42 protein-coding genes, 1 rRNA gene, 1 pseudogene and 1 riboswitch are annotated in these 52,658 nt (G+C 71.3%); of the genes and pseudogenes, 15 read left to right on the top strand and 29 right to left on the bottom strand.

Annotated elements, in window-relative coordinates; all coding sequences use genetic code 11:
- Nucleotides 1–138 precede the first annotated feature (138 nt).
- Complete coding sequence (locus ACZ63F_RS41865) at nucleotides 139–768, bottom strand: PadR family transcriptional regulator (RefSeq protein WP_469719195.1); 630 nt, start codon at nucleotides 766–768, stop codon at nucleotides 139–141.
- A gap of 144 nt (nucleotides 769–912) precedes the next feature.
- Between ACZ63F_RS41865 and argG the strand changes: the two genes are divergently transcribed.
- Both argG and ACZ63F_RS41855 read left to right on the top strand, forming a co-directional pair.
- Nucleotides 913–2,361 (top strand): argininosuccinate synthase, encoded by a 1,449-nt coding sequence (argG, locus tag ACZ63F_RS41860; protein ID WP_469719193.1) that lies wholly within the window; start codon nucleotides 913–915, stop codon nucleotides 2,359–2,361.
- A 681-nt stretch (nucleotides 2,362–3,042) separates the two neighbouring features.
- The gene (locus ACZ63F_RS41855; protein ID WP_469719191.1) at nucleotides 3,043–3,855 is read left to right on the top strand and encodes a PhzF family phenazine biosynthesis protein; all 813 of its coding nucleotides are present in this window, start codon (nucleotides 3,043–3,045) and stop codon (nucleotides 3,853–3,855) included.
- On the opposite strand, the gene ACZ63F_RS41850 is transcribed toward ACZ63F_RS41855, so the two are convergent.
- A complete protein-coding gene (locus ACZ63F_RS41850) occupies nucleotides 3,845–4,645 on the bottom strand; it encodes a CPBP family intramembrane glutamic endopeptidase (protein WP_093505649.1) in 801 nt (266 codons plus the stop codon). The two genes, ACZ63F_RS41855 and ACZ63F_RS41850, sit on opposite strands and share 11 nt — an antisense overlap.
- Nucleotides 4,646–4,847: 202 nt before the next feature.
- Complete coding sequence (locus ACZ63F_RS41845) at nucleotides 4,848–6,368, bottom strand: glutamate-cysteine ligase family protein (RefSeq protein ID WP_469719189.1); 1,521 nt, start codon at nucleotides 6,366–6,368, stop codon at nucleotides 4,848–4,850.
- 556 nt (nucleotides 6,369–6,924) lie between these two features.
- On the opposite strand from ACZ63F_RS41845, the gene ACZ63F_RS41840 reads away from it, so the two are divergent.
- Together ACZ63F_RS41840 and ACZ63F_RS41835 are read left to right on the top strand one after the other, a co-directional pair.
- A complete protein-coding gene (locus ACZ63F_RS41840) occupies nucleotides 6,925–7,509 on the top strand; it encodes a hypothetical protein (protein WP_469719187.1) in 585 nt (194 codons plus the stop codon).
- Between the two features lie 283 nt (nucleotides 7,510–7,792).
- Nucleotides 7,793–7,999, top strand: a complete 207-nt coding sequence (locus tag ACZ63F_RS41835; protein ID WP_093505643.1) for a DUF5999 family protein — start codon at nucleotides 7,793–7,795, stop codon at nucleotides 7,997–7,999.
- Between the two features lie 108 nt (nucleotides 8,000–8,107).
- Here the strand turns inward: ACZ63F_RS41835 and ACZ63F_RS41830 are convergent, their stop codons facing one another.
- The 4 genes from ACZ63F_RS41830 to ACZ63F_RS41815 form a co-directional block, all read right to left on the bottom strand.
- Nucleotides 8,108–9,160 carry an endo-1,4-beta-xylanase gene (locus tag ACZ63F_RS41830; protein ID WP_469719186.1) on the bottom strand — a complete coding sequence of 351 codons (1,053 nt, stop codon included), beginning with the start codon at nucleotides 9,158–9,160 and terminating at the stop codon, nucleotides 8,108–8,110.
- Between the two features lie 363 nt (nucleotides 9,161–9,523).
- Nucleotides 9,524–11,338: an APC family permease gene (locus ACZ63F_RS41825; protein WP_469719184.1), complete on the bottom strand. Its 1,815-nt coding sequence runs from the start codon at nucleotides 11,336–11,338 to the stop codon at nucleotides 9,524–9,526.
- Nucleotides 11,339–11,552: 214 nt separating this feature from the next.
- Nucleotides 11,553–12,887 (bottom strand): diaminopimelate decarboxylase, encoded by a 1,335-nt coding sequence (lysA, locus tag ACZ63F_RS41820; protein ID WP_469719183.1) that lies wholly within the window; start codon nucleotides 12,885–12,887, stop codon nucleotides 11,553–11,555.
- Between the two features lie 56 nt (nucleotides 12,888–12,943).
- Nucleotides 12,944–13,300 (bottom strand): SAV_915 family protein, encoded by a 357-nt coding sequence (locus ACZ63F_RS41815; protein WP_469719181.1) that lies wholly within the window; start codon nucleotides 13,298–13,300, stop codon nucleotides 12,944–12,946.
- Between the two features lie 322 nt (nucleotides 13,301–13,622).
- Between ACZ63F_RS41815 and ACZ63F_RS41810 the strand changes: the two genes are divergently transcribed.
- Nucleotides 13,623–14,156, top strand: a complete 534-nt coding sequence (locus tag ACZ63F_RS41810) for a universal stress protein (RefSeq protein ID WP_469719180.1) — start codon at nucleotides 13,623–13,625, stop codon at nucleotides 14,154–14,156.
- A 75-nt stretch (nucleotides 14,157–14,231) separates the two neighbouring features.
- On the opposite strand, the gene ACZ63F_RS41805 is transcribed toward ACZ63F_RS41810, so the two are convergent.
- From ACZ63F_RS41805 to ACZ63F_RS41775, 7 genes are all read right to left on the bottom strand, one after another.
- A complete protein-coding gene (locus ACZ63F_RS41805; RefSeq protein ID WP_469719178.1) occupies nucleotides 14,232–16,772 on the bottom strand; it encodes a sensor histidine kinase in 2,541 nt (846 codons plus the stop codon).
- A 1-nt stretch (nucleotide 16,773) separates the two neighbouring features.
- The gene (locus ACZ63F_RS41800; protein ID WP_469719176.1) at nucleotides 16,774–17,457 is read right to left on the bottom strand and encodes a response regulator; all 684 of its coding nucleotides are present in this window, start codon (nucleotides 17,455–17,457) and stop codon (nucleotides 16,774–16,776) included.
- Between the two features lie 8 nt (nucleotides 17,458–17,465).
- Nucleotides 17,466–18,134, bottom strand: coding sequence for a potassium-transporting ATPase subunit C (locus tag ACZ63F_RS41795; protein ID WP_469719174.1), 669 nt, complete (start codon nucleotides 18,132–18,134; stop codon nucleotides 17,466–17,468).
- Nucleotides 18,135–18,139: 5 nt separating this feature from the next.
- Nucleotides 18,140–20,272 (bottom strand): potassium-transporting ATPase subunit KdpB, encoded by a 2,133-nt coding sequence (kdpB, locus tag ACZ63F_RS41790; protein WP_469719172.1) that lies wholly within the window; start codon nucleotides 20,270–20,272, stop codon nucleotides 18,140–18,142.
- A complete protein-coding gene (gene kdpA / locus ACZ63F_RS41785) occupies nucleotides 20,269–21,933 on the bottom strand; it encodes a potassium-transporting ATPase subunit KdpA (protein WP_469719170.1) in 1,665 nt (554 codons plus the stop codon). The genes kdpB and kdpA overlap by 4 nt, the downstream gene beginning before the upstream one ends.
- A 7-nt stretch (nucleotides 21,934–21,940) precedes the next feature.
- Nucleotides 21,941–22,030 carry a K(+)-transporting ATPase subunit F gene (kdpF, locus tag ACZ63F_RS41780; RefSeq protein WP_016434100.1) on the bottom strand — a complete coding sequence of 30 codons (90 nt, stop codon included), beginning with the start codon at nucleotides 22,028–22,030 and terminating at the stop codon, nucleotides 21,941–21,943.
- 298 nt (nucleotides 22,031–22,328) lie between these two features.
- Entirely contained in the window at nucleotides 22,329–24,170 is a 1,842-nt protein-coding gene (locus ACZ63F_RS41775) for an APC family permease (RefSeq protein WP_469719168.1), read from the bottom strand.
- Nucleotides 24,171–24,477: 307 nt separating this feature from the next.
- On the opposite strand from ACZ63F_RS41775, the gene ACZ63F_RS41770 reads away from it, so the two are divergent.
- Nucleotides 24,478–24,978, top strand: coding sequence for a hypothetical protein (locus ACZ63F_RS41770; RefSeq protein WP_469719166.1), 501 nt, complete (start codon nucleotides 24,478–24,480; stop codon nucleotides 24,976–24,978).
- Nucleotides 24,979–25,191: 213 nt separating this feature from the next.
- Here ACZ63F_RS41770 and ACZ63F_RS41765 read toward each other — a convergent pair whose 3' ends face one another.
- Nucleotides 25,192–27,726 (bottom strand): ATP-binding protein, encoded by a 2,535-nt coding sequence (locus ACZ63F_RS41765; RefSeq protein WP_469719164.1) that lies wholly within the window; start codon nucleotides 27,724–27,726, stop codon nucleotides 25,192–25,194.
- 183 nt (nucleotides 27,727–27,909) lie between these two features.
- Between ACZ63F_RS41765 and ACZ63F_RS41760 the strand changes: the two genes are divergently transcribed.
- Nucleotides 27,910–29,469 (top strand): Na+/H+ antiporter, encoded by a 1,560-nt coding sequence (locus ACZ63F_RS41760; protein WP_469719162.1) that lies wholly within the window; start codon nucleotides 27,910–27,912, stop codon nucleotides 29,467–29,469.
- A 7-nt stretch (nucleotides 29,470–29,476) separates the two neighbouring features.
- Here the strand turns inward: ACZ63F_RS41760 and ACZ63F_RS41755 are convergent, their stop codons facing one another.
- Nucleotides 29,477–30,883, bottom strand: a complete 1,407-nt coding sequence (locus tag ACZ63F_RS41755; protein WP_469719161.1) for a hypothetical protein — start codon at nucleotides 30,881–30,883, stop codon at nucleotides 29,477–29,479.
- A gap of 623 nt (nucleotides 30,884–31,506) precedes the next feature.
- Here ACZ63F_RS41755 and ACZ63F_RS41750 point away from each other — a divergent pair.
- From ACZ63F_RS41750 to ACZ63F_RS41735, 4 genes and pseudogenes are all read left to right on the top strand, one after another.
- Nucleotides 31,507–33,462: an APC family permease gene (locus ACZ63F_RS41750; RefSeq protein ID WP_469719159.1), complete on the top strand. Its 1,956-nt coding sequence runs from the start codon at nucleotides 31,507–31,509 to the stop codon at nucleotides 33,460–33,462.
- Between the two features lie 182 nt (nucleotides 33,463–33,644).
- Nucleotides 33,645–34,166 carry a hypothetical protein gene (locus ACZ63F_RS41745; protein ID WP_469719158.1) on the top strand — a complete coding sequence of 174 codons (522 nt, stop codon included), beginning with the start codon at nucleotides 33,645–33,647 and terminating at the stop codon, nucleotides 34,164–34,166.
- 50 nt (nucleotides 34,167–34,216) lie between these two features.
- Nucleotides 34,217–34,612, top strand: coding sequence for a TOBE domain-containing protein (locus tag ACZ63F_RS41740; protein WP_390644338.1), 396 nt, complete (start codon nucleotides 34,217–34,219; stop codon nucleotides 34,610–34,612).
- A 167-nt stretch (nucleotides 34,613–34,779) separates the two neighbouring features.
- Nucleotides 34,780–35,010: pseudogene (locus ACZ63F_RS41735) on the top strand (hypothetical protein); the annotation flags it as partial.
- Here ACZ63F_RS41735 and ACZ63F_RS41730 read toward each other — a convergent pair.
- A complete protein-coding gene (locus ACZ63F_RS41730) occupies nucleotides 34,925–35,413 on the bottom strand; it encodes a molybdopterin-dependent oxidoreductase (protein WP_469719156.1) in 489 nt (162 codons plus the stop codon). The pseudogene ACZ63F_RS41735 and the gene ACZ63F_RS41730 sit on opposite strands and share 86 nt — an antisense overlap.
- 208 nt (nucleotides 35,414–35,621) lie before the next feature.
- Here ACZ63F_RS41730 and modA point away from each other — a divergent pair, with 208 nt between their 5' ends.
- Genes modA through ACZ63F_RS41715 form a run of 3 tightly spaced genes read left to right on the top strand, consistent with a single transcriptional unit; the run spans nucleotide 35,622 to nucleotide 38,525 of the window.
- On the top strand, nucleotides 35,622–36,449 hold the full coding sequence (modA, locus tag ACZ63F_RS41725) for a molybdate ABC transporter substrate-binding protein (RefSeq protein WP_469719155.1): 828 nt from the start codon (nucleotides 35,622–35,624) through the stop codon (nucleotides 36,447–36,449).
- Nucleotides 36,446–37,294, top strand: a complete 849-nt coding sequence (gene modB, locus ACZ63F_RS41720; RefSeq protein WP_469719153.1) for a molybdate ABC transporter permease subunit — start codon at nucleotides 36,446–36,448, stop codon at nucleotides 37,292–37,294. The genes modA and modB overlap by 4 nt, the downstream gene beginning before the upstream one ends.
- 25 nt (nucleotides 37,295–37,319) lie before the next feature.
- Complete coding sequence (locus tag ACZ63F_RS41715; RefSeq protein ID WP_469719152.1) at nucleotides 37,320–38,525, top strand: ABC transporter ATP-binding protein; 1,206 nt, start codon at nucleotides 37,320–37,322, stop codon at nucleotides 38,523–38,525.
- 48 nt (nucleotides 38,526–38,573) lie between these two features.
- Here ACZ63F_RS41715 and gcvP read toward each other — a convergent pair whose 3' ends face one another.
- On the bottom strand, nucleotides 38,574–41,459 hold the full coding sequence (gene gcvP / locus ACZ63F_RS41710) for an aminomethyl-transferring glycine dehydrogenase (RefSeq protein WP_469719151.1): 2,886 nt from the start codon (nucleotides 41,457–41,459) through the stop codon (nucleotides 38,574–38,576).
- Between the two features lie 177 nt (nucleotides 41,460–41,636).
- Nucleotides 41,637–41,730: riboswitch (glycine riboswitch) on the bottom strand.
- Nucleotides 41,731–41,843: 113 nt separating this feature from the next.
- Here gcvP and ACZ63F_RS41705 point away from each other — a divergent pair.
- On the top strand, nucleotides 41,844–42,224 hold the full coding sequence (locus ACZ63F_RS41705; protein WP_352365318.1) for a PRC-barrel domain-containing protein: 381 nt from the start codon (nucleotides 41,844–41,846) through the stop codon (nucleotides 42,222–42,224).
- 94 nt (nucleotides 42,225–42,318) lie between these two features.
- Here ACZ63F_RS41705 and ACZ63F_RS41700 read toward each other — a convergent pair whose 3' ends face one another.
- The 11 genes from ACZ63F_RS41700 to rrf all read right to left on the bottom strand — a co-directional run.
- The gene (locus tag ACZ63F_RS41700; protein ID WP_469719149.1) at nucleotides 42,319–43,683 is read right to left on the bottom strand and encodes a DNA polymerase IV; all 1,365 of its coding nucleotides are present in this window, start codon (nucleotides 43,681–43,683) and stop codon (nucleotides 42,319–42,321) included.
- 74 nt (nucleotides 43,684–43,757) lie between these two features.
- Complete coding sequence (locus ACZ63F_RS41695) at nucleotides 43,758–44,402, bottom strand: MerR family transcriptional regulator (RefSeq protein ID WP_351961192.1); 645 nt, start codon at nucleotides 44,400–44,402, stop codon at nucleotides 43,758–43,760.
- 268 nt (nucleotides 44,403–44,670) lie between these two features.
- Nucleotides 44,671–45,144 (bottom strand): bifunctional nuclease family protein, encoded by a 474-nt coding sequence (locus ACZ63F_RS41690; RefSeq protein ID WP_189316188.1) that lies wholly within the window; start codon nucleotides 45,142–45,144, stop codon nucleotides 44,671–44,673.
- A 91-nt stretch (nucleotides 45,145–45,235) separates the two neighbouring features.
- Nucleotides 45,236–45,973 (bottom strand): transcriptional regulator FtsR, encoded by a 738-nt coding sequence (gene ftsR, locus ACZ63F_RS41685; RefSeq protein ID WP_469719147.1) that lies wholly within the window; start codon nucleotides 45,971–45,973, stop codon nucleotides 45,236–45,238.
- Between the two features lie 40 nt (nucleotides 45,974–46,013).
- Nucleotides 46,014–46,844 carry an FHA domain-containing protein gene (locus ACZ63F_RS41680; protein WP_469719145.1) on the bottom strand — a complete coding sequence of 277 codons (831 nt, stop codon included), beginning with the start codon at nucleotides 46,842–46,844 and terminating at the stop codon, nucleotides 46,014–46,016.
- Between the two features lie 190 nt (nucleotides 46,845–47,034).
- Entirely contained in the window at nucleotides 47,035–47,868 is an 834-nt protein-coding gene (locus ACZ63F_RS41675; RefSeq protein WP_469719143.1) for a DUF881 domain-containing protein, read from the bottom strand.
- A 5-nt stretch (nucleotides 47,869–47,873) separates the two neighbouring features.
- Nucleotides 47,874–48,206 carry a small basic family protein gene (locus ACZ63F_RS41670; RefSeq protein ID WP_046727248.1) on the bottom strand — a complete coding sequence of 111 codons (333 nt, stop codon included), beginning with the start codon at nucleotides 48,204–48,206 and terminating at the stop codon, nucleotides 47,874–47,876.
- Nucleotides 48,203–49,114, bottom strand: a complete 912-nt coding sequence (locus tag ACZ63F_RS41665; protein ID WP_390644328.1) for a DUF881 domain-containing protein — start codon at nucleotides 49,112–49,114, stop codon at nucleotides 48,203–48,205. The genes ACZ63F_RS41670 and ACZ63F_RS41665 overlap by 4 nt, the downstream gene beginning before the upstream one ends.
- 106 nt (nucleotides 49,115–49,220) lie before the next feature.
- The gene (locus ACZ63F_RS41660; protein ID WP_390644327.1) at nucleotides 49,221–51,716 is read right to left on the bottom strand and encodes a sugar phosphate nucleotidyltransferase; all 2,496 of its coding nucleotides are present in this window, start codon (nucleotides 51,714–51,716) and stop codon (nucleotides 49,221–49,223) included.
- Nucleotides 51,717–51,842: 126 nt separating this feature from the next.
- Nucleotides 51,843–52,451, bottom strand: a complete 609-nt coding sequence (locus tag ACZ63F_RS41655; RefSeq protein WP_361305935.1) for a CDP-alcohol phosphatidyltransferase family protein — start codon at nucleotides 52,449–52,451, stop codon at nucleotides 51,843–51,845.
- Nucleotides 52,452–52,563: 112 nt separating this feature from the next.
- A 5S ribosomal RNA gene (gene rrf / locus ACZ63F_RS41650) occupies nucleotides 52,564–52,658 on the bottom strand; the annotation flags it as partial.

Here is a 52,658-nt window from a genome sequence, read left to right as displayed (position 1 = left end):
CCCCAGACATACCCCCATTCGGCACCCCCCCCCCCCCCCCTCCCCCCCCCTCCCCCCCCCCCCCCCCCCCCCCCCCCCCCCCCCCCCCCCCCCCCCCCCCCCCCCCCCCCCCCCCCGGCCCCGTCTCCCGCCCGAGGGTCAGTCCTCGTCGGCGAGGATGAGGTACAGCTTCTTGCGGGTCTCGTTGATGACGGCCAGCGCCTTCTCGCGCTGTTCCTTGCTGCCGGTCTTCCAGACCTGCCCGAAGGCCTCCATCAGACCGAAGCCGGCCTGCCGGATCTCGTTCAGGGCCTCGAAGTCCACCCCGCGGGAAGCCTCTTCCCAGGGGGCGTCGGGGCCCTCGTCCGCGGCGGTCCGGCCGCTGTCGGTGAGGGAGAACAGCTTCTTGCCGCCCTCGCTCTCGCTCGCGATCAGGCCCTCGTCCTCCAGCAGTTGAAGGGTGGGGTACACCGAGCCGGGGCTGGGCTTCCACGCGCCGCCGCTGCGCTCGGCGATCTCCTGGATCATCTCGTAACCGTGCATCGGGCGGTCCTTCAGCAGGGCCAGGATCGAGGCCCGCACGTCACCGCGCCGCGCCCTTCCCCTGGGACCACCTCGTCCGCGCGGCCCCCAGTGGCCCGGTCCGAAACCGGGGCCGCCGGGACCGAAGCCGGGGCCCCCCGGCCCGAAGGGCCCGAACGCCGCACGCCGACCGTCACGCCCACCGAAGCCGCCCCGCCCGTGCGGGCCGTCCTGGCCATGTCCACGCTCGAATCCGTGGGAACGCATCGCAATCACTCCATCCATCGTTGATCTGTCGCGTATCTTTCGCGATGACTCAACGATATATCGGAAGCGTTCGGATGACAAGCACCTTGGCGAGTCTCCCGCAGGAGCGTTGCATGACCATGCGTTCTCATGCATAATCTTCCTATGTCCAAGGTCCTCACCTCCCTTCCCGCCGGCGAGCGCGTCGGCATCGCCTTCTCCGGTGGGCTCGACACCTCGGTCGCGGTCGCGTGGATGCGCGACAAGGGCGCCGTCCCGTGCACCTACACCGCCGACATCGGCCAGTACGACGAGCCCGACATCGCCTCGGTGCCCGGCCGTGCGCACACCTACGGCGCCGAGATCGCGCGCCTGGTCGACTGCCGGGCCGCGCTGGTCGAGGAGGGCCTCGCCGCGCTCACCTGCGGTGCGTTCCACATCCGCTCGGGCGGGCGGGCGTACTTCAACACCACCCCGCTCGGCCGTGCCGTCACCGGCACGCTGCTGGTGCGGGCCATGCTGGAGGACGACGTCCAGATCTGGGGCGACGGATCGACCTTCAAGGGCAACGACATCGAGCGGTTCTACCGGTACGGCCTGCTCGCCAACCCGCACCTGCGGATCTACAAGCCCTGGCTGGACGCGGACTTCGTGACCGAGCTCGGCGGCCGCAAGGAGATGTCCGAGTGGCTGGTGGCCCACGGGCTGCCGTACCGGGACAGCACCGAGAAGGCGTACTCCACCGACGCCAACATCTGGGGCGCCACGCACGAGGCGAAGACCCTGGAGCACCTGGACAACGGCATCGAGACCGTCGAGCCGATCATGGGCGTGCGGTTCTGGGACCCCGAGGTCGAGATCCTGCCCGAGGACGTCACGATCGGCTTCGACCAGGGCCGCCCCGTCACCGTCAACGGCAAGGACTTCGAGACCGCCGTCGAGCTGGTCATGGAGGCCAACGCGATCGGCGGCCGGCACGGGCTCGGCATGTCCGACCAGATCGAGAACCGGATCATCGAGGCCAAGAGCCGGGGCATCTACGAGGCGCCGGGCATGGCGCTGCTGCACGCCGCGTACGAGCGGCTGGTCAACGCGATCCACAACGAGGACACGGTCGCGCAGTACCACAACGAGGGCCGGCGGCTCGGGCGGCTGATGTACGAGGGCCGGTGGCTGGACCCGCAGGCGCTGATGATCCGGGAGTCCCTGCAGCGGTGGGTCGGCGCGGCCGTCACCGGTGAGGTGACGCTGCGGCTGCGGCGCGGCGAGGACTACTCGATCCTCGACACGACCGGTCCGGCGTTCAGCTACCACCCCGACAAGCTGTCGATGGAGCGCACCGAGGACGCGGCGTTCGGTCCGGTGGACCGGATCGGCCAGCTGACCATGCGTAACCTCGACATCGCCGACTCCCGCGCGAAGCTGGAGCAGTACGCGGGGCTGGGCCTGATCGGCTCCGCCAACCCGGCGATCGGGGCGGCGCAGGCGGCGGCGACCGGTCTGATCGGCAGCATGCCGGAGGGGGGCGCCGAGGCGATCGCGTCCCGCGGGGAGGCTACGCCGGACGCCGACGAGCTGCTGGACCGGGCGGCGATGGAACTCGGCACGGACTGAGCGTTCCGCTCAGGGGGGGGGCCGACCTGGTGACGGGTCGGCCCTTTCGTCCTGCCCGGGGGACGCCTGGGCGCCGGCGCCGTGGGACAACCGGTCGAGCGGCCGCTGCGGCGCCGTGGTGCGTTGTCGCGCAGTTCCCCGCGCCCCTGAGGGGCCGCGCCGCCGTGGGACGAGGGGTCGAGCGGCCGCTGCGGCACCGTCGTGCCTTTTCGCGCAGTTCCTCGCGCCCCTGAGCGGCCGCGCCGCCGTGGGACGAGGGGTCGAGCGGCCGGTGCGGCACCGTCGTGCCATTTCGCGCAGTTCCCCGCGCCCCTCACAGGACGCCGTGGTGGACCACCGGCCATGAGCCGGTGCGGCACCGTCGTGGTTGCCCGCGCAGTTCCCCGCGCCCCTGAGGGGCCGCGCCGCCGCGTCCCTGAGGGGCGCGCTGTGGTGGCCGCCGTGCATGAGTCGGTGCGGTGTCGTCGCGTTTGCCGGCGCGGTTCCTTCCGCAGCGGTCCGGACGGGGCTCCTCAGCTGCGGGCAGTCGTGCCGCTGGGGCGGCACGTGTGGGCGCGGCGGCACCCGGGAAGCGCCGGTGAGCGTCCCCACCCACGGCCCGCCGGCACTTGGTGGAAATCGGGCCAGGACTCCGGGATTGGCCTTGGGCAGGTGTGGTGTGCTGGGCCTAGTTTCTTCGGCATGCGGATTCGAATCGTCGATGCCTTTGCGGAGCGGGCCTTCTCCGGGAACCCGGCCGGGGTCGTGCTGCTCGACTCCTTTCCTGACGACGGGTGGATGCAGAACGTCGCCATGGAGGTGAACCACGCCGAGACCGCGTTCGCGCACCCCCTGCCCCAGGGCGGGGACGCGGACTGGGCGTTGCGGTGGTTCACGCCGGTCACGGAGGTCGCGATGTGCGGGCATGCCACGCTGGCCACCGCGCACGTCCTGCACGGCACGGGGGCGCACGAGGGACCCGTGCGGTTCGCCACCCGGAGCGGGGTGCTGATCGCCTCCACCGGTCCGGACGGAGCCGTCACGCTGGACTTCCCGACCGCGCCGCTCACGCGAGTCGACGCACCCGACGGTGTCGCCGAAGCGCTCGGGGCAGAGCCCGTCGCCGTGTTCGACACCGGGGCGAACATCGGCGACCTCCTCGTCGAAGTCGCCGACGAGAAGACGGTCCGCGGCCTCTCCCCGGACCACAGGAACCTCGGCGCCCACTCCTCGCGCGGAATCATCGCCACCGCCCGCGCCGAGGACCCGGCCAAGGGGTACGACTACGTCTCCCGCTGCTTCTTCCCGAACGTCGGGATCGACGAGGACCCGGTGACCGGGAGCGCCCACACCGCCCTCGCGCCGCACTGGTCCGGACGGCTGGGGAGGGCGGATCTCACGGGGCTGCAGGCCTCCCGTCGCTCCGGGCTCGTCCGGACCTCGCTGCGCGGCGGCCGCACACTGCTGACCGGGCGCGCGGTCACCGTCATCGACGGCGATCTGCTCACGCCGTAGGCAGCCAGCCCACCTTGCCCGCGAGCAGCGCGTAGCCGACGAACGCGCCGATGTCGAGCAGGCTGTGCGCCACCACCAGAGGACCCACCCGGCCCCACCGCCGGTACAGGTAGACGAAGACCACGCCCATCACCATGTTGCCGACGAAGCCGCCGATCCCCTGGTAGAGGTGGTAGGAGCCGCGCAGGACGGAGCTGGCCACCAGCGCCGTGCCGGCGGTCCAGCCCAGCTGGTCGAGGCGGCGCAGCAGGTAGCCGACCACGATGACCTCTTCGAGGATCGCGTTCTGCATCGCGGAGAGGATCAGCACGGGGTACTTCCACCACACGTCGGGCAGCGCCTCCGGGACCACCGTGAGGTTGAAGCCGAGGCCGCGTGCGGCCAGGTAGAAGGCGATCCCGGCGCTGCCGATCACCGAGGCGATCGCCGCACCGCGCCCGAGGTCGGGCCAGGGGCGGGTGCGGTCGAAGCCCAGCGTGCGCAGGCTCGCGCCCTCGCGCAGGAGGAGGTGGGCGACGAGGAGGACGGGGACGAGTGCCGTCGCGATGCCGAAGAGCTGCCAGGCCAGGTCCAGCCAGGGACGGCCGGGCGCGGCCGACGCGTTCAGGGTCGCCGCCTGGTCCTTGAGACCGCCCGGTTTGGTGACCGACCCGATGAAGCTGATCAGGGCGGACACCCCGCTGGCCCCGAGCGAGAGTCCCAGGACGAGCAGTGTCTCGTCCCTGAACATCCGTCGCGAGGGCCGCTCCAGCGGATAAGCACCGGCCACCTGGTCCGCCTCCACCTGCACCCCTGCCTTCAGTCGAGCAAACCCACGCCCCACGGTCATCCTCACCACGGGACATCACAGCTTGCCCGATCAACCTGAAGCAGACGCGACCGACCCCCGCAGCAGCGCCCCGTAAAGGGGCGCGGGGGAACTGCGCGACCAGCCCCCACGGCACGGCACCCGGCAACGCACCGCACCCCTCACGGCGCGCCCCCCGTCGGCCTCACCCCAACGGCACCGGCTCCAGTAAGCCCACCGGCCAGGTGTGCACCGGCTCCCCCTCGTTCATCAGCTCCGCGTACCGCCGCGTCATCGCCGCCAGCGCCGCGTCCCTCGGCAGCCCCCGCTCCAGCGCCCGGTGGAACGTAGCCGCCTGCCAGGACGCCCCGTTGACCCGCCTGCGGCACCGCTCCTCGATCACGCCCAGGTAGAAGTCCCGGTCGGCGGGCTCCACCCCCCACGCGTCAAGGCCCGCGTGAGCCAGCGGCAGCAGCTCGTCGCGGACCAGGGTGACCGCGTCCACTTCGGCCGTACCGCCGCCGTACCGCGCCCGCCTCGGCCAGACCAGGCGCGCGTCGATGCCGTCGCGGCACGCCCTGTCGAAGTTGGCCTCGGCCGCGGCGAACGGCAGCCGTGTCCACACCGGGCGGGACTCCTCCGCGAGGGCGCGCACCAGGCCGTAGTAGAACGCCGCGTTGGCGACGATGTCGGTGACGGTGGGCCCGGCCGGCAGCACCCGGTTCTCGACGCGCAGGTGGGGGACGCCGTCGGCGATGCCGTAGACCGGCCGGTTCCAGCGGTACACCGTGCCGTTGTGCAGGACGAGTTCCGCGAGCTTCGGCACCCCGCCCGCGTCGAGGACGGCCAGCGGGTCCTCCTCGTCGCAGATCGGGAGGAGGGCGGGGAAGAAACGCAGGTTCTCCTCGAACAGCTCGAACGCCGAGCTGATCCAGCGTTCGCCGAACCAGGTGCGCGGCCGGACGCCCTGTGCCTGGAGCTCCGGCGGGCGGGTGTCGGTGGCCTGGAGGAACAGCGGGGGGCGGGACTCCCGCCACAGTTCGCGGCCGAAGAGGAACGGGGAGTTCGCGCCCACGGCGATCTGCGCGGCGACCGCCGCCTGCGCCGCGTTCCACACGTCGGCGAAGCGGGCCGGGGTGACCTGGAGGTGCAGCTGCACGGAGGTGCAGGCGGCCTCCGGGACGATCGACTTCGACGTGCACACGAGGTGCTCGACGCCCTCGATGTCGAGCAGGAAGTCCTCGCCCCGGGCGGCCACGATCTGGTCGTTGAGCAGGGTGTAGCGGTCCACCTCGGAGAGGTTCGCCGAGACCAGGTCGTCCCGCTCCAGGGTGGGCAGGATGCCGGTCATCACGATCCCGGCGTCGACCTCGCCCGCCTTGCGGTCGGCGTAGGCGAGCGAGGTGCGGAGTTCCTCCGCGAGCCGGTCGAATACCCGCCCGCCGAGCCGGTGTGGGGCGATGTTCACCTCAAGGTTGAACATGGCGAGTTCTGTTTGGAAATCACGGCTCGCGATACGTTCCAGAACCTGTCCGTTCAGCATTCTCGGCATGCCGTCGGAGCCCGCCAGATTCAATTCGATCTCGACTCCCATGAGGTTCTTGGGGCGGTCGAACCGCTTCTCCACCAGCAGCCGCTCCAGCCCCGCCAGGCAGTCCTGGAGCTTTTCACGGTAGTGCCGGCGATCGGACAGGTCGAACCGGCCCGCCGCGACCTTCTCCCCCATCGAAGGGTCCCTCCTCGAATGGGCGGGCCGGGGTTCCGGCCGCCGGTGTCCCGAGTCCAGGTGGGATGATGCCCAGCGGAAGCGATCGATAACGTCGCGCGCCGCACCTGCACCCGCTACTCTGTTGGAATGTGTCCCGCGGCACATTCACGAGGCATGACGCCGCATGCAACTTCGGGTTCCCCGTTCCCCTCGTGAAAAACGCCGATGACATCCGGCCGACCGCGACAGCCTCGTAAACCGAGGTCAGCGGGGTCCCGACGGGCTGGAAATCGGGAGGATTCCACACCAATCAATGGCCGAATTGCGCCTTGCTGTCTTCTGTGAAACATCCCGGTGAAACACCACCTGAACAGGCGTCGTATAAACTCCGCGAAAAAGGCAGAAGGCTGGCGCCCACGGTCTGGTTCCTGCCGCCTGAGCGACGTGCGGCAGGCACCGCCCGCACCTCTCGTCACCGAACCGGGCCCCCGCCTCTCTGACTTCCTGTGAGCTGACAGCGCCGTCCGCCCCTGCCCTCGCGCCGTCGCGCCTGTCGAACGAGAGGCGACCCACCATGCCGCTGCAAGTCCCTCCTGCCCCCGCGCCCGCACTGCGTTCCGTCCTCACCGCCCTCGGTTCCCCCACCGCGGTCCGCGAGGCCCGCACCCCCTCCCTGCGCGCCGCGCAGGGACCCACGACACCCGAACTCCCCCTTCCCGTGCACGTCATGGACCGGATCACCCCGGAAGGGGTGTCCGCCACCCGGCTGGCCGGCTGGCGTTTCCTGATCCGCTCAGGCGACCGGGCGGTGGCCGCGGCCGAGACGATGCTCACCCCGGACGGCTGGGCCTTCTCGCACTTCTTCGAGGGCCCCTACATCACCTCCACCGAACGCGCCCTGCACCAGGCCGAAGCCCTGCAACAGACGTACCAGCCGCGCCTGTTGTCCCTTCCGGGCCTCTACATGCTCACCCTGTGGCTGCACGGCGACTGCACGGCGGACGGCGCCGAGGGGCACCCGGCCGGCACCGACCTGCTGGTCCCGCTGGCCCCCGCCCCGCCCGGCATCGCGGCCCACCGGCCGCACCTGGTCGCCGAACTCCTCCCGGTGCTGACCCACCGCATCACCCCGGCCCCCCTGCTCATCACGCCCGCCTGAGCCCCGCCACCGCCGCACCCCGCCGCTGCCGGACAAGTGGCGGGGTACGGCGGTGGCGGGATACGGGGCCCACCGTCCGGACTAGCCCTGTCCGGCCATGCGAAACCATCCGAATGGGCAACCCTGCGGAGCTGAACCGTCCGCGTGGGTGACGCGTCTCCAACCTGTGAGAAGCGGTGCAGCGAAATCCCTGCGGAGCAACGCCCGGAAGGCAACACTGGTTTCCGACCGACTCATCAGCACGGGGGACGACATGACCACGACCGAGCGAGAGACCCTATCCATGTGCCAGCACCAGCCGCCGTGTCCGACAGCCGAATCCGCCGACCGGGAGTCCGCCCGCCTCATGGCGCACCACCCGGAGCAGGGGTGGAGCCTGCTGTGCAACGGCGTCCTGCTCTTCGAGGACACCGGTGAGCTCCTGCCCGACGGCCAGATCATCGCGCCGCACCGCCCGCTCGGTGCCGCCCGCGTGGTGACCGCCGCCTGACGGACCCACCGCACCACCCCGGGCGGCCCCGCCGCTCCGCCCGGTGACCAGCAGGGGCCGGACGCACACACATGGTGCGCCCCGGCCCCGATGTGCGTCCGGGCACGGTTACCCGGTGTAGCCGAGCGCTGCGCGCAGCGCGACGTAGGCAGGTTTGGGGGCGAGCTGCTCGTCCCAGGGCAGGGCCGCGCCCTCGCCGGGGAAGACCGCCGGGATCCACGAGTACTTGTCCGTGTAGTCCCAGACGGTGATGCCGACGCACCTGCGCACGGCCAGGCACGCCTTCGTCAGATCCGCGTACCAGGTCGCCTGCTCGGCCAGCTTCTCGTCGGTGGCCGGCAGCTGCATCCGTACGTCCACCTCGGTGAGCGCGGTGTCCAGGCCGAGGCGGGAGAAGCGGCGGAGGTTGTCCTCCAGGGTGGCCGGATAGCCGTACTGGAGGGCGAGGTGAGCCTGGAAGCCGATGCCGTCCAGCGGCACGTGGTCCGCCTTCAGCTGCTGCGCGAGCGCGTAGTAGGCGTCGCTCTTCGCGCCGAGGCCCTCGATGTTGTAGTCGTTCAGGTAGAGCCTGGCGTGCGGGTCGGCCTGGTGGGCCCAGCGCAGCGCGTCGGCGATGTAGCCGGGGCCGAGCGTCTTGTACCAGAGGGTCTCGCGGTAGCTGCCGTCCTCGTTGAAGGCCTCGTTGACGACGTCCCAGGAGTAGACCTTGCCCCGGTAGTGGCGCACCTCCGTCTGGATGTGCTTCTTGAGGACCCCGCGCAGTTCGGTGGCCGTCCAGTCGCGTGCGGTGAGCCAGTCGGGCAGCTGGTTGTGCCAGACCAGGGTGTGGGCGCGGACCCGCTGGTGGTTCTCGCGGGCGAGGTTCACGATCTGGTCGCCGTTGGTCCAGTCGAAGACGCCCTGCCGGGGTTCGGTGGCGTACCACTTCATGCCGTTGCCGGGCGTGATCATGTCGAACTCGGTACCGAGGAGCTTGGTGTAGGCGGTGTCGGTGAGTTCGGGGTTGTCGGTGGCGCTGCCGAAGTAGCGGCCCTGGCGCTGGGCCAGTTCGGCGAGGGTGGGCTGCCGGCCGTGGGCCTGGGCGGCGGGCCCGGTGGCCACTCCGACCGCGACGAGTACGGCCGCGAGGGCACCGGCGATGCTGAGCCGGGTACGGGACATGGTGCGACTCCTGTCCGTGGAAGGGGTGGGGGCCACCCTCTTTCGAAACATTCGGTTTACTTGCCGAACATTCCGAACGGCGACTCTAGAAAGGCGCATCAGGAGCGTCAAGGTGTCACGCAGCAGCTGATCGGCGCATACGCGAACCCGTCGAAGGCGGCCGTCCCGTCGGTGACTACATGCCGAGGGCCGAGCGGTGATCCCGCTCGCCACCTCGGGCTCTGGACCGGCTCCCGGGCGCCTGGGGTGCGATCGCCCCTCCAGGTCCCGAGCGACCAGATCGATCTGAAAGTTTCGACAAGGCTGGCGAACGTTACGAGGGGCGGGGGCACTGTCCGCCCAGGGGGCCGACCAAGGCGGCCGTCAGAGCTTCAGCCGGTACGGCAGCATGCACACCACGACGTCGGTGCGGGCCCGCAGGACGCCGGCCAGAAGCAGGCCGCGCTGGTTCTGGAGGATCTCGTAGCGCCGGTGTCTCGGCTCCGCCTCAGGGATGAGCACGGCCACCTGACGCCCGTCCGCCGCCCGTTGCACGTAGTCGACGACCGGCTGCACGAGCGAGCGGTGCGGGCTGTCGATGATGTCGAGACGCACGCCGGGGTTCCAGCGCGCCCATGCCTCCTCCAGCGCCCGGGACCTGGCCGGGTCGGCGTGCACCGCGACCGCGACCACCTCGTCGCCGAGGGCGAGTGCGGCGCCGAGGGCGTGCCGGGCGAGCTTGCTGACCTCGCCGACCGGCACGATCACCAGACTCGCGGTGCGCCGGGCGGGCGGTTCCGGGATACGGCCGAGGCCCAGTTCCTCGCCCACGTCGGTGTAGTAGCGCTGGATGCGGGCGAACAGCAGCATCATCAGCGGGACGGTGATCACGACGACCCAGGCGCCGGAGAGGAACTTGGTGAACAGCAGGATGACCCCGGCGAGGGTGGTGAGCACGGCGCCGGTGCCGTTGACGATCGCGCGGCGCTTCCAGCCCGGCGGGCGCTGGGTCGCCCAGTGCCGGACCAGACCGGACTGGCTGAGGGTGAAGCCGACGAAGACGCCGATGGCGAAGAGCGGGAGCAGACGGTGGGTGTCGGCGTCCGTGGCGAGCAGCAGCACGGCGCCCAGCAGAGCGAGAGTGGCCACGCCGTAGCGGTAGACCGGGCGTTCGGCGCGCAGGCCGAAGAGGTGGGGCAGCCGGTGGTCGCGGGCGAGCAGGCTCATGAGCACCGGCAGTCCGCCGAAGCTGGTGTTGGCGGCCAGGCCCAGGACGAGGGTGACGATCAGGTTGGTGGCGTAGTACGGCCAGCCGGTGCCGTAGGCGCCCGCGGTGAGCTGGGCGAGGACGGTGACCCCGCCGCGCGGCGCCACGTGGTCGCGGTGGATCAGGACGGCCAGCCCGATCAGCATGGTTCCGAGCAGCGCGCCCAGCATCAGCTCGGTGCGCTGGGCGCGTTTGACGCTCGGGATGCGGAACATCGGCACGGCGTTGGCGATGGCCTCGACGCCGGTCAGCGCCGAGCAGCCGGACGAGAACGCCTTGAGGATCACCAGCGCGCTCAGCGCCTCGGTCGCGTGCACGGGCCGGTCGGTGCCGACGACGGCGACCGGGTGCCCGCGCAGCAGGCTGAGCAGGACGACACCGAGGATCGCGGCGATGAACAGGAGCGTCGGCAGCATCAGCACCCGGGCGCTCTCGGTCACGCCGCGCAGGTTGACGGCCGTCAGCAGGGCCAGGCCGGCCAGGCAGACGAGCAGCTTGTCGTGGGCGAGGGCCGGGAAGGCGGAGACCAGCGCGTCGGCACCGGCGGCGAGGCTGACGGCGACGGTGAGGACGTAGTCGACGACCAGGCTGGCCGCGGCCAGCAGGCTCGCGGTGGCGCCGAGGTCGGCCTTGGCGACGGCGTAGGCGCCACCGCCGTCCGGGTGAACGGCGATGACCTGCCCGTACGACACGACGAGGACCGCGAGCAGGAAGGTGATCGCCAGGGTGATGGGCAGGGTGGCGGTGAGCGCCCCGGTGCCGGCGACCACCAGGGCGAGCACGATCGCCTCGGGGCCGTACGCGACGGAGCTGAGCGCGTCCAGGGAGAGCGCGGCCAGGCCTTCCAGGCTCGTCAGGCGGTGCTTGTCGCCCTCACCCGGGCGCAGTGGAACCCTCGGTCGCAGTTCACGACGGGCCAGGCCATACGCCATCGGTACCTCATCACGGCCGGTGGGACGGTCGGCAACAGTGTCCTCCGTGCCGTGTCCGCGCGCCCGTGGTGATCGCCGGGCGGGGCGACCGGCGCGTAGAGGCGGACGTACCGCGTCGCCGGGAACCAGCCCCGCCTGCGCAGGGGACTTGGTGCACCTCCGGACGGGGGCCGGGCCGCCGCTCGCCCGGAGGTGGGTCGGGGAACGGACCCGGTCAGAGCCCGACGTCGCGGCGGCGGATGTCGTCCAGGGACTCGCGCCGGACCAGCAGCCGGGCGTGGCCGCCGCGGACGGCGGTGACCGGCGGGCGGCCGACCAGGTTGTAGCCGGAGGCCATGGAGAGGTGGTAGGCGCCGGCCACCGGGACCGCGAGCAGGTCGCCGGGGCGCAGGTCGGAGGTGAGTTCGACGTCGGCGGCCAGGACGTCGCCCGCCTCGCAGTGCCGTCCGACGACGGTCACCGGGGCGGTGGGCGCGGTGCTCGCGCGGCCGATGAGCCGGGGCGCGTACCGGACGCCGTACAGCGCGGGCCGCGGGTTGTCGCTCATGCCGCCGTCGACGGCGACGAAGGTGTGGTCTCCGGTCTTCTTGACCGCGAGGACCCGGTACACCGCGATCCCGGCCGGGCCCACGATGGCCCGCCCCGGCTCGATGATCAGCCGGGGTACCCGCAGCCCGGCCGCCGTGCAGGCGTCCGTCAGCTCGGCGCGCACCCTGCGGGCGAGGGCGGTGAGGTCGAGGGCGGCCTCGCCGGGCCGGTAGGCGATGCCGTGGCCGCCGCCCAGGTCCAGTTCGGGCAGGACCAGTCCGTGCTGTTCGTGCAGGCGGGCCATGAGCCCGACCACCCGGCGCACGGCGGCGAGGTACGGCTTGACGCTGGTGATCTGGGAGCCGAGGTGGCAGTGCAGGCCGGTGAGGTGGAGCTGCGGCTGGTCCAGGATCCGGGCGATGGCGTGCTGGGCGTAGCCGTCGGCGATGGACAGGCCGAACTTCTGGTCGCCGGTGCCGGTGCGGATCTTCTCGTGGCCGCCCGCGCTGATCCCGGGCACCACCCGGACCATGACCTTCTGGTGCCCGCCGGGTCCGACGGCGGCGGCGAGCCGGGCGATCTCGGAGGGGCTGTCGATGACGATCCGTCCGACGCCGAGGCGCAGCGCGGTCTCCAGGTCGCGCGGCGACTTGGCGTTGCCGTGCAGCACGATCCGCTCCGGCGGGAACCCGGCGGTGACCGCCAACTCCAGCTCGCCGGCCGAGCAGACGTCCAGGCCGAGCCCTTCCTCCTCGGTCCAGCGGACCATCGCCCGGCACAGGAACGCCTTGGCGGCGTAGAGGACTTCGGCGTCGGGGAAGGCGTGACGGTAGGTGCGGCAGCGCTCGCGGACCTCGTTCTCGTCGAGGACGTAGACGGGGGTGCCGAAGCGGTCGGCGACCTCGGCAAGCGGGACCCCGCCGACGGCGAGGTCGCCGGGCCGGGGCTCGGTGGTGGAGGCGGGCCACACCGACAGATCGGCGGGCGTGGTGGTGACGACGGGTTCGTGCAGGGTGGTCATCGACCGCTCCCCTCTCAGACTCGGAAGAATCACGCGGTTCACACAGCTCACACAGCTCACGCGGGTCGGGCGGTGCCGACGGTCCGCAGGGTGACGGCGGGGCGCGGGAGCGGCGGGACCGGCGCGGGTGCCGGTGCCGACAGCTGCGGGTCGACCGTCACGGTGGTGACGCCGAGCGGTGCGGCCAGGGCGCGCAACGCGGGTTCGGCGAGCCGGATCCAGGCCTGGTCGGGGCCGAGCGTGGCGGCGAGCCTGCGGGCCGAGGTGAAGCCGACGGCGGTGCGCTCGCCGAGCGGGGTGCGGAAGAACCGGGCCACGCATCCCGCGGGTCCCGGCCGGACCGGTACGAACAGGGGTCCGGCCGGGGACCGATCGGAAGGCTCCGGATCGTCACCGCACAAGAGTTCTGGCATGGCATGCCTCCTGGCACAGGAAGGAGTTGGTGCCCCGGGCGGCGGGGAGGCCGGCCGGGGCCTGCCCCAGACGCTATGCCCGCGTCCGGTACCTCTCCGATGCCTCATGACGGGACGCTGACGGTGCTCGCGGCGACGTTGACGGGACGCTGACGGATTGGAGTCAGTGCTGGTGGCGGCGGTCACAGCGACCGTCAGAGGCGTGCCAAGAAGTGCCCCGGACCCTGGCCCTCACCCGTTCGGCGCAGTGTCATGGAACCGGATCGGGGTACCCGTCCGGCCCGGGATTTCCCCGGGACAGCCACGGAAGAACGGTGGAGTCATGTCCGGTTACGACGCCTGCGCGCCCGTTCGGGTCGTGGTCGGCGTGAGCGGTTCGCTGGGCAGCATCACGGCCCTGTCCCGGGCCGCGGTGGAGGCCCGGCGCCGGGACGCGGAACTGTGGCCGGTGCTGGTGTGGGGGCCGCCGGGCGGTGAGCTGGCGACGCGGCGCTCGCCGGCCGCGATGCTGATGGTCGACGAGTGGCAGCGGATGGCCCGGCAGCGGCTGCTCGACGTGCTGGACGAGGTCTTCGGCGACGCCGGTCCCGGCACCCCGGTGCACGGACTCGTGGTACGCGGCACTCCGGGGCTTTCCCTGGTGGGGGTGGCGGACCGGGACGACGACGTGCTGGTCGTGGGCGCGGGCCGGCGCGGCTGGCACCGGGCCTTCTCGGGCCGGGTGGCCCGCTACTGCCTCTCCCACGCGCGCTGCCCGGTGCTGGCCGTGCCGCCGTCCCCGCTGGAGGAGACGCTGGCCGCCGCACACCGCCGCAACAGCTGGCATCTGCCTCTGGACTCGCGGCAGTTGTCGTAGCAGCAGGCCCTGTGTCGTCGCGTGCTGCCGGGTACGGGCGCTGACGTCGTTGCCGATGGCCCAGCCGGAGACCGACTACGACGTCACGGTCGCCGGCCGGTCCGGCCGCCCCGGTCTGCGGCCCGCTGCGGCCGGCAGGGTCAGCACCATGGTGAGGCCGCCGCCGGGGGTGTCCTCGGCGGTCAGCGTGCCGCCCATCGCCTCGGCGAAGCCCCGGGCCACGGCGAGGCCGAGCCCCACCCCGGCACCGCGCGGGGAGTCGCCGTAGCGCTGGAACGGCTCGAAGATACGGTCCTTGGCCCCGTCCGGGACGCCGGGCCCGCGGTCCACGACGCGCACCTCCACCCGGTCGGCCATGGAACTGGCCTTGACCAGCACGGGGGTGTCCGCGGGGCTGTACTTGACGGCGTTCTCGACCACGTTGGCGACGACCCGCTCGAGGAGCCCCTTGTCGACGTTCACCATGGGCAGCGTCTCCGGGACGTCCAGTTCGACGCTGTCTGCGGGGACCCCGCCGAGCGCCATGGGCACCACCTCGTCCAGGTCGGCCTCGCGGACGACGGGCGTGACGGTGCCCGTCTGCAGGCGGGACATGTCGAGGAGGTTGCCGACGAGGTGGTCGAGGCGGTCGGCGCCCGCCTCTATGGCCTCCAGGAGCTCCGCCCGGTCCTGCTCGGACCACTCGACGTCGTCCGAGCGCAGCGACGACACCGAGGCCTTGATGCCGGCCAGCGGGGTGCGCAGGTCGTGGCTGACGGCGGCCAGCAGGGCCGTACGGATGCGGTTGCCCTCCGCCAGCTCCTTCGCCTGGTCCGCCTCCTGCTGGAGCCGCTGCCGGTCGAGCACGACGGCCGCCTGCGCGGCGAACGCGGCCAGCACCCGCCGGTCGGAGGCCGGCAGCACGCGGCCGGACAGGGCGAGGGTCATGTGGTCGCCGACCGGCACGTCGACGTCCGCCCGCTCCGGTGACCGGCAGGGGCGCGGCCCGACGCTGCCTGCGCAGGTCCAGGGCGCCACGTCGTCCGCCCGCTCCAGGAGGGCCACCGACTCCATGCCGAAGGTCTCCCGCACCCGTTCCAGAAGCGCCTCCAGGCTGGTCTCGCCGCGCAGCACGCTGCCCGCGAGGAAGGACAGGATCTCCGACTCGGCGCGCAGCCGGGTCGCCTGCTGGGTGCGCCGTGCGGCCAGGTCCACCACCGAGGCCACGGACACCGCCACCCCGATGAAGATCGCTATGGCGACGATGTTCTCCGGGTCGGCGATGGTGAGGGTGTGGACGGGCGGGGTGAAGAACCAGTTGAGCAGCAGGGAGCCGACGACCGCCGAGGTGAGCGCCGGGAGCAGGCCGCCGAGCAGGGCCGCGGCGACCGTCAGGGCGAGGAACAGCAGCATGTCGTTGGCGAGGCCCACCTCCGGTGCGGCGGAGGTCAGCAGCCAGGTGAGCAGGACCGGCCCGAGGACACCGGTCAGCCAGCCCCAGATCAGCCGGGACCGGCCGAGCCTTGCCGAACGGCCCAGCGGGAGCCGCCCCTTGCCGGCCTCGTCGTGGGTGATGAGGTGGACGTCGAGGTCGGGTCCGGAGTCCCGGGCGACCGTGGCGCCGACGCCAGGACCGAAGACGTACTGCCAGCTGCTGCGCCGGGAGACGCCGAGGACGATCTGGGTGGCGTTGACGCCGCGCGCGAAGTCGAGGAGCGCGGCCGGGACGTCGTCGCCGACGACGTGGTGGTAGGTGCCGCCGAGGTCCTCGACGAGGGTGCGCTGGACGGCGAGTTCCTTCGGGGAGGCCGAGGTGAGGCCGTCGCTGCGCGCTATGTAGACGGCGAGCACCTCGCCGCCTGCGCCCTTCTCGGCCAGTCGCGCCGCCCGCCGGATGAGGGTCCGTCCCTCCGGCCCGCCGGTCAGGCCGACCACGATCCGCTCCCGCGAACCCCAGATCTTCGAGACGCGGTGCTCGCTGCGGTACGCGTTCAGGTACTCGTCGACCCGGTCCGCGACCCAGAGCAGGGCGAGTTCGCGCAGGGCGGTGAGGTTGCCGGGCCGGAAGTAGTTGGACAGGGCCGCGTCGACCTTGTCCGGCTGGTAGATGTTGCCGTGCGCCATGCGGCGGCGCAGCGCCTGGGGCGACATGTCGACCAACTCGATCTGGTCGGCCCGCCGTACGACCTCGTCGGGCACGGTCTCCTGCTGCCGTACCCCGGTGATCGACTCGACGACGTCGCCCAGCGACTCCAGGTGCTGGATGTTCACCGTCGAGACGACGTCGATCCCGGCGGCCAGCAGCTCCTCGACGTCCTGCCAGCGCTTGGCGTTGCGGGAGCCGGGGATGTTGGTGTGCGGGAGTTCGTCGACGAGGGCGACCTGGGGGCGGCGGGCGAGGACGGCGTCGACGTCCATCTCCGTGAACACCGCGCCGCGGTACTCCAGTTCCCTGCGCGGGATCTCCTCAAGACCGTGCAGCATCACCTCGGTGCGCGGCCGGTCGTGGTGCTCGACGAACGCGACGACACAGTCCGTGCCGCGTTCGATCCGGCGGTGGGCCTCGGAGAGCATGGCGTAGGTCTTGCCCACGCCGGGAGCCGCGCCGAGGTAGATCCGGAGCCTGCCGCGTGCCATGTCATCCTTCGAAGCGGTAGCCCATGCCGGGCTCGGTGATCAGGTACCGGGGGTGTGAGGGGTCCGCCTCCAGCTTGCGGCGGAGCTGGGCCATGTAGACCCGCAGGTAGTTGGTCTTGTTGGTCTGGGTGACTCCCCATACCTCGCGCAGCAGGTGCTTCTGCGTGACGAGCCGGCCGGGGTTGGTGACCAGTATCTCCAGCAGATGCCACTCGGTGGGGGTGAGCCGGACGTCGTGACCGGCCCGGACCGCCTTCTTGGCGAGCAGGTCGATGGTGAAGTCGGGTGTCTCCAACCGGGTGGTCTCGGGGGTGAGGGGGGTGTCCTCGGTGCGGCGGACCGCGGCCCGCAGCCGGGCGAGGAGTTCGTCCATGCTGAACGGCTTGGTGATGTAGTCGTCGGCGCCCGCGTCCAGCGCGGCGACCTTCTCGTCGGAGGCCTGCCGCGCGGACAGCACCAGGATCGGTACGCGGGTCCAGCCGCGCAGCGCCTTGATGACGTCGACCCCGTCCATGTCGGGCAGTCCGAGGTCGAGCATCACCACGTCCGGCTGACGCGCGGCCGCCAGCCGGAGGGCCGTGGCACCGTCGGGCGCCGCGTCCACTCCGTACTGGCGTGCCTGCATGTTGATCACGAGTGCCCGTACGAGCTGGGGGTCGTCTTCCACGACCAGCACTCGGGTCATCGGTTCTCTCAACTGCCCTTGGTCAGGTCCTTCAGCGCGATGTTGAGTTGGAGGACGTTCACCCGGGGCTCGCCGATGAAGCCGAGCGTACGGCCCGTGGTGTGGTCCTTGACCAGCTTCTCCACCTGGGTGATGGACAGGCCGTTCTTCTCGGCGACCCGGTGGACCTGGAGCTCGGCGTAGGCCGGGGAGATGTCCGGGTCGAGGCCGGAGCCCGAGGAGGTGACGGCGTCGGCCGGCACCTGGGCGGGCGTGACCGTGTAACCGGGCACCGAGTTGTCCTTGACGACGGCGGCCTGGGCGTCCTTCACCTGCTGGATCAGCACCTTGTTGTCGGCGGCGAGGTTGGTCGCACCCGAAAGGATCAGCTTGTACTCGGTGTTGACGCTGTTGCTGCCGAGCCCGTTGGCCGGGCGGCCCTGGAACCACTGCAGGGCGGCGTCCGGGGTCTGCTGGCCCTTCTTCAGCGGCAGGTTGTACGACTGCCCGATCAGGGACGAGCCGACGACCTTCCCGTCCGACGTGATCTCGGAGCCGTTCGCCTTGTCGTGGAACGCGGCCTGGGCGATGCCGGTGACGACCAGCGGGTAGACGACACCCGTCACCAGGGTCAGCACCAGCAGGGCCCGCAGGCCCGCCCAGAGCAACCGGGCGGTGTTGGTTACGGAGTTGTTCATGGTCGTCAACCGATTCCGGGGATGAGAGAGATGAGCAGGTCGATGATCTTGATGCCGATGAAGGGCGCGATCAGACCGCCGAGGCCGTAGATCCCGAGGTTGCGGCGGAGCATCCTGTCCGCGCTCACCGGCCGGTACTGCACGCCCTTCAGGGAGAGCGGCACCAGGGCGATGATGATCAGCGCGTTGAAGACGACCGCGGACAGGATCGCGGAGCTGGGCGAGGACAGGTGCATGATGTTGAGCTTGTCCAGGCCCGGGTAGACCACGGCGAACATGGCCGGGATGATCGCGAAGTACTTCGCGACGTCGTTGGCGATGGAGAACGTGGTCAGCGCACCGCGGGTGATCAGCAACTGCTTGCCGATCTCGACGATCTCGATGAGCTTGGTCGGGTTGGAGTCGAGGTCGACCATGTTGCCGGCCTCCTTGGCGGCCGACGTACCCGTGTTCATCGCCACGCCGACGTCCGCCTGGGCCAGCGCGGGGGCGTCGTTCGTGCCGTCACCGGTCATCGCGACCAGCTTGCCGCCGGCCTGCTCCCGCTTGATGAGGGCCATCTTGTCCTCGGGGGTGGCCTCGGCGAGGAAGTCGTCGACGCCCGCCTCCTCGGCGATCGCCCGCGCGGTCAGCGGGTTGTCACCCGTGATCATGACGGTCTTGATGCCCATGCGGCGCAGTTCCTCGAACCGCTCGCGCATGCCCTCCTTGACGACGTCCTTGAGGTGGATGACGCCCAGGACCCGGGCGCCCTCGGCGTCGTCGACCGCGACGAGCAGCGGGGTGCCGCCGGACTCGGAGATGGCATTGGCGAGGGTGTCCGCGTCCTCGGCGACGGTGCCGCCCTGCTCGCGGACCCAGGCGATGACCGAACCGGCCGCGCCCTTGCGGATCTTGCGGCCGTCGACGTCCACGCCCGACATGCGGGTCTGGGCGGTGAAGGCGATCCACTCGGCGTGCGCCAGCTCTCCCTGGTGGCGCTCGCGCAGCCCGTACTTCTCCTTGGCGAGGACGACGATGGAGCGGCCCTCGGGGGTCTCGTCGGCCAGCGACGACAGCTGGGCGGCGTCGGCCACCTCGGGCTCGGTGACCCCGCGCACCGGCACGAACTCGGAGGCCTGGCGGTTGCCGAGGGTGATGGTGCCGGTCTTGTCGAGCAGCAGGGTGGAGACGTCACCGGCGGCCTCGACCGCACGCCCTGACATGGCGAGCACGTTGCGCTGCACCAGCCGGTCCATGCCGGCGATGCCGATCGCGGAGAGCAGCGCGCCGATGGTGGTCGGGATGAGACAGACCAGGAGGGCGACCAGCACGACCATCGTCAGGTGGGTGCCCGCGTAGTCGGCGAACGGCGGCAGGGTGGCGACGGCCAGCAGGAAGACGATGGTCAGCGAGGCGAGCAGGATGTTCAGCGCGATCTCGTTCGGCGTCTTCTGCCGGGCCGCGCCCTCGACGAGGCTGATCATCCGGTCGATGAAGGTCTCCCCCGGCTTCGTCGTGATCTTGATGACGATCCGGTCGGACAGCACCTTCGTTCCGCCGGTCACCGCGCTGCGGTCACCGCCGGACTCGCGGATGACCGGGGCCGACTCACCGGTGATCGCCGACTCGTCGACGGAGGCGACGCCCTCGATGACGTCACCGTCACCGGGGATGATGTCGCCGGCCTCGCAGACGACCAGGTCACCGATCCTCAGCTCGGTGCCGGGCACCTGCTCCTCGGTGGCGCCGGTCAGCCGCCGCGCGACGGTGTCGGTCTTGGCCTTGCGCAGGGTGTCGGCCTGGGCCTTGCCGCGGCCCTCGGCGACCGCCTCGGCGAGGTTCGCGAAGATCACGGTCAGCCACAGCCAGGCGCTGATGGTCCAGCCGAACCAGTCGCCCGGGTCCTTGAAGGAGAAGACCGTGGTCAGGATCGAGCCGACCCACACCACGAACATCACGGGCGACTTGACCATCACCCGCGGGTCGAGCTTGCGGCAGGCCTCCGGGAGGGACTTGATCAGCTGCTTGGCGTCGAACAGGCCGGCGCCGACACGTCCTTCGGCGGGCTTGTGCCCGGTGGGGACGTCGCTGTGCGGCGCCCGGGTCGGGGTGGCTGTGGACATGGAGTCCTCTGGCTTCTGGGTACGGGTGGTCATGACGCCAGCCCCTCGGCGAGCGGGCCGAGCGCGAGGGCCGGGAAGTAGGTCAGACCGGTGATGATCAGGATCGCGCCGACGAGCAGGCCGGTGAAGAGCGGCTTCTCGGTGCGCAGGGTGCCGGCCGTGGCCGGGACGGGCTTCTGCTCGGCGAGCGAACCGGCCAGCGCCAGCACGAACACCATCGGCAGGAAGCGGCCCAGCAGCATCGCGAGTCCGGTCATGGTGTTGAACCAGTCGGTGTTCGCGTTCAGGCCGGCGAACGCCGAGCCGTTGTTGTTGGCCGCGGAGGTGAAGGCGTACAGCACCTCGGAGAACCCGTGTGCGCCCGGGTTGAGCATGGAGTGCGGCGGGGTCGGCAGGGCCATGGAGGCCGCGGTGAAGACGAGCGCGAGCGCCGGGGTGATCAGGATGTAGATCGCCGACAGCTTGATCTCACGGGCGCCGATCTTCTTGCCCAGGTACTCGGGCGTACGGCCGACCATCAGACCGGCGATGAACACCGCGATGATCGCCATGATCAGGATGCCGTAGAGGCCGGAGCCGGTGCCGCCGGGCGCGATCTCGCCCAGCATCATGCTGAGCATGGTGATGCCGCCGCCCAGGCCGGTGAAGGAGGAGTGGAAGGAGTCCACCGCACCGGTCGAGGTGAGCGTGGTCGACACCGCGAAGATCGACGAGGCGCCGACCCCGAAGCGGACCTCCTTGCCCTCGTACGAGCCGCCCGCGATCTGCAGCGCACCCTCGTGGTGGGCGAACTCGGTCCACATCATCAGGGTGACGAAGCCCAGCCAGATGGTGAACATCGTGGCGAGGATCGCGTAGCCCTGCTTCACCGAGCCGACCATCACACCGAAGGTGCGGGTCAGCGCGAACGGGATCAGCAGGATCAGGAAGATCTCGAAGAGGTTGGTGAAGGGCGTCGGGTTCTCGAAGGGGTGGGCGGAGTTGGCGTTGAAGTAACCGCCGCCGTTGGTGCCCAGCTCTTTGATGGCCTCCTGGGAGGCCACGGCCCCGCCGTTCCACTGCTGCGAGCCCCCCATGAACTGCCCGACCTCGTGGATGCCGGAGAAGTTCTGGATGGCGCCGCAGGCGACCAGGATGACGGCGGCGATCGCGGCGAACGGGACCAGGATGCGGATCGTGCCGCGCACCAGGTCGGCCCAGAAGTTGCCGATCTCACCGGTGCGCGAGCGCGCGAACCCGCGCACCAGCGCCACCGCGACGGCGATGCCGACGGCGGCGGAGACGAAGTTCTGCACGGCCAGCCCGGCGGTCTGCACGACGTGACCCATGGTCTGCTCGCCGTAGTACGACTGCCAGTTCGTGTTGGTCACGAAGGAGACGGCCGTGTTGAACGACTGCGCCGGGTTGACCGAGGAGAAGTTCAGCGAGCCGGGCAGGATGCCCTGGATCCGCTGGAGGAGGTAGAGGAAGAAGACGCTGATCAGGGAGAAGGCGAGGACCCCGCGCAGATAGGCGGGCCAGCGCATCTCGGTGTCGGGGTTGGCGCCGATGCCCTTGTAGATCCACTTCTCGACGCGCCAGTGCTTGTCGGAGGTGTAGACCTTGGCCATGTAGTTGCCGAAGGGGATGTAGCACAGCGCCAGCGCGCCTATGAGCGCGACGAGCTGGAGCACGGCGGCGGTGACGGGACCCATGGGTGTCTCAGAACCTCTCCGGGAAGATCAGGGCGAGGACGAGATAGCCCAGCAGGGCGACGGCCACGACGAGGCCGACGATGTTCTCGGCGGTCACAGCTTCGTCACCCCCTTGGCGACGAGGGCCACCAGCGCGAAACCCGCGAGCACGGTGACGACGAAGGCCAGATCGGCCATCGTGAACTCCTGGATGAGGTTCGGAACGGACTCGGACGGTTAGAGGAAAGCGTCTTTCTGGCCGGATTCAGCCGCCGTTGACGGGTCCCTTACGGCAGTGTTCGCGCCTTTGACGGGACTCTTACGCCGCCGCGGCCGACCCGCGACCGGAGGCCGCCGTTCGGCGGCCAAAGCCCCCCTGAACTGGGGGAACGCCGGCCTCGGGCGCACCAGGCTGATCAGGAGAGCCGGAACCGCAGCCGGCAGATCACCGCGTCGGTCTCCTTGCGCACGGCATGGGCGACGACGGCACCGCGCTGGTTCTGCAGCAGCCGCTGCCAGAGCCGCTCCGGCTCGGTCTCCGGGATCAGCACGGTCACCTGGGTGGCCGGCTCGGCCGCGGTCACCGCACGGACGTAGGCGGCGATGGGGCGGCCCAGGGTGCGCCGCTCGCAGCTCAGCAGGACCAGCGGCACCCCGGGGTCCCACGCGGCCCAGGCGCGCTCGAGGGCGTGCAGCTGGGCCCGGTCCTCGGGGTCGGGATGGCAGACGGTGACGGCCCGCACCTCGTCGCCGAGGGAGGCGGCCGCGGAGAGCGCCTGGGAGGTGAGCCGGGACAGCGACGACACCGGCACGACCACGACCGACCGCTCCCGGTGCGGTGGGTCGGGGATCCGCCCGAGCCCGAGCCGCTCCCCGATCCGCCCGTAGGCACGGTGCACGGCGACGAAGGCACCGACGAGCAACGGCAGCATGACGACGACGAGCCAGGCGCCCCCGGTGAACTTGCTCGCGGTCACGACGACGGTCGCCACGCCCGTCAGGACCGCCCCCAACCCGTTCAGCAGCGCCTTCCCACGCCAGCCGGTCCCCCGCTCCAGCCGCCAGTGCCGCACCATCCCGACCTGGGCGACGGTGAAGCCGACGAAGACCCCGATGGCGAACATCGGCACCAGGGTGTTGGTGTCGCCGCCGGAGAACACCAGCAGCGCGGCCGACACCACGGCGAGCGCGAGCACGCCGTGCCGGTGCACCTGCCGGTCGGCCTTGAGCGCGAAGACGTGCGGCAGGTAGTTGTCGCGGGCGAGCAGCTTCAGCAGCACCGGCAGCCCGCCGAAGCTGGTGTTCGCGGACAGCGCCAGCAGGATCATGGTCGCGAACTGGATGACGTAGAAGCCCCAGTTGTGGCCGAGCGAGGCGTCGGCGAGCTGGGCGAGGACGGTCACGCCGGCGACCGGCTGCAGGTGGAACCGGGAGATCAGCACCGAGAGCCCGATCAGCATCGCGCCCAGCACCGCGCCCAAGGCCACCTCGGCGTGCTGGGCCCGCCTGACGCGCGGCACCCGGAAGGAGGGCACGGCGTTGGCGATGGCCTCGACGCCGGTGAGGGCGGCACAACCCGAGGCGAAAGCTTTCAGCAGAAGCAGGGCGCCCACGCTGGAGGCGTTGCCGGCGAGCACGGAGGCGTGGCCTGCGGCGGTGACCGTACTGGCGGGCGCGGACCGCAAGAGCCCCGCCACGATCAGCACGAAGACCGACCCGACGAACACCGCCGTCGGCACGATGAACGCCTTCGCCGACTCCACGATGCCCCGCAGGTTCACCCCGGTGACCAGCACCAGCACGGCCAGGCACAGCACCAGCCGGTGCGGGTACAGCCCCGGGAAGGCGGAGGTGAGAGCGGCGACCCCGGCGGTGACGGCGACGGCGACGTTCAGCACGTAGTCGAGCACCAGGGAGGCGGCGGCGACCAGACTGGTCCGCGTCCCGAGGTGGGTCCGGGCCACGGCGTAGGACCCGCCACCGTCCGGGAAGGCCGCGATGACCTGCCGGTACGAGGCGACGAGCACCGCCAGCAGGGCCGCGATCGCGAGCGTGACGGGCAGCGTGAAACCGAGCCCGTGGGCACCGGCGGCCGCCAGCACCAGCACGATGGCCTCCGGCCCGTACGCCACCGACGCCATCGCGTCCAGCGACAGCGCGGCGAGGCCGGTCACGGCGGTGAGACGATGCCGTTCCCCGGTATCGGGCGGCTCCTCACCGGCGGGCACGGCCCCCGGTTCGGCGGTCAGTACGGACATGGGGCGCTCCTCGACGAACGGGATACACGTCGCGCGCACGGGAGGACCGCGCGCGTCCGACCAGGTTCTGTCCCGCCCCGGCCGGCTCCCGCAATCCCTTGCGCGTTCTTCGCGCGGGAGGCAGCGACTTTGACGTGCCCTTGACGCCCCGCGCCCCTGCCAGAGGCGCGGGGCCGTATGTGAGGTACGGCCGCCGCGTGGGCGCGACAAGCCCCCACCGCCCCGCACGGGCCCCGGCCGTCAGAGTCCCATCAAGGACATGCCCCACCTCCTGACGCCGAGCACCGCCGCTCCCTACCGTCACCCCATGCAGCCCTCCGAGGACCACCGCTGGTCCAAAGACGTCTACGCATCGGCCCGTTGCGCAGGCGCCCTCCTCGCCCTGCTCCTCCTGATCGACTGGGGATCGGGAACGTTCACCTGGTGGCGCGGCACCCTCTGGTCCGCCCTCGCCCTGCTCCTCTTCGGCGTCCTCTGCCCCGCCAGGGTCCGCGCCGGCGACGGCTGGCTCACCTCACGCCGGCTGCTGCGCACCCGCAGGGTCCGCACCGACCGCCTGGTCTCGGTCCGCCGCCTGGACGGCGTCTCCCCCCGCCTGCTGCTCCGCGACGCCTTCGGCGGCCGGCTGGAGATCGACCCCCAGGTCCTCGTCGACAACCCCGACCTGTGGCTGCGGGTCGACGCGGGCGCCCGCAGGGCCGCCGAGGCCGGCACCCTGCTCTGTGGCTCGGTCACCCTGAGCCGCCTCGGCGAACAGGTCGAGCACGAGAACGCGCTGGGCGTCTTCAGGGCGTCGGGCCTGGAGTAGCCGCCGTACGGCGGGGCCGGCTGCGGCGCGCGGGGTCAGCCCGCCGCCACCGGCCCCGCCGTGTCCAGCGCCGCCCCCCGTCCGGTCGGCCGGCGTCACCGCGACCAGCCGCGCCTGCCGTGGCGGCACCGGCCCGGTTCCCGGGGTGAGCATGAACCGGCCGAGGTAGTGCCCGTTGCCGTACGCCCGCTGCGAGCTCTGCCGGTGTGCTGTTCATGGGGCACCTCCTGCGTGCTGCGGTGTCCGGACGGGCCGGGTCCGGTCGGCCAGGGGCAGCGAGACGACCATGGTCAGCCCGCCGCCGGGGGTGTCCTCGGGGGTCAGCGTGCCGTCCATCGCCTCGGTGAGTCCGCGGGCGAGGGCCAGGCCCAGGCCGAGGCCGGTGGTGTTGTCGGTGTCGCCGAGCCGCTGGAAGGGCTCGAAGAGCCGGTCGCGGCCGCCCGCGGGCAGGCCGGGCCCCCGGTCGATGATCCGGAGTTCGGCCCGCCCGGCCAACGCGCTCGCCGTCACCAGCACCCGCGCGCCGGGCGGGCTGTAGCGGGCCGCGTTGCCCACCAGGTTGGCGATCACGCGCTCCAGCAGCGGCGGGTCGGCCAGCAGCGGGGGCATGTCCTCCAGTTCGCCGTGCACCTCGGCGGTCGGGGTGTCGGCCAGGGCGGTCGGGAGCACCTCCTCCAGGGCCGTGGCCCGCAGGTTGAGGGGGAGGACGCCGGCCTCCAGGCGGCTGAGGTCGAGGAGGTTGTCGACGAGTCGGCTCAGCCGGGCCATGGACTCCTCGGCGGTGGCGAGGAGTTCGTCGCGGTCCTCCGGGGAGAACTCCACCTCCCGGCTGCGCAGCGAGGTGACCGCCGCCCAGCCGGCCGCGAGCGGGGTGCGCAGGTCGTGGCCGACGGCCCGCAGCAGCGCGGTGCGCATCCGGTCGGCGGCGCGCACCGGTTCGACCTCGGCGGCGGCCTGGGCGAGCCGGGCCCGCTCCACCGCCGACCCGACGTGCGCGGCGAACGCGGCGAGCACCCGCCGCTCGGACGAGGAGGGCGTACGGCCGCGCAGGACCAGGTGGTTGCCGGGACCGGCGGGCACGGCGGTGACGTCGGCGCCCTCCGGCGGCTCGTCGACGAGCTCGGCGGAGTCCATCCCGAAGGTCTCACGGGTGCGTTCGAGGAGTGACGGGATGGTCTGGCCACCGCGCACGATGCTGCCGGCCAGCGACGACATGGTCTCCGCCTCGGCGGTGGCCCGCGCCGCGCGCCTCGACAGCCGCAGGGAGCGGTCGACGACCGCGGCGACGGTGGCGGCCACGACCGCGAACACCCCGAGCGCCAGCAGGCCGTTGGGATCGTCGAGGGTGAACCGGCCGACGGGCGGGATGAACCAGTAGTTGAGCAGCAGGGACGCGGTGACGGAGGCGATCACGGCGGAGGTCACCCCGCCTATGCAGGCCACGCCGACCACGGCCAGCAGGAACAGCAGGGCCTCGCTGGTCAGGTTGACGGTGCCGCGCACCTGGGCGAGGGCGACGGTCAGCAGGACGGGGAGCACCAGCCCCGCGACCGGCCCGGCGATCAGGCGGCCGGTGGAGAGGGTACGGCGGCGGGAGGGCAGCAGGGTGCCGCGGCCGGCGCGCTCGTGGGTGACCCGGTGGACGTCGATGTCGCCGGAGAGGGCGGTGACGGTCTCCCCCGTGCCCGGTCCGGTGAGGAAGCGTTCCAGGCGGCCGCGGCGGCTGGTGCCGAGGACCAGCTGGGTGGCGTTCTCGGCGCGCGCGAAGTCCACCAGGGCGGTGGCCACGTCGTCGCCGACCACCGAGTGGTAGCTGCCGCCGAGGTCCTCGACCAGCCTGCGCTGCCGGGCCAGCGAGGCGTGCGAGACACCCGCGGCCAGGCCGTCGCTGCGGGCCACGTGCACGGCGAGCAGGTCGCCGCCCGCCATGGGGGTCCCCCCGCTCGAGCGAAGCCGAGAGTGGGGGAGGTCGGCGATCCGCGCGGCCCGTCGTACCAGCGTGTCGCCCTCCGGGCCGCCGGTCAGCGCGACCACCACCCGCTCGCGGGTCTCCCACACCCCGCCGATGGCGTGCTCGGCGCGGTAGGACTGGAGGGCCTCGTCGACCCGGTCGGCGACCCAGAGCAGGGCCAGCTGGCGCAGCGCGGTGAGGTTGCCGGGGCGGAAGTAGTTGGCGAGGGCCGCGTCAATCTTCTCCGGGGCGTAGATGTTGCCGTGCGCCATCCGGCGGCGCAGGCCCTCGGGCGGGATGTCGACGAACTCGATCTGCTCCGCCTTGCGCACCACGTCGTCGGGCACCGTCTCGTGCTGCGGCACCCCGGTGATCTTCTCGACGACGTCCTTCAGTGATGCCAGGTGCTGGATGTTGACGGCGGTGATCACGTCGATGCCGGCGGCGAGCAGGTCCTCGACGTCCTGCCAGCGCTTGGGGTGCCGGCCGCCGCCGGGGATGTTGGTGTGCGCGAACTCGTCGACGACGGCGACCGCCGGGCGGCGCGCCAGCACGGCCGCGACGTCCATCTCCTCGAACTCGCCGCCCCGGTATCCGCAGCGCAGCCGTGCCACCGACGCCAGGCCGGCGGTCATGGCCTCGGTGTGCGGGCGCCCGTGGCACTCCACGTACCCCACCACCACGTCCGCGCCCCGGGACGCGCGGCGCTGTGCCTCGTCGAGCATGCGGTAGGTCTTGCCGACCCCGGGGGCGGCCCCGAGGTAGACCATGAGTCGTCCGCGCGGTACGTCGTTCATCACCTCAAAGACAAGCGCGCCGCGGGGCCGCGGGTCCGGCCTCTTGACGCGTCTCTGGCGCCGCTGACGAGGACGTTGACACTGTCTTGACGGCCCTCGGCCCGATAGGGTGAAGGCGGTGTGCCGGGAAGTCTGGTCGGCCGGGAGTCACAGTGGCTTCCGCTAGGGCCCCAGGGGGACGGCATGCGCAGCGTGGGTACGGTTCTCGCACTCGTGGTTCTGGCCACGGTGGTGGCGACCTTCGCCCGCCGGTGGCGGATTCCCGCCCCCTCCCTCCTCGTCGTCGCGGGCCTCGCCGTGGCCCTGCTGCCGGGCACCCCGACGATCCAGATCAACCCGCAGGTCATCGGCCTGGTCGTCCTCCCGCCGCTGCTCTACGCCAGCGCGGAGGAACTCTCCTGGCGCGAGCTGCGGGCGGTGTGGAAGCCGGTCAGCGTGCTCGCGGTCGGCCTGGTGCTCGCCTCGGCCGCGGCCGTCGGCGCGGTCGCCTCCCTGGTCACCCCGCTGTCCTGGCGGATGGCGCTGGTGCTCGGCGCGATCCTCGCCAGCACCGACCCGGTGGCGGTGACCGCGCTCGGCCGCCGGCTCGCCCTGCCGCCCAGGGTGCAGATGCTGGTCCAGGCCGAGAGCCTCTTCAACGACGCGACCTCGCTGGTCCTCTACCGGGTCGCGGTGAGCGTCGCGGTGGCCTCGGCGGCGGCGAACTGGGGGGCGGCGGGCGGCGAGTTCCTGCTGCTCGCGGGCGGCGGCACGCTGATCGGCGCGCTGGTCGCCGCGGTCGTCACGGTGATCAGGCGGCGCACCGAGGATCCGGTCCTGGAAACGGTGATCTCCCTGGTCACACCGTACGCGGCGTACGTCCTCGCGGAGGCGGCCCACACCTCGGGGGTCACGTCGGTGGTGGTGGCGGGCGTGGTCCTGGGCGGCCGCGGCGACCGGCTCACCAACGCCCGGATCAGGCTCCAGCTGCACGCCGTCTACGGCACCGTGGTCTTCCTGCTGGAGAGCGTGGTCTTCAGCCTGATCGGGCTCGCGCTGCCGGCCCAGGTGCGGGCGCTGTCCGACGGCGACCGGGCCTGGCCGCTGTACGCGCTGGCGGTGGCCGGCACGCTGATCGCGGTGCGGCTGCTGTGGCTGGCGCCGCTGTCGGCGGTCGTGCAGCGCAAGGGCGGCATACAGCGGCCGAACTGGCGGGTGCCGGTGGTGCTGACCTGGGCCGGCACCCGGGGGGTGGTGCCGCTGGCGGCCGCGCTGTCGATCCCGGTGACGGCGAAGGACGGCTCGGCGCTGACCGAACGGCCGCTGGTGCTGGTCCTCACGACCTCGGTCGTGGTCGTCACGCTGGTCGTGCAGGGCTTCTCCCTGGCCTCGGTGGTGCGCCGCTCCGGCATCGCCCTGGAGCCGGACCACACCGAGCGCGAGGAGGCCACCGCCCGCTGCCGGCTGGCCGACGCGGGCATCCGGCGCCTGGAGGAGCTGTCCGAACTGGAGGCCGTACCGGACGTGGTCCTCGACCGGCTCCGGCGCGGCCTGAACGCCCGTCTCGACGACGCCCGCGACCGTCTCACCGACAGCACGGTCGAGTCGGCCGACCTGGTCTACCGGCAGCTGCGCCGCGACCTGATCGCGGTGGAGGCGGCGGAGCTGCGGCGGCTGTACGACGAGCACACGATCAGCGACACGACCCGCAGGCGGCTCCAGCGGTCCCTGGACCTGGAGGAGGCACGGCTGGCGGACGCGTAGCTTCCGGTCAGCGGAACTCGGCCAGCCGGGGCCGCAGCCCCAGCCCCGTCAGCCCCACGGCCAGCAACAACAGCCCACAGGCCCAGGGCAGTCGGCCGGTCAGCTCGCCGCGGCCCGCGGCCACCGACTGGTCGAAGTGGGCGCGGTTGATGTCCGTCACCTCCTCCAGCGCGACCATCCACGCGCCGAAGTGCGCGTTCGACGTGCCCGGCTCCCACCCCATGCAGAAGTCCACCGCCTCCCGTTCCTTCCCGGCCGCGAGCAGCGCGCGGATCTTCCGGTCGTCGCGCTGGTAGACGGCGTACGCGTCGACCGTCCTCTCGGCCGCGGCGCGCTCCCCGGGGAAGGTGATGTTGTCCAGCTCGCGCCGGAACTCGCCGGTGAAGCGCGGGGCGGCGGGGTCGGCGCGGTAGGCCCGCCAGCTGGTCGCGAGGCCGGCGTCGTACGTGGACAGGGTGGCGCCCTGGATGCCGTACAGCTGCTGGGACTTGGCGAGGAAGGAGCCGGCGTACTGCGTGCGGCGCTGCGGGTCGAGGAGGTAGCGGCTCTCGTCGGCGTTGGCGTCGTAGGCGACGGCGCGGGCGCGGGAGAGGGCGACGACGGAGTCGAAGGCGTCGCGCCGGGCCACCTTCAGATGCGCCGCGGAGGCCGAGAGGAGCTGGGCGCCGAGCGTGACGGCGATCAGGGTGCACGCGGTGGCGGCCAGGACGCCGGGGTTGAGGATCCGGCGGAAGCGGCGCGCCAGGTACCACTGCAGGACGCCGAGGACGGCGAGGAGCAGCAGGCCGAGGACGGCGACGGCGGCAAGCTGGGCGGACAGCGCCGAACGGGCCGTCGTGTAGTGGGAGTCGAAGGCCGCGTCGTTGGAGGAGACCAGCTTCCGGGCGTCCGGCAGGAGGCTGTCGCGCAGCAGCCCGGTGGCGTCGCGGTAGTCGGTGAGCGCGTCCGGTCCGCCGTCGGCGTGGCGGTCGTTCTCCAGGGACCGGCCGATGAGCTCCTGGTACTCGGCGAAGTCGTCGGTGATCGCCTCCACGGTCCTCTCGTCGGCACGGTTCCCCTGCGCCGCGGCCGCGAGGGTGCGCAGGTCGTGGCCGATCTCGCGGCGGGCGTCGGCGTACTTGGTGACCGCCTTGGCGTGCGGGGTCGCCAGCTCGCCCTTTCCGTCGCCGGACAGCAGGATGTTGGCGGCCTGGGCGACCATGTCGTTGAGGGCCAGGTCGAGGCCGGCCGCGCTCGTGGTGCGCGGGGCGTCGCGGTCGGCCACGTCGTCCCAGGTGCCGTTCGCGGCGAGGCCGGCGACGAGCAGCAGGACGCCCAGGGCGACGGCGAGCAGGACCGTGGCCGCGCGCAGGAGGCGCAGCCGGGCCGGTACGGTCGACCGGAGACGGCGGCGCAGAGCGGCCCGCGCGGCCACGATCCGCTCCCCCGGGCTCCTGTCGGGTCCCGGGGCCGGTACGGGCGGCGGGACCACCGTGGCCGGTGGCTCTTCGACAGTCCCCGCCTGAGGTCTGTGTGCTGTGCCGGCCGTGATGGTCACGGTCCCCTCCCAGGTACCCGCCACGGACGGTCGCCCGTCCCCCGTACCGGTCAGTCTGCGATCGCGTCCGGCCATGGACGATCGGCCTTGATACGCCCCTGACGTCCCTTCAGCCGGGTTTGACGGGACCTTGACGCCGCACGTGTGCCCTGTCAGAAGCCCGTCGGGGAGGGGCCGACCAGGCGAGGTCCGCTGCGGTTCGACGCGCCCCCGAAGACGTGATGCCTGGCCCTCGTACGGGATAACGCTCGGTGTCCGGAACCCGGCACCCGCTCGCCGCCCCCCGTACAGCCCAACGTCCCCCCGCGGCCTCCGGGCCACCCTTTCTTGCTGCCCGACCACCGCCTGCCAGGGCATTCTTAACGCAAGCTTGACGCCCAGGACCTCCCGATCCGTGGGCCCACGCGTCACTCTCTGCTTACGCTGGTGCCGCCGTCCGCGTGATGGCCGGAATCGAACTGCGCCGCACCTCACCGCGCCGGACACCAGGAGCCGACCCCATGGCCACGACCGAACACCCCCCTCCCAGTCGCCTGCGCGCCTGGATGCTGGAGGGGCTGTCCGACATGGGCAAGGGCGGCGGCCACACCGGCCCCCACGCACAGCCCGAACCCCCGCACCAGGGCCAGCGCTGGTGGCGGGTGATGTGCCTGACCGGTGTCGACTACTTCTCCACCCTCGGCTACCAGCCCGGCATCGCCGCCCTGGCGGCCGGCCTGCTGTCGCCGATCGCGACCATCGTGCTCGTCATCGTCACCCTGGCCGGCGCCCTGCCGGTCTACCGCCGCGTCGCCGAGGAGAGTCCGCACGGCGAGGGCTCCATCGCCATGCTGGAGCGGCTGCTCTCCTTCTGGCAGGGCAAGCTCTTCGTGCTGACCCTGCTCGGCTTCGCCGCCACCGACTTCCTGATCACCATCACCCTGTCGGCCGCGGACGCCTCCACCCACCTGGTGGAGAACCCGCACCTGACCGACTTCCTGCAGGGCAAGCAGATGGTCATCACGCTGTTCCTGGTGGCCCTGCTCGGCGCGGTCTTCCTCAAGGGCTTCCTGGAGGCGATCGGGGTCGCGGTCGCCCTGGTCGGCATCTACCTCGCGCTCAACGTCGTCGTCGTGATCGTCGGCTTCTACCACGTCATCACCGCCGAGCACGTCATCACCGACTGGAGCAGCGCCCTCACCCAGGAACACGGCAACGTCTTCGTCATGGTCGGCGTCGCCCTGATCGTCTTCCCGAAGCTCGCCCTGGGCCTGTCCGGCTTCGAGACCGGCGTCGCCGTCATGCCGCACGTCAAGGGCGAGCCGGGTGACACCGAGCAGCAGCCCACCGGCCGGATCCGGGACACCAAGAAGCTGCTCACCACGGCCGCCCTGATCATGAGCTGCTTCCTGATCGCGACCAGCTTCATCACCACGCTGCTGATCCCGGAGAACGAGTTCAAGTCGGGCGGCAGCGCCAACGGCCGTGCGCTCGCCTACCTGGCCCACGAGTACCTCGGCAACGCCTTCGGCACCGTCTACGACGTCTCCACGATCGCCATCCTGTGGTTCGCCGGCGCCTCCGCGATGGCCGGCCTGCTCAACCTGATGCCCCGCTACCTGCCCCGCTACGGCATGGCCCCGCACTGGGCCCGCGCGGTGCGCCCGATGGTCATCGTCTTCACGCTGATCGCCTTCCTGGTGACCTGGATCTTCGACGCCGACGTCGACGCGCAGGGTGGCGCCTACGCCACCGGCGTGCTGGTGCTGATCAGCTCCGCCGCGGTCGCGGTGACCATCGCCTCCCGCAAGGCCGGACAGCGGAAGTGGACGATCGGGTTCGGGATCATCGCGGCGGTCTTCCTGTACACGACCGTCGTCAACGTCATCGAGCGCCCCGACGGTGTGAAGATCGGCGCCTGCTTCATCGTCGGCATCATCCTCGTCTCGCTGCTCTCCCGCCTCGCCCGCGCCTTCGAGCTGCGCGTGACGAGCGTGGTCCTCGATGACATGGCGGAACGATTCATCCGCGACATGGCCAGCCGCAAGATGCGGTTCATCGCCAACGAGCCGGACCGGCGCGACAAGGCCGAGTACCGCGACAAGATCGAGCAGATCCGCGCCGACAACGACATGCCCGAGCAGGAGGACTTCGTCTTCGTCGAGGTCACGGTCACCGACCCCTCCGAGTTCGAGGCCGGCCTGACCGTCCGCGGCGAGGTCCTGCACAACCGCTACCGCGTGCTGACCCTGGAGTCCGCCTCCATCCCCAACGCCCTGGCCGCGCTGCTGCTGCACGTCCGGGACGAGACCGGCTGCATCCCGCACATCTACTTCGAGTGGACCGAGGGCAGCCCGTTCGCCAACTTCCTGCGCTTCTTCCTCTTCGGCCAGGGCGAGGTCGCCCCGGTCACCCGGGAGGTGCTGCGCGAGGCGGAGCCGGACCGCGAGCGACGGCCGCGGGTCCACACGGGCTGAGGGCCGGTCACCAGGTACCGGGCACCAAGTACCGGGGCACCAGGCAGAGGACAGAGCGCGCGGGGCAGAGGACAGAGGGCACGGGGCCGGGGCGTAAGAATCCCGTCAATAACCGCTCGGTCCGCATAAGAACCCTGTCAGCGGTCGCTCCCCCGCCACCACCGCGCCCTACCGTCGGCCCCATGGAGGACAGAAGACCCAGGGGCCGGGCGGCCGGTGACCGCACCTGGCGCGGCGGCGCACGCCTGGCCGTGTGGTCCGCCCTCGGCTTCGGCGGGCTGACGTTCGTCGTGGACTGGGACGCCGGCACCCTCACCCCGGCCCGCGCCCTGCTCTGGGTCACCCTGTCGGCCGCGATCCTCGTCATGCTGCTGCCGGCCCGCGTCACGGCGGGCCCCGGCTGGCTGGCCGTCCGCGGCCCGCTGCGCCGCCGTACCGTCCGCACCGACTCCCTCGTCTCCGTCGGCCAGTACGGGGACGTCGCCGCGCATCTGGTCCTGCGCGACACCCGGGGCAACCGGCTGGAGCTCGACCCGGGCGTCCTACACGCCAATCCCCTGCTCTGGCACGAACTGGACACCGGCGTCCGCCGCTCCCTTGAGCGGGGCACCCTGCGCCGCGGCACCGAGGTACTGGCACGGCTCGGCCACGAGATCGACGACACGAACGCACGCGCGGTCCTGGAGGCGTCCGGCCTCACCTGACCGGCGACCCCACGTCCTCGCACCCCGCCACCCGGCCCTATGGTGAGCCCATGCCCTCCTACACGATCGGCCAGGCGGCACGGCTGCTCGGCGTCAGCCCGGACACCGCCCGCCGCTGGGCCGACGCGGGCCGGATGGCCACCCACCGCGACGAGGGCGGCAGGCGGCTCATCGACGGCACGGACCTCGCCGCGTTCTCCGTCGAACTGGCCAAGGCCGGCACCGCCGAGGAGGACACCTCCTACACCTCGGTCCGCAACGCCTTCCCCGGCATCGTCACCGCGATCAAGCTCGGCGACGTCGCCGCCCAGGTCGAGATCCAGGCCGGCCCGCACCGCCTGGTCTCCCTCCTGACGCGGGAGGCGGTCGAGGAACTCGGCCTGGAGGTCGGCATGGAGGCCACCGCCCGGGTGAAGTCGACGAACGTGCACATCGACCGCGTCTGACGGGTCACCTGCACAGCAGGGCGGCCCACAGGTCCCGTCACCGGGGTGCCCGCCGACGTGCGGGCGGCCTACAGCCGTACGGGGCCGGGAAGGTCTCCAGGGTGTTCGGCAGCACCGCGCACACGTTGCGAGCTACGGCCTCGACCAGTGCGCGGCTGCCGCAGTAGGCCGACATCTCGCGCACCGAGGTGCACCTGACGGAGACCACCGACGCCATCGGGCCGCTGGGCGCCGAGTCGATGAGCGAGAGCCCGTTCAACCCGGTCGCCCCGGCGCCGGCCAACGCGCTGCGGGACGCGACGGGCATCCGGTTCACGGAGCTGCCGCTGACGCGCGACCGGGTGTGGCGGGCACTGGATGGCAGCCGCCGTAGCCCCCGTCCACCCGGATCTCCCTGATGCCGCTGACGTGCCGGGCCCCGCAGCGGTCCTGCGGCAGCACCAGTTGCGGTCCCGCCCGGTCCAGCGGGGTGTCGTCGATGCCGACGCCGAGCAGGACCGGGGCGTGGCCGAAGTCGGGGTCGATCTCGGCCCAGGAGAGCAGCGCGTGGTGCCCGTCGGCGCCGGAGACGGCGATGAGGAAGCGCAGCCGGTCCTTGCGCCGGCCGGGGTCGAATCCGGGTCCGGCGGCGGTGAGGACGTCGTACAGCCGCGGTCCGGTGAAGGCGTGGTGCCGGGCTCCGCTGGTGGCGCACTCGAAGCTGACGCGCACCCGCTGCTGGGGCCAGCGCAGGAGATCGGGCACGGTCAGCCGGGCCGGTCGTGCGAGGTCTCCGGTGAGGACGAGTTCGGCGAGCGTCATGTGCGGCCACCTCCCCGGGTGACGGTACCCGCGGCAGACCACCGTACAAACGCACATGCCAGCCCCAGTCTGAAAGTACGCAGCTCATGCGATGTGACAGAAGACTTACGCCTGGCAGTTGCGGCAGTATCATCGCCACGCGGACTGATACACAGGTCGCAGCAGGGCGCGACAGATTGACCATAGGATCCAGAGGAGTTCACTCGTGATGACCCGTTCCGTGCGCCGGACCCGGCGGACGCTCCAGGTGGCCGGTGCCTCGGTCGCGGCCCTGCTGGCCCTGAGCGCCTGCTCCTCCTCCGACGACGGCTCGTCGGCGACGACGAAGTCGGACACGTCGGCGGCGGCGACGCCCAAGCTGTCGGGCTCGATCACCGTGTTCGCCGCGGCCTCGCTGCAGGAGAGCTTCACGACCCTGAAGGCCGACTTCGAGAAGGCCCACCCGGGCACCAAGGTCAACTTCAGCTTCGGCGGCAGCGACACCCTGGCCGCACAGATCACCAGCGGTGCGCCGGCCGACGTCTTCGCCGCCGCGAGCGCCAAGACCATGGCGATAGTGACGGACCAGAAGGACACCGCCACCCCGCCGGCCACCTTCGTCCGCAACCAGCTGGAGATCGCCACCCTGCCGGGCAACCCCGACAAGATCTCCTCCCTGAAGGACCTGACGAAGTCGTCGCTGAAGGTCGTGCTGTGCGACAAGACGGTGCCGTGCGGCGCCGCCGCGCAGAAGGCCCTGGACGCCGGCAAGCTCAAGCTCACCCCGGTCTCCTACGAAGAGGACGTGAAGTCCGCCCTCAACAAGGTGGTCCTGAAGGAGGCCGACGCGGCGGTCGTCTACCAGACCGACGTGAAGGCAGCCGGCAGCAAGGTCGAGGGCGTGGAGTTCCCCGAGTCCGCCGACGCGATCAACGACTACCCGATCGCCCTCCTCAAGAACGCCCAGAACCCCACGGTGGCCAAGGCGTTCATCGCGCTGGTGCAGTCCGCCGAGGGCCAGCAGGTGCTGAACGACGCAGGGTTCCTCAAGCCGTGACGAGGACCGACGAGTCCGGCGCCGCGGCCGGCACCCTCACGGGCGGTCCGCGGCGCCGGCGCGTTCGGACCGCCGTACCGCTACCGCTCCTCCTCCCCGGAGCGGTGGCTCTGGTCTTCCTGCTCCTGCCACTGGTCGCCCTGCTGGTCAGGGCCCCCTGGCGCGGCCTGCCGTCCCTGCTGACCAGCGCGGAGGTCTGGCAGGCCCTCCAGCTCTCCCTCGTCTGCGCCACGGCGGCGACGGCCGTCAGCCTCGTCCTGGGCGTCCCCCTGGCCTGGCTGCTGGCCCGCACGGAGTTCCCCGGCCGGGGATTCGTCCGCGCGCTGGTCACCCTCCCCCTCGTCCTCCCCCCGGTGGTGGGCGGTGTGGCCCTGCTGCTCGCGCTCGGCCGCAACGGGGTGGTGGGCCAGTGGCTGGACTCCTGGTTCGGCATCACCCTGCCCTTCACCACGACCGGCGTGGTCGTCGCCGAGTCCTTCGTGGCCATGCCCTTCCTGGTGATCAGCGTCGAGGGCACGCTCCGCGCCGCCGACCCCCGCTACGAGGAGGCGGCCACCACCCTCGGCGCCTCCCGCTTCACCGCGTTCCGCCGGGTCACGCTCCCCCTCATCGCCCCGGGCATCGCGGCCGGCTCGGTCCTGGCGTGGGCCCGCGCGCTCGGCGAGTTCGGAGCGACGATCACCTTCGCCGGCAACTTCCCCGGCCGCACCCAGACCATGCCGCTCGCCGTCTACCTCGCCCTGCAGAACGACCCCGACGCGGCGATCGCGCTCAGCCTGGTGCTGCTGGCGGTGTCGATCGCGGTACTGGCGGCGTTGCGGGATCGTTGGATGACGGCATCATGAGGACGACCTGGTGGACGACGCCCCGATGACAGACCCGAACCGCACGGCAGCAGACGAGGCACAGCCCCCCGCAAGGTCTCCCTCGGCGGCAGGCGGCGCTCAGCAGCCCCACCGTGGTGCGGGTGGGAACCCGGACCCGACCGAAGGCCGGGCAGTCACCACGCACCGGCACCCGCACCCGCACCCGAAGGACACCGCCCTCCACGCCCACCTCGTCGTCACCCGCCCCACCTTTCACCTGGACATCACCCTCACCGCCGCCCCCGGCGAGGTCGTCGCCCTCCTCGGCCCCAACGGCGCCGGAAAGACCACAGCCCTGCGCGCCCTGGCCGGCCTCACCCCCCTCACCACCGGCCACCTGCGCCTCGACGGCACGGAGTTGGACCGGACACCCCCCGAATCCCGCCCGGTCGGCGTCGTCTTCCAGGACTACCTCCTCTTCCCTCACCTCACGGCCCTCGACAACGTCGCCTTCGGCCCCCGCTGCCACGGCGCGACAAAGGCCGAGGCCCGCGCCCAGGCGGCCGCCTGGCTGGACCGCATGGGCCTCGCCGAACACGCCGGCGTCAAACCCCGCCGCCTCTCCGGCGGCCAGGCCCAGCGCGTCGCGCTGGCCCGCGCCCTGGCCACCCGCCCCCGCCTGCTGCTCCTGGACGAACCGCTCGCCGCCCTCGACGCCCGCACCCGCCTGGAGGTACGGTCCCGACTCCGCCGCCACCTGGCCGAGTTCGAGGCGGTCGCGGTCCTGGTCACCCACGATCCGCTGGACGCCATGGTGCTGGCCGACCGCCTGATCGTCGTCGAGGACGGCCGGGTCGTCCAGGAGGGCACGCCCGCCGACATCGCCCGCCACCCCCGCACCGACTACATCGCCCAGCTGGTCGGCCTCAACCTCTACCGGGGCCGGGCCGAGGGCCACACGGTCCACCTCGCCGCGGGCCCCTCGATCACCACCACCGAAGTCCTCACAGGTGACGTCTTCGTCGCGTTCCCGCCGAGCGCCGTCACCCTCTTCCGGGACCGCCCCACCGGCGCCAGCGCCCGCAACCTCTGGCGCTGCGAGGTCGCCGGCCTGGAGACCCACGGCGACCAGATCCGCGCCGCCCTGACCGGCGAACTCGCCCTCGCCGCCGACCTCACCACGGTCGCTGCGGCCGAACTGGACCTGCACCCGGGCGCCACGGTCTGGGCGACGGTGAAGGCGGCCCAGACGCACGCGTACCCGGCGTGAAGACGGGAGGCCCCGCCGAAGCGGGGCCTCTCGCGTCATGCCTGTGCGTCAGTCCTCGTACGCGTCCAGCGGCGGGCACGAGCACACCAGGTTCCGGTCGCCGAAGGCCTGGTCGATCCGGCGCACCGGCGGCCAGTACTTGTCGGCGGCGGACACTCCGGCGGGGAAGACGGCCTCCTCCCTGCTGTACTCGTGCTTCCACTCGCCGCCCAGCGCGGCGGCGGTGTGCGGAGCACCACGCAGCGGGTTGTCGGCGGCGGACCACTCGCCCGCTCCGACCTTGTCGATCTCCGCACGGATGGCGATCATCGCCTCGCAGAACCGGTCCAGCTCAGCGAGGTCCTCGGACTCGGTCGGCTCGATCATCAGCGTGCCGGCCACCGGGAAGGACATCGTCGGCGCGTGGAAGCCGTAGTCGATGAGCCGCTTGGCGACGTCGTCGACGCTCACGCCGGTCGCCTTGGTCAGCGGCCGCAGGTCGATGATGCACTCGTGCGCGACGAGGCCGCCGGGCCCGGTGTAGAGCACGGGGAAGTGCGGCTCCAGCCGCTTGGCGACGTAGTTGGCGCTGAGCACGGCCACCTGGGTGGCCCGCTTCAGTCCCTCGCCGCCCATGAGCCGGACGTACGCCCACGAGATCGGCAGGATCCCCGCCGAGCCCCACGGCGCGGCCGAGATCGGCCCGACACCCGTCTCAGGGCCGGCGGCCGGCTGCAGCGGGTGGTTCGGCAGGTACGGCGCCAGGTGCGCCCGTACGGCCACCGGACCGACACCGGGACCGCCGCCGCCGTGCGGGATGCAGAAGGTCTTGTGCAGGTTGAGGTGGGAGACGTCGCCGCCGAAGTGGCCCGGCTTGGCGACGCCGACCAGGGCGTTGAGGTTGGCGCCGTCGACGTAGACCTGTCCGCCGGCCTCGTGCACCTGCGCGCAGATGTCGGCGACGTGCTCCTCGAAAACCCCGTGCGTGGACGGGTAGGTGATCATCAGCACGGCGAGTTCGTCGCGGTGCTGCTCGATCTTCGCCCGCAGGTCGGCGACGTCGATCTCGCCGTCCTCGGCGGTCTTCACGACGACGACCTTCATGCCCGCCATGACGGCGCTGGCGGCGTTGGTGCCGTGTGCGGACGACGGGATCAGGCACACGGTCCGCTGTGCGTCGCCGTTGGCGCGGTGGTACGCGCGCACGGCGAGCAGGCCGGCGAACTCGCCCTGCGATCCGGCGTTGGGCTGCAGGGACACCTTGTCGTAGCCGGTGACCTCGGCGAGCCGCTCCTCCAGCTCCCGGATCAGGGTCAGGTAGCCCTGCGCCTGCTCGGCGGGCGCGAACGGGTGCAGCTGGCCGAACTCGGGCCAGGTGACCGGCTCCATCTCGGTGGTCGCGTTGAGCTTCATGGTGCAGGAGCCCAGCGGGATCATGCCGCGGTCCAGCGCGTAGTCCCGGTCCGCGAGCCTGCGCAGGTAGCGGAGCATCGCGGTCTCGGAGCGGTGCTGCTGGAAGACGGGGTGGGTCAGGTAGCCGTCGGTGCGCAGCAGCGCCTCGGGGAGCGAGTCCTCGACGACGGCGTCCAGCGCCTCGACGTCGCCCTTGACGCCGAAGGCCGTCCAGACGGCGCTCAGCTGGGCGCGGGTGGTGGTCTCGTCGCAGGCCATGGAGACGTGGTCGGCATCGACGAGCCGCAGGTTGACACCGGCCTCGCGGGCGGCGGCGGCGATCCCGGCGGCCTTGCCGGGCACGCGCGCGGTGAGGGTGTCGAAGTAGGCGCCGTGCACGATCTCGACACCGCCGGCCGTGAGCCCCGCGGCGAGGATCGTGGCGTAGCGGTGCGTCCGCTGCGCGATGGCCCTGAGCCCCTCGGGCCCGTGGTAGACGGCGTACATGCCGGCCATCACGGCGAGCAGCACCTGCGCGGTGCAGATGTTGCTGGTGGCCTTCTCCCGCCGGATGTGCTGCTCGCGGGTCTGCAGCGCCAGCCGGTACGCCTTGTTCCCGTCGGCGTCCACGGAGACACCCACGAGGCGCCCGGGCAGGCTGCGCGCGAACTTCTCGCGGACCGCCATGTAACCGGCGTGCGGACCGCCGAAGCCCATCGGCACACCGAACCGCTGGGTGGTGCCGACGGCGATGTCGGCCCCGAGCTCACCGGGCGAGGTCAGCAGGGTGAGCGCGAGCAGGTCGGCGGCGACGGTGACGAGCGCACCCACCTCGTGCGCCTGCTCGACGACGGCCTTGATGTCGCGTACGGCACCGGAGGCGCCGGGGTACTGGACGAGCACCCCGTTGATCTCCCGCCCGGCGAGCTCCGCCGGAATGCCGTCGGTGAGGTCGGCGACCACGACCTCCACGCCCGTGGGCTCGGCCCGGGTCTGGATCACGGCGACGGTCTGCGGCAGCGCGTCCGCGTCGACGACGAAGACGCCCTTCTTGTTCTTGCCCATGCGCAGCGAGAGGGCCATCGCCTCGGCGGCGGCCGTGCCCTCGTCGAGCAGCGAGGCACCGGAGGTGGGCAGCCCGGTGAGGTCGGCGACCACGGTCTGGAAGTTCAGCAGCGCTTCCAGGCGCCCCTGGGAGATCTCCGGCTGGTACGGCGTGTAGGCCGTGTACCAGGCGGGGTTCTCCATCACGTTGCGCAGGATGACGGGCGGCGTGAAGGTCCCGTAGTACCCCAGGCCGATCATCGAGTCGAGCACCTGGTTCCGGTCGGCCAGGGAGCGCAGTTCGGCCAGCACCTCGGCCTCGGTGCGGGCACCGGGCAGGTCGAGCCGGTCGGCGTTCTTGATCACGTCCGGCACGGCGGCGGCGGTCAGCTCGTCGAGCGAGCCGTAGCCGACCTGGGCGAGCATCTTGGCCCGCGCCTCGTGGTCGGGGCCGATATGGCGCTGCTCGAAGGGAATACCCTGCTCGAGTTCGGAGAGCGGGATGCGCTGGGCGGTCATTGCGGAGGCCTCCTGGTCTGACGCGACCTTCGAGGGGTACCCCGGCACGGGTACCCCGACGGCCTCCCCCTCTGTCATCTGACCTGAGAGCTTCGCCGGTGCGCCCTAGCGGGCCATCGGCTTGCACCGTCGGTGAGAGCGGACACCGTCGACATCCGCCCTGCTTTCCAGAGTGACCTCGTCCGTGCGGTACGTGGGCCTGAGAGATTCCGGGGAGGATTTGCTCCTTCGGCGCCTCCGGTTTCCCGGAGGACTCTCCCGCACGGGGTCAGCAGCCGCTGTCAGCCTACCAGCGGGGGCAACACCGGAGCCTTCGAGTGGCCGCCTCCTTCAATGTGCTCTTTTGTAGTGCTTACGGATGAGTTGCGACCAAGTGGAGGGCCCGTGCAGACCGACATCGATCCGCGCAACCTGATCGGCCGCAAGGCGTTCGACCGCAACGGCACGAAGATCGGCACGATCGACGAGGTGTACCTCGACGACGCGACGGGCGTGCCGGAGTGGGCGGCCATACGCACCGGCCTGTTCTCCAGGGACGCCTTCGTCCCCCTGGAACCCAGCGAACTGGTCGAGGGCACTCTTCAGGTCCCCTTCGACCGCGCCCTGATCAAAGACGCCCCCGACTTCGGCGTGGGCCGCCACCTCTCCCCCGAACAGGAGCTGCAGCTCTACCACCACTACGGCCTGGACACGAGCGCCCCGCCACAGGACCATCCGGACCACGACTTCGGCAAGCTGGCGGGAACGGAGGACGCGGGCGCGTGAGGCCGACGCGGCCGAAGCACATGGCTGCGGGCAGTCGTGCCGCTGGGGCGATGGGCCGGTAAGCGTCCCCACCCCCGCCCAGCTCCACCCGCGGTCACGCACGCACGCCGTCCGCCGGACTCCCCGGCACCAACGGCAATGGCTCCGCGGGCTCCAGCTCGGGATCCTCGACCCGGAACGTCCGCACTCTCCCCGGCCCGACCGACCCCGGCGTCTCGAACCGCACCGTCACCCGCCCCAGCCCACTCCCCTGCACCCATCCGTGTCCGTACTCGGAGTGCCGCACGTCGTGCCCCGCGGGCCACCGCCGCTCGGCAGCCGCCTGCTCCTCGGTGACCGGCTCCGCAGCCTCGTCCTCCGCTGTGAACTCCGCCGCCCCCTCCCCGGCCGCCGCCTGCGCGAACAGGTCCTCCTGCGTGTAGTCGGCCAGCCCCGTCACCCCCACCCCCAGCAGGCGTACACCCCCCGTCGTGTCCACCGAGTCCAGCAGCCGCGCCGCCGCCTCCCGCACCACCGCCGGGTCGTCGGTCGGCCCCCTGAGCGTCTCGGACCTGGTGAGCGTCGAGAAGTCGTACCGCCGCACCTTCAGCACGATGGTCCGCCCGGACAGCCCGGCCCCCCGCAGCCGCCTTACACACCGGTCGGCCAGCCGCTGCACTTCCATCCCCACCCGCAGCCGGTCGTGGATGTCCACGTCGTAGGTGTCCTCGACGGACACCGACTTGGCCTCCCGCTCGGCCACCACGGGCCGCTCGTCGTGCGCGAGCGCCATCGCGTACAGCGCGTGTCCGTGGGCCTTGCCCAGCAGCCGTACCAGCTCGTCCTCGCCCGCCTCGGCGATGTCGTCGACCGTGGTGATCCCCGCCCGCCGCAGATGGTCTCCCGTCGCCGGCCCCACCCCCGGCAGGGTCCGCACCGTCATCGGCCCCAGCATCGCCCGCTCCGTGCCCGGCTCGATCAGCACGAGCCCGTCGGGCTTGGCCTGCTCGGAGGCGATCTTCGCGAGCATCTTGGAGGCGGCGAGCCCGACGGACCCGGAGAGCCCCGTGACGGACCGTATGTCGGCGCGCAGCCTCTCCCCCACCAGCTGCGCGGACGCGGCGTCCCAGGCCACCGCACCGGCCTCCAGATCGACGAAGGCCTCGTCCAGGCTGAGCGGCTCCACGAGCGGCGAGAGGCCACGCAGCAGCCCCATCACCTGCTCACTGATCGACCGGTACAGCCCGAAGCGCGGCACCAGATACGCGGCGTTCGGCGCCAGCCGCCGTGCCTGGGCCATCGGCATCGCGGAGTGCACCCCGAACACCCGGGCCTCGTAGGACGCGGTGGCCACCACACCGCGCGGGCCGAGCCCGCCCACGACCACGGCCTTCCCGCGCAGGCTCGGCTTGGACGCCTGCTCCACCGAGGCGAAGAAGGCATCCATGTCGAGATGCAGGATCGTGGGCGCGTTTCTCACATCTCCGATGCTGCACCACACCACTGACAATGCCCCGGCACCGTTTCCCGTGCCGGGGCATTGACCGCAAGCCCTCAGACCGCCCGGTTGCGCCGCCGGGCCAGTTCGTCGGCGGGGTTGTGGCCGACGAGCGTCTCGCCGGTGTCGACGCGTTCGCCGTGCAGCTGGGAGAGCGCGTTCTCCACGTCCCGCCACACCACGCCGACCGCGATCCCGAAGATGCCCTGACCGCCCTGGAGCAGGGCGTGCACCTCGTCGGGCGAGGTGCACTCGTAGACCGTGGCACCGTCGCTCATCAGGGTCATGCGCTCCAGGTCGCGGAAACCGCGTTCTCTCAGGTGCTGGACGGCGGTGCGGATGTTCTGGAGGGAGACCCCGGTGTCCAGGAACCGCTTGACGATCTTCAGGACGACGACGTCCCGGAAACTGTACAGACGCTGGGTGCCCGACCCGTAGGCGGGCCGCACGCTGGGCTCGACCAGGCCGGTGCGGGCCCAGTAGTCGAGCTGCCGGTAGGTGATGCCGGCCGCCGCGCAGGCCGTGGGCCCGCGGTAGCCGATCTCCTCGGTGGCCATGGACGCCGCCCCTCCGCCGCTCGGCACTGCGGTCGGCCGCTGCGGGGCGTGACCGGCAATGCTGCTGTGAAGCGGGGACGGACCGCTCTCCCCGAAACCGCGTCCGGGGGCACCCCCAGCCATACCGTCGCCGCTGCTTCTCACGCCGACCTCCGTCCTTGACCTGCCTTCTCGACGGTAGGCAGTCACCAGGGGTGCGTCAACGATCGCCACACTCGGCACGCCGAGTGATAATCACCCTAGGAGTGGTTTCCCGTGCCCCACCGCGGGGAAAGGCTAGCCGAATGCTCTGGCGGGAAGCCGTAGGACGCTCTCAATGGCCGCTGGCAATTGCCCATGAGTTTCGGCCCGTGACCTGCCGTGATCCGGCCCGTCTCCGACCTCGCGGTGGATGACGGGCCGTGCCGGTCGGTCACTGGCTGCTGGTGCCGAAGTCCTCGGGCGAGATCTGGTCGAGGAACTCGCGGAACTTCTCCACCTCGTCCTCCTGCTCGTCCGGGATCGCGATGCCCGCGTCGTCCAGCACCGTGTCACTGCCGTAGATCGGCGTTCCGGTGCGCAGCGCCAGCGCTATGGCGTCGGACGGCCTGGCGCTCACCTCGACCCCACTGGCGAAGACCAGCTCCGCGTAGAAGACGCCTTCACGCAGGTCCGTGATGCGTACTTCGCTGAGCTCCTGGCCAACGGCCTCCAGCACGTCCTTGAACAGGTCGTGCGTCAGCGGCCTGGCGGGCGCCATGCCCTGCTGGGCGAATGCGATCGCCGTCGCCTCCCCCGGCCCGATCCAGATGGGGAGGTAACGGTCGCCTCCCACTTCGCGCAGGAGCACGATCGGTTGGTTGGAGGGCATTTCCACCCGGACACCTACGACATCGAGCTCGTTCACACAGCAACCCTAGGCCGTGCCCGGGACGTTTGGGTAGTCGGGCCCGGAACGCGCGCCCGATCCGGCCTCCGCCCGGGCCCTGTCGTGGTGCTCACGGCAGCCGCACCCCCAGCGCCGTCTGCACCAGCGCGGCGTGCAGCTTCACGGTGAGCGCCGCCAGCTCCTTCGTACGGGCCTGAGCATGGGCCCTGGTCTGCGGATTGCGGTGGCGCTTGAGCGGTGCCACCACCTGGTCCACCAGGCCGGCCTCCCGGTCGGCGGCGGCCTTCATCGCCCGCAGATGGCGCGGCTCGATCCCGAACCGGCCCAGCTCCGCCACGAGCGAGGCCACGGTGACCGTCTCGGCGTCGTAGACGCCCTCCTCCAGCGGAGTGATCAGTCCGTACGACTCCCACTCCGCGAGGCGGGTCTCGTCGATGTCCGCGGCCGCGAGCAGCTCGTCCCGGCCGATCCGCGCCACCGTGGGCGCCTCGGGGGCCATCGGCACGGCCTCGCCGTCCCGCTGCCGCCCCAGCACGGGCGGCTGCACGGCCTCGCCGCGCTCCATGGCCTCCAGGTACTCGCGGATGACCTTGAGCGGCAGATAGTGGTCCCGCTGCATCCGCAGGACGTGTCCCAGCCGCTCCACGTCCCCGGCGCTGAACTTCCGGTACCCGGAAGGGGTACGGCGCGGCTCGATGAGCCCCTCCGACTCCAGAAAGCGGATCTTGGAGATGGTGACTTCGGGGAACTCGTCGCGCAGCACGTTCAGCACCGTGCCGATGCTCATCAGCCCGGCTTCCGTGGCGGCGGTGCCGTGACCGGTACCGCCGCTCGGTGTGTGCAGCATGGACCTTCTTCCCTGGGTCCTCCAGGCGAGCTCCGGAGGGTCAGATGCCCTGCCGGCTCGCGTAGAAGACCAGCCGGTACTTGCCGATCTGGACCTCGTCACCGTTCGACAGAGCGACCTGGTCGATGCGCTCCCGGTTGACGTACGTGCCGTTGAGGCTGCCGACGTCGGCCACCGTGAACGAGCCGTCCGGCTGGCGCCGGAACTCCACGTGCCGGCGCGAGACCGTCACGTCGTCCAGGAAGATGTCGCTCTGCGGGTGGCGGCCGGCCGTGGTCAGGTCGCTGTCCAGCAGGAACCGGCTGCCCGAGTTCGGGCCCCGGCGCACGACCAGCAGCGCGGAGCCGAGCGGCAGCGCGTCGACCGCCGCCTGCGCCTCGGGAGAGAGCGACGGCATCTGGGTCTGGCCGGTGACCTCGGCGTCGTAGGCCTCCAGGCCGGAGATCGAGATCGTGGACGTCGTCTCCGACGCACGCTCGGGGATGGCGCCCGCACGCAACGGGGCTCCGCAGTTGGAACAGAAGCGGGCGTTCTCCGCGTTGCGGTTACCGCACCTCGTACAAACCAGGGCCGACATGGACGGATCCTCCTGCCGCGGCTGCCCCGCCGGGGCGTTGGACGCGTACGGGCCGGAGGCGAACCCTCCACCCGCACCTGAGGTTGACGGTTGCCCGAAACCTATGCCGCCGGACTGGGACGGGTCAACTGACGGCGCGCCCTGACCTCCCGAAATGTCACCCCCCGGACCAGCCACCTGGTCCCGGAACAGCGGGCGCTGGCCCTCCGCGTCGGGCTGCGCCCGATGGCGCGCGGTCGCGTTGTCGCTACCCTCTCGCGCGCTCTTGCCGAACAACTTCGCAAACAACTTCACGGGCGATTCCCCTTGACCGAAACAGACCCGCCCGTGGGGCAGGACGAACCCTGACTGAATAAACCGGCCGACCCGGACAACCACACAACGTCCGTATCCACCAGACAGTTTCCACCACGCACCGGTTCCCCGGTGCGCCGACCCCCCGCATCCTCATGCCCTCGCCAGACGTCCCCCATGCACCACCGGTTCACTGCGAGGACGACCGAGCGTAGTCAGGCTGCTTCGCCGGTCGCAAGGCATCCACGACGATCTTGGCGGATCGCTCGACGGTCACAGTCGCCTGCTCCTTCTCCAGGGTCTGCACTACGCCTCCGGGGATGTTGAGAGCCGGTTCGAGGTCCTGCGGCTTGCCGATCACCTTGAAAACGTAGGGCTGGGTGATCTTGTTCCCGTCGACGCTGACACTCTTCCCGGAGTCGGTGAGGTAGGTGCCGGCGATCACCCTGACCCCGTCGACCTGGATCGCCTCCGCGCCTGCCGCGCGCAGTTCCTGGATCGCATCGAGCAGCATGTCCGCCTGCACCGTCCCCTTCGGGTCGTCGACCGTCATCGTGATGCCAGGACCCTGCGCCGCCACGGTGCCCGCGAGAATACCGAGTTGCCGCTCCTTCTCGGCCGTCTGCCTGCGGGCCTCCGCCGCCTGGTCGGAGCTGCTCTGCAACTCCTGGCGCTGCTTCTCGAGTCCTGTCCTCTCGTCCTCAAGACGCTGAGTACGGTGGTCCAGTTCATCGAGGATGCGGACAAGATCTTCCTGCCGGGCTCCGCGCAGCGCGCTGTCACTGTCGCTGTTCGACGCCACCTGCACGGCGAGCCCGAATCCGAGCCCGAACAACAGCACGGCGACGATCAGTTGCGCCCTGCTCATGCGTGGCGGCCACAGCCCCTGGACCAGCCTCTCCCGGCCGGTCACCCTGGCCTCCGGCTCCGGCACGGCGGACTCGGCCTCCGGCGCCGCGGGGGGCACCTCGGCCGGGAGTTCTCTGCGCAGCCGGTGCTCCGGCTCCTTCTCGTGCTCGCCCATGCCGCTCACGCCCGGAAGACGTGCCGTCGGATCGCCGCGGCGTTGGAGAAGATACGGATACCGAGAACCACCACGACCCCCGTGGACAGCTGCGAGCCCACCCCCAACTTGTCGCCGAGGAAGACGATCAGCGCGGCCACCACCACGTTGGACAGGAACGACACCACGAAGACCTTGTCGTCGAAGATCCCGTCCAGCATGGCCCGCAGACCGCCGAAGACGGCGTCGAGCGCCGCGACGACGGCGATCGGCAGATACGGCTCGACGACCGCCGGAACCTCAGGCCGGACCAACAGTCCGGCCACGACGCCCACGACGAGGCCAAGTACGGCGATCACGATGTGCCCTTCTCCGTCTTCTCGGTGTACGGCTGTGCTGTACGTACGATCACGCTGGGCGCGGCGGGCAACCGGACGTCACTCTCCGTGGAGATCGTCGCCCGGATGTCGAAGTTCTCCTCCAGGGCATGCAGGTACACCCCGTCGGGGCTGTCCTGGAACCTGGAACCGAGCTTCTCCCCGTCCCCCACCGCCAGCACCGTGTACGGCGGTACCAGCGGCCTGTTGTCGACAAGTATCGCGTCCCCCGCGGCCCTGATCGCGGACAGGGCCGTCAGCCGCTGCCCGTTGATCGAGACCGCCTCGGCGCCCGAGGCCCACAGCCCGTTCACGACGCGCTGCAGGTCATGGTCCCGCACCCGGCCCGTGTCGGAGAACCCGGAGGTCTCCCGCGGATTGCCGGCGTCGCCGCCCGAGGAGGCCTCCTTGGCGTCGTTCACCACCAGCTTCACGCCGGGGCCGTGCACCGCCGTGGCGCCCGACAGGACGTCCACCAGGTCCGCCTGCCCGCTGCCGCCGCTCTCCTTCAGCGCTCCACGCTGACGGGCGCTGACGTCGTCCCGGAGCTTGTCGACACTGCTCTCCAGCTTGTCGGCCGCCGCCGTCTCCCGGTCGACCCTGTCGATGAGCTCCTGGCGCTCCTTGGCCACCACGGGCGCCGTCACGCGCGCCTGCGCCGCTCCCACGGTCACCACCAGGGCCGCCAGCACCAGACCGCCGGCGAGGCCCAGCCTGGCCCGGAGGGTCTTCGGCATGCCGCCGCCCTCCCCCCGGGCCCGCTTCCGGGCGGCCGCCTCGGCGTACCCGTCGTCCAGGCTGTGGTCCATGACGTTGGTGATCAACGACATGGAGGCGTCCGGGCGCGACGGCCGGGCGGCGCTGCTCCGAACGGGGGGTTGCTGCGGCATGCCGCACATCGTCGCACGTTGCGGCCGGTACCTCCGAACGGCCCCACCGGCGTGCCGGACCGGCCCCCGTGGGGACACCTGTCCGGCACGCCCGCGTGCAGGGGTTTTACCGTCCGGCGCTGTCCACCGTGGCCGACCACTCGTCCAACAGAGCCTGCGCGGACGCGTCGTCGGGCCCTTCGGCCCACAGATGGGTGACCGCCTCGGCCGGGTCGGGCAGCACCATCACCCAGCGCCCGTCGGTCTCGACGACCCGCACCCCGTCGGTCGTGTCCACGAACCGGTCTCCGGCCGCCTCCACGACACGCCGCATGACCAGGCCCTTGACAGCCCACGGTGTGGCCAGGTCCCGCTTCAGGACGTGCGCCTTCGGAATCCGGGCGTCGATCTGGCTGAGCGTGAGCTGCGTCCGCGCCACCAGACCGATCAGGCGTACGAACGCGGCCGTGCCGTCGTAGACGCTGCTGAACTCGGGGACGATGAACCCGCCCTTGCCGTCACCTCCGAAGATGGTGCCCTCCTCGCGCCCCACGCGCGTGAGGTCGTCGGGAGAGGTGGTCGTCCACTCGACCTGGGTGCCGTGGTACGCCGCCACCTGCTCGGCGATCCTGGTCGTGGTGACCGGAAGCGCCACCCGGCCGCTGCGCCGCTCGGCGGCGACCAGGTCGAGCATCACCAGGAGCGCACGGTCGTCCTCGATGATGCGGCCCTTCTCGTCCACCAGGGACAGCCGCTCACCCACCGGGTCGAACCGCACACCGAACGCGGCCCCGGAGGACGCCACGATCTCGCCGAGCCGTACCAGCCCGGCCCGCCGCTGGTCTGCGGTCTCCGTGGGCCTCGCCTCGTTCAGGCCCGGGTTGATGGTCAGCGAGTCCACACCGAGCTTGCCGAGCAGGCTCGGCAGTACGAGGCCGGCACTGCCGTTGGAGGCGTCCACGACGACCTTGAGGCCCGACTCGGCGACCCCGGTCGTGTCGACGTTCCGCAGCAGCGACCCTGTGTACGAGTCGAAGACGCTCGCCGGGAAGTAGAGGTCGCCGATCTCACCCGGGAACGCGCGCCGGTACTCCTGCCGCGCGAAGATCCGGTCCAGCTTGCGCTGGCTGGCCTGGGAGAGGTCGGCGCCCTGCCCGTCGAAGAACATGATGTCGACGGAGTCCGGCACCCCGGGCGAGGTCCGGATCATGATCCCGCCGGCGCTGCCCCGCCCGGTCTGCTGCCGGGCCACGGGCAACGGCACGTTCTCCAGGTCGCGTACGTCGATGGCACTCGCCTGAAGCGCGGAGATCACCGCCCGCTTGAGCGCACGGGCACCACGGGAGTGGTCACGGGCCGTCGTGACGGTGGACCCCTTCTTCAGGGTGGTCGCATACGCGCCGGCCAGCCGCACGGCCAGTTCCGGCGTGATCTCGACGTTCAGGATCCCGGAGACGCCCCGGGCGCCGAACAGGTGAGCCTGTCCGCGGGACTCCCAGATCACCGACGTGTTGACGAAGGCGCCGGCCTCGATGGTCTTGAAGGGATAGACCCGGACATTGCCCTGAACGATCGATTCTTCACCGATCAGGCACTCGTCACCGATGACCGCGCCATCCTCGATCCGCGCGGCCCGCATGATGTCGGTGTTCTTGCCGACGACACAGCCGCGCAGATTGCTGTGCTGCCCGACGTACACGTTGTCGTGGACCACGGCCCGGTGCAGGAAGGCGCCGCTCTTCACGACGACGTTGGATCCGACGACGGTGTGTTCCCGGAGTTCCGCGCCGGCCTCGACCTTGGCGTAGTCACCGATGTACAACGGCCCGCGCAGATCGGCGTCCGCATGCACCTCGGCACCCTCGGCGACCCATACGCCCGGGGATATCTCGAAGCCGTCGATGTCGACGTCGACCTTGCCCTCCAGGACGTCGGCCTGCGCCTTCACGTACGACTCGTGGGTACCGACGTCCTCCCAGTAGCCCTCGGCGACGTAGCCGTAGATGGGCTTGCCTTCCTTCATCAGCTGAGGGAAGACGTCACCGGACCAGTCGACGGGAACGTCGGCCTCGACATAGTCGAATACCTCGGGCTCCATGACATAGATGCCCGTGTTCACCGTGTCGGAGAAGACCTGGCCCCAGGTCGGCTTCTCGAGGAAGCGCTCGACCTTGCCCTCTTCGTCGACGATGGTGATACCGAATTCCAGCGGATTGGGCACACGCGTCAGGCAGACCGTGACGAGCGCGCCCTTCGCCTTGTGGAAGTTGATCAGTTCGGTGAGGTCGAAGTCGGTCAGCGCATCGCCGGAGATGACGAGGAAAGCATCGTCCTTCAACGCCTCTTCGGCGTTCTTGACGCTTCCGGCTGTACCGAGTGGCTTCTCCTCGTTGGCATAGGTGAGCTCCATACCGAGCTCCTCGCCGTCCCCGAAGTAGTTCTTGACCAGCGATGCCAGGAACTGCACAGTGACGACGGTCTCGGTGAGCCCATGCCTTTTGAGCAGCCGTAGCACATGCTCCATGATCGGCCGGTTGACGACCGGAAGGAGTGGCTTGGGCATGCTGGAGGTCATGGGGCGAAGGCGTGTGCCTTCACCACCGGCCATCACGACGGCCTTCATGTCGGAAGCGTCCTCCTCTAAGAGATGACGGTCTAGCCGACTTCACCCGTCCAGATTGTCCCGCACTTTTCCGCAGCGGGCCATCGAAGCCAATCGAGGGCCAGTAGGTCCGGACAATCGCCGAGCTCAATCGGCTGTGGCGTCCGCGCGGACGAGGCGGCGGACTTGCACCACGTAGAGCACTCCTGCCCACCAATAGAGGGTTGTACCCCACCCTGCGAACGCCCATCCGAAAATAGCAGCGAGTGACGAGATCCAGCCGCTTCCGTCACTGAGCAGGAGCAGCGGGAACGCGTACATCAGATTGAAGGTCGCGGCCTTGCCCAGGAAGTTCACCTGGGGTGGCGGATAGCCGTGCCGGCGGAGGATCCCCACCATCACCAGCAGAACCAGCTCACGCAGGAGCAGCGCGGCTGTGAGCCAGAGCGGCAGGATCTCGCGCCAGGTGAGTCCCACCAGCGTCGACAGCACGTAGAGCCGGTCCGCGGCGGGGTCCAGCAGCCGGCCGAGGCTGCTGATCTGGTTCCAGCGCCGGGCGAGTTTGCCGTCCAGGTAGTCGCTGACGCCACTGAAGAGCAGCACCAGCAGCGCCCAGCCGTCGCTCTTGGGCCCGCCGAACTCGGGCCTGAGGACCAACCACAGGAAGACGGGTACGCCGACCAGACGCGCCATGCTGAGGATGTTCGGGATGGTGAGGACACGGTCCGTCTGGACACGCGTCTCCTGTACCTCCACCCGGGGGCCTCCTGTGGTGGGAAACGAGCCAACTTTGCCCCCTGACCCTACCTCAACGCAAAAAAGCTCTGGCTCTTGGGCTAGTTGCCCAAGAGCCAGAGCTCTAAAGGGAGTTCGGCGGTGTCCTACTCTCCCACAGGGTCCCCCCTGCAGTACCATCGGCGCTGTAAGGCTTAGCTTCCGGGTTCGGAATGTAACCGGGCGTTT

Source organism: Streptomyces sp. NPDC104761 (assembly GCF_055583445.1).
The sequence above is the reverse complement of the archived record's forward strand: the minus strand, read 5'-3'. Positions and strand labels throughout refer to the sequence as shown.

Coding starts and splice junctions, on each gene's coding strand:
- ACZ63F_RS41865 (WP_469719195.1), bottom strand. CDS start 768: ATGCGTTCCCACGGATTCGAGCGTGGACATGGCCAGGACGGCCCGCAC.
- argG (WP_469719193.1), top strand. CDS start 913: ATGTCCAAGGTCCTCACCTCCCTTCCCGCCGGCGAGCGCGTCGGCATC.
- ACZ63F_RS41855 (WP_469719191.1), top strand. CDS start 3,043: ATGCGGATTCGAATCGTCGATGCCTTTGCGGAGCGGGCCTTCTCCGGG.
- ACZ63F_RS41845 (WP_469719189.1), bottom strand. CDS start 6,368: ATGGGGGAGAAGGTCGCGGCGGGCCGGTTCGACCTGTCCGATCGCCGG.
- ACZ63F_RS41840 (WP_469719187.1), top strand. CDS start 6,925: ATGCCGCTGCAAGTCCCTCCTGCCCCCGCGCCCGCACTGCGTTCCGTC.
- ACZ63F_RS41835 (WP_093505643.1), top strand. CDS start 7,793: ATGTGCCAGCACCAGCCGCCGTGTCCGACAGCCGAATCCGCCGACCGG.
- ACZ63F_RS41830 (WP_469719186.1), bottom strand. CDS start 9,160: ATGTCCCGTACCCGGCTCAGCATCGCCGGTGCCCTCGCGGCCGTACTC.
- ACZ63F_RS41825 (WP_469719184.1), bottom strand. CDS start 11,338: ATGGCGTATGGCCTGGCCCGTCGTGAACTGCGACCGAGGGTTCCACTG.
- lysA (WP_469719183.1), bottom strand. CDS start 12,887: ATGACCACCCTGCACGAACCCGTCGTCACCACCACGCCCGCCGATCTG.
- ACZ63F_RS41815 (WP_469719181.1), bottom strand. CDS start 13,300: ATGCCAGAACTCTTGTGCGGTGACGATCCGGAGCCTTCCGATCGGTCC.
- ACZ63F_RS41810 (WP_469719180.1), top strand. CDS start 13,623: ATGTCCGGTTACGACGCCTGCGCGCCCGTTCGGGTCGTGGTCGGCGTG.
- ACZ63F_RS41805 (WP_469719178.1), bottom strand. CDS start 16,772: ATGGCACGCGGCAGGCTCCGGATCTACCTCGGCGCGGCTCCCGGCGTG.
- ACZ63F_RS41800 (WP_469719176.1), bottom strand. CDS start 17,457: ATGACCCGAGTGCTGGTCGTGGAAGACGACCCCCAGCTCGTACGGGCA.
- ACZ63F_RS41795 (WP_469719174.1), bottom strand. CDS start 18,134: ATGAACAACTCCGTAACCAACACCGCCCGGTTGCTCTGGGCGGGCCTG.
- kdpB (WP_469719172.1), bottom strand. CDS start 20,272: ATGACCACCCGTACCCAGAAGCCAGAGGACTCCATGTCCACAGCCACC.
- kdpA (WP_469719170.1), bottom strand. CDS start 21,933: ATGGGTCCCGTCACCGCCGCCGTGCTCCAGCTCGTCGCGCTCATAGGC.
- ACZ63F_RS41775 (WP_469719168.1), bottom strand. CDS start 24,170: ATGTCCGTACTGACCGCCGAACCGGGGGCCGTGCCCGCCGGTGAGGAG.
- ACZ63F_RS41770 (WP_469719166.1), top strand. CDS start 24,478: ATGCAGCCCTCCGAGGACCACCGCTGGTCCAAAGACGTCTACGCATCG.
- ACZ63F_RS41765 (WP_469719164.1), bottom strand. CDS start 27,726: ATGAACGACGTACCGCGCGGACGACTCATGGTCTACCTCGGGGCCGCC.
- ACZ63F_RS41760 (WP_469719162.1), top strand. CDS start 27,910: ATGCGCAGCGTGGGTACGGTTCTCGCACTCGTGGTTCTGGCCACGGTG.
- ACZ63F_RS41750 (WP_469719159.1), top strand. CDS start 31,507: ATGGCCACGACCGAACACCCCCCTCCCAGTCGCCTGCGCGCCTGGATG.
- ACZ63F_RS41745 (WP_469719158.1), top strand. CDS start 33,645: ATGGAGGACAGAAGACCCAGGGGCCGGGCGGCCGGTGACCGCACCTGG.
- ACZ63F_RS41740 (WP_390644338.1), top strand. CDS start 34,217: ATGCCCTCCTACACGATCGGCCAGGCGGCACGGCTGCTCGGCGTCAGC.
- ACZ63F_RS41730 (WP_469719156.1), bottom strand. CDS start 35,413: ATGACGCTCGCCGAACTCGTCCTCACCGGAGACCTCGCACGACCGGCC.
- modA (WP_469719155.1), top strand. CDS start 35,622: ATGACCCGTTCCGTGCGCCGGACCCGGCGGACGCTCCAGGTGGCCGGT.
- ACZ63F_RS41715 (WP_469719152.1), top strand. CDS start 37,320: ATGACAGACCCGAACCGCACGGCAGCAGACGAGGCACAGCCCCCCGCA.
- gcvP (WP_469719151.1), bottom strand. CDS start 41,459: ATGACCGCCCAGCGCATCCCGCTCTCCGAACTCGAGCAGGGTATTCCC.
- ftsR (WP_469719147.1), bottom strand. CDS start 45,973: ATGCTGCACACACCGAGCGGCGGTACCGGTCACGGCACCGCCGCCACG.
- ACZ63F_RS41675 (WP_469719143.1), bottom strand. CDS start 47,868: ATGGGCGAGCACGAGAAGGAGCCGGAGCACCGGCTGCGCAGAGAACTC.
- ACZ63F_RS41665 (WP_390644328.1), bottom strand. CDS start 49,114: ATGCCGCAGCAACCCCCCGTTCGGAGCAGCGCCGCCCGGCCGTCGCGC.
- ACZ63F_RS41660 (WP_390644327.1), bottom strand. CDS start 51,716: ATGAAGGCCGTCGTGATGGCCGGTGGTGAAGGCACACGCCTTCGCCCC.